We start from the raw sequence: 57,671 nt of genomic DNA, 5'->3' as shown, positions 1-57,671 counted from the left end.
AATCAAATGCGAAGTACGACCTTGTTTTACGACTGTTGCATGCCCAAAAATTGTTCCTTCCTTTTTTGGACGAAGATGATTTGCGTCAACATGTTGACCAACCGCCACAAAATCATCCGAATGTAAAATAATATTTGACAATGTACTTCCCAACGTTTCCGCCAAAACGATAGAAGCGCCTCCATGCAATAACCCAAATGGTTGATGAACTTTAGGCGTAACAGGCATTTTTCCTGATAAAAAATCTTCTCCAACTGCCGTAAATTCTATATCTAAAGTTTCAAGTAATGTATTTTTCGAAATTTCATTGAACTTCTGTAAAATATCTTGTTCGTTCATAATTTAATGTATTTTTGGGTTATAAAGTGCTGGATGTTTTGCCCTAACTTTTTTGTAAAAATCTTGAATTTCATCCATCACATCTTCTAAAGTTCTGTTTTCTGTTTCTACAATTTTTGAAATTCCAGCTCTTTTTTTCTTGAAATCACAATAAGCCAAAACAATCGGAACATCTGCTTTTTGCGCGATATAGAAAAATCCATTTTTCCACTTTTCTGCACGAGAACGCGTTCCTTCTGGTGTATTAATTAAATATAATTTATCTGATTCTTTCAAAATATCTGAAGCAAAATCGACCATATTATGTCGTTGAGAACGATCAATTCCGATTCCGCCCATTTTCTTTATAAAATATCCATACCAAGGTTTTGTCCAAGCATCTTTGATAAACATTTTCATTGGAATTCCCATTTGCCAAAAAGCCAAAATAGTATAGTAAAAATCCCAATTGGAAGTGTGCGGAGCGCAAACCAAAACGCATTTATCTACTTTCGATAGATCGAGATGATTATCTAATTTCCAACCTCCTAATGAGTACAAAAGTTTGCCTAAAATTTTTTTCATAAAATGATGCTTTATGCATTTGCAAACATACAAAACTCGAAACGGATATTAGTCAATGTAACCAAAAATAAAAAGAGACATTCCGAAATGAAATGTCTCTTTTTGAATATTATTAATTAAAATACTTCCTAAGTCTATGCAAAGAAATCAACGATTATTTGAATGATTTCTGTAGTTAATGTTAATAGAATCTGTATCATCTTTATAGTGTATTTCTTGGTTTGATTTTTCTTTTTTGTTTTCAGTTCTTGGTAAATTTAGTCCTACTGAACCGTCTTTACTTTCGACACGAATACCATTTTTATCAATTCTAACTCTCGCCGAATCGTTTCCGTCATTCAAATTTATGTTTACATCCTCTGAATCAAGATTAATATCGTCCTCAGAATCTGAATCTTTTTGACAATTCAAACATACGAATTTTTTTCCATTATACCCAATAAATTTATTCTTCAAATCATATAAATAATCTCGATCATTATCATTATTAATAATTGTCATTCGATCAGTGTTATTCGTGTGAATTAATTTATTCTTAGGAACATACAATTTGATATCAACCGTTTGATTTCTAAATTTACCATCTTTAGGAATTTTAATAAACTCATCTAAATAAAGTTTATTTCTATTTAATTCGTAATTATATCTAATTGCTTCTAAATTACGTTTTGCTTCTTCTTTACTTCCTCCTTTAGAAGAATAAGTTACTTGAACATGAAGTTTATCGTCTGTACTTTCTTCGATCTCAAAAATATCATCAATTGGTATAATTAAGTTTCCATTAGCATCAATTAATTGATCTAAATCGTTAAAAGTTTTGAACTTTAAATTGCCTTCATTATTTTCTCTAAAATAAACTTGTAACGTATCAGAAGGAATAACATAACTTTTTTCTTGAGTCATTTCAACTGAGTTTCTAAATTTACTTGCTGTACTTACCGAAATTCCGATGATTGCAAATAAAGCAACAAACCAAAGAGCAATTGCTCCAAATATTACAGCTTTACTAACTTTTACTCTATTCCAGAAACATTTTACACCTAAAATTGTCAACAAAACACCTGGAATTACCATTAGTATTCCTCCAAATATTTTGGCTGCCATACTCATCCATTCTTCTTCTACAAGATAACCGAATAATTCAGTAGGCATTTCTGTCCAAGTTGTAAAGAAGAAAAAGAATCCTCCAATGATTAATCCAATTCCTGTACTTAGAATGATAAATCCGATGAACCAAAGTAGAATTCGACCAAAAACGCCAAAGGCTCCACCTAGTTTATTACTTAATTCTTTGCTCCCACTTACAACAGCTTCACTAGCTTGTTCTACGTTTTTTTTTAACGTATCAATATTCGCTGGTTGCCCGTACATCTGCAACTTTTCTGATGTTGTTTTTGCTTTCGGAACAAAAATTAACAAGATAAAATAACAGAACACCACTAAGAAAAATGATACACCTGCTGTGAAAATTCCTAAAATTCCAAGAACTAACCAAATAGAACGTACAAACCAAGGATCAACGCCCATATAATGCGCCAAACCAGCAGATAATCCTGTTACAATTGTATCATCTGGATCGCGGTACAAACGTTTCGCACTTGTTTGTTGTCCTCCATACGATTGATTATTTGACGAATAATTGTATGATGAATTTGTAGACGTTCTTTCGTTCTCTTCATCTTCTTCAACTTTGTATTGATCTGGATGTCCCATCGTAGCAATTACAAAATTGATATCATCTTCATTTACAACTTCTCTAAATTTTAATCGTTCACGAAATAATTCAGAAATACGGATTTCTACATCTTCAATAATATCTTCTACACCTTCCGTACCTCTCAAAGAAGTTTTTACATCTTGTAAATAGGTCTTTAATTTATTATAGGCGATTTCGTCTAACACGAAAGAAAATCCTCCTATACTTATTGATACTGTTTTATCCATTTTTGTGCGTTTCTGTGGTTACTTTATTCACGGCTTCAATTAACTGTTCCCAAGTTTCAGCTAATTCTTTTAAAAAATTTTCACCTAACTCTGTAAGTGCATAATATTTGCGAGGTGGTCCTGACGTTGATTCTTCCCAGCGATACTGTAAAAGGTCATCATTTTTAAGTCTTGTCAAAAGCGGATATAATGTTCCTTCAACAACAATCATCTCTGCTTTTTTCAATTCGTCTATGATATCAGATGCATACGCATCTCCTTTTTTGATAATGCTGAGAATACAATATTCCAGTACACCTTTTCGCATCTGAACTTTTGTTTTCTCTATATTCATAAGAACGGCTTGTTTTATTTTGTTATACAAATATATATAAAAGTTTTAGTATTATGCAAAACAAAGTACTGAATTATTTTTAGTATTATAAATAAAAAAGACAACAATCGGTCTGTTTATCAAGATTTGTTGAATTAATATTTTTTTAAAGTTTTTTTTAGAAAATTTCTAAATCTCCAAAAAAAAGAACTTTTAAAGATGATTTTTACTAAATTTAGAGAATAATTAAAGCTAATTATGGATCAATTCTCTTGGATAAAAGATTATAAAAGCAACGAAAATATAGAAACGTTAACTGATATTATTCCAGATTTATTTAAACAATATTATATGATTCATTGGAAAATTGGAATTATAGATGATTTTCCTTTCGAAAAATATCCATCAAATAACTCGACCATAGAAGAAATCAACCAAAGAATAAAGATTGAAAGAGGATTTGGATTATTTCTTAATCCTCAAAAAAGTAATCTTTACAGAGAAATTAATCTTGATGAACTTTCTCAAAAACTTAAACTTGAAAAAAATATAAATATTTTAAATGATTTTAAAGATAATCCGGCAATTGAGTTTTTAGATAATCAAACAATTGATTGTATAGATAAAGGATTAAATAAAATTATAAATTCTCAAACCTTACATTTATATGTCAACAATATCGAGGAATTTTATTGGGAAGAAAATTATAAGCAAAGGAATAGTAATGTTTTAATTTCAGAATATCTTGATTTTCAAAGAAATTCAGATTTCAACTCTAATTTTTTTTTTCCCCCGATGATTTAAGTTGGTGCTTGATTACTTACGAAGATTTACCTCTTATATTTTGTACAAATACTAATAATCCTTTTGATTTAGAATTATTCCCATTAATATATAATCAAACATTATTTTAATAGTATTAATCATAATTCATCAATAATTAACTTTCCTTACCTTTGTCAAAAATCGAGCTCACACAATGAAAAAAATTATAGGAAGTGCAATGCTTTTAGGTGCATTTTTGGCATCAGAAAGTGCTTTAGCTTGGGGATTAACAGGTCACCGAGTAGTTTCTCAAATTGCAGAACAACACATTAGCAAGAAAACTCGTAAAAAAATTACAAAAATTATTGGTCCACAAAAGTTAGCTTATTGGGCAAACTGGCCAGATTTTATCAAGTCTGATGATTCTTGGAAACATGCAGATTCTTATCACTATGTTAACATTCCTGGAGATTTGGATCGTGCACAATTTGATGTTGCGCTAGATGGAACTTCTGATGATAATATGTACAAAAAAGGTTTGTTTTTGATTAATGAATTAAAAAACAACAAGAATTTAACAATCGAACAAAAACAACACGATTTATATTTCTTGATTCACATTTTGGGAGATGCGCATCAACCTTTACATGTTGGGCGTCCAGACGATTTGGGTGGAAATAGAATCAAAGTTGAATGGTTTCGCGATAAAGTAAATATTCATACCGTTTGGGATTCTAAATTGGTTGATTACGAAAACTATTCGTACACAGAATATTCTAATTTACTGGATATTGCAACGAAAGAACAACAAAAAACAATGCAAGAAGGAACTTTTGCTGATTGGATTTACGGCTCTTATATTATTGCAAACAGAATTTACGCAGGTGTTAAAATGGACGATAAATTAGGTTACCGTTATCATTTTGACAACAAAAAAACGATCGAAGATCAAATGCTAAAAGGCGGTCTACGTTTAGCAAAAGTTTTAGACGAAATTTATAAATAAATAGAATCTTTACCGAGATTTACAAATCCTGAAAATGACTTTTCAGGATTTTTTTATGTTCAAAATTTAAATTTTCGGTCATTTTGACATTTGAAAATAGTAAAAACCAGTCATTTTGTCTTAAAATATCGATTTGCACATAATTTGAATAAAGTGAAAACATGAACAATGAAATCAAAAATTTAAACATACAAGACATGAATACAGCAAGAAAAAATAGAGCAAATTATTTTCCTTTTGGATTTGAAAATGCAATGCGTCCAAAATTTGAAACTTTTGTAAATTCTCAAAATCAATTTCCTGCAGTAAATATCAAAGAAAATGAAGATAGTTTCGAGATTTTATTAGCTGCACCAGGTTTAAACAAAGAAGATTTCTCTATTGAAATTGATGAAAATATTTTGAAAATTTCATCAGAATTTAAACAAAATGAAGAAGTAAAAGAAGAAAAATTTTCGAGAAAAGAATTTAATTTTTCAAGCTTCAGAAGAGCATTTACATTGCCAGAAACCATAAACGAAGATAAAATAGAAGCTTCTTATGTAAACGGAATTTTGCAATTAGTTCTACCTAAGAAAGAAGAAGCTTTACCAAAAGAAAAACGTAGCATACAAATTTCATAGATATAGTTAATTTTAGTTGGTTAGTAAATCCTCAATTCTTCGGAGTTGAGGATTTTTTGTTTAAATCAAATTTATAATTTTATCATTTCCTCAAAAACAATGTTAAAAAAAGTGACTATTTTATCGAAAACGGAATCAAAAAGTTCTTAACAAAAACACTTAATAATTTTTATAAAAAAGTGTTTTTTAGTAAAAATTATTAAAAACTAATCTTTTACATTTACAAAAGATTAAAATTCAACTATGCACAAAAACATTTTATCTACAATAACTTATGTTGTAAAAACACGTTTTTGCACAAGCTCAAAAGAATTTCAAACAACTGAATTTAATTCGGATAACGGGTTAAAAAATAGGTTGGATGCTTTTAATTTTCTTAAAAATTACATCGAAATTATTTCAAATGAAGGTTTGCTACAAATTGAAAGTAACTTTATTCAACCAAAAGCAATTGATCGAATAAATACTGAAATCAATTTTCCTAACGAAAATAATTACAAACGCTTAAAACTAGTTAATCAAGAAGCTATTTTTATCACTCCAAATGAAACCATTTTTCCTTACGGAATTAGTTTGTCTTTTGTGTTAAATGAAGATTTCGATTCTTTAAAAAAAGATAACGAATATGAAATTTATTCTTTAAAAAATTCTAAACAAATTAATTATTCTGAACAACTTAACAATTTAATAAACGAATATAAGTTACTGAAAAATTTAGGTTTTGAAGAACAAATAAATGCAATAAAATTAAATAAAAATCTATTCTCAAATTTTGCTATTAAAGATGACTATTTCAAAATTTTAGACACACCTTTTTTGTGGAATAACCCAACAAGACAATTTTTTATAAATAATATTTCGAACAACGAATTTATTCTAGATTGTCTTTACGATCATCTTTTTCATTATCAATATTTTAATTATGTTCAGTTTTTAGAAAAGAATTGTCCGAAAGAAATTGAAAAAAATATTTATGCAATGCTGCATGGTCAGGGAGGTTTATTATTTGTTGGTTATCATCCAGAAAATTTAACCGAAAGTATTATGAGCGATGTCGAATTGATTAATTATTACAATTTACTTGATGCAAATTTTTCTCAGGACGAATATTTATATAAAAACATTAATTTACAGATATTTAGTTTCAATGATTTTCCAGTTTTAGCAATTACGGTTTTTCCATTAAATGAAGAATCGAAAAAGAATCATGCCTATAACCCTGACAAAATATTTGTGCTACAAAATAATCGATTCATTAAAATGAAAGATAGTTAAAAAACAATACTATATTTTCAAAAAAACATAATTACACAAAAGACATCTACAGATGTCTTTTTTTATTTCACAAAATATTCTATTTTAGACCTAATTTGTAAAATTTATCACACGAAATTACTTTAATTATGAAATTGATTAACACATTAACCTACTCTACAATTGTATTATCGTCTATTGCGGTACATGCGCAAGCACAAGAAAAATTAGACCCAACTGTACAAAGTTTTGTAACCGAAATTCAAAATAATTCGCAGTTGAAGAAAATTTCGCACGAATTATTAGACGGAATCGGACCTCGTTTAGTAGGAACTCCACAAATGGATCAAGCAGGAGAATGGGCAATTAAAACGTTGAAATCTTGGGGAATTGATGCCCGCCGTGAAGATTATGGAACATGGAAAGCATGGGAGCGCGGAATAACGCATGTTGATATGACGTATCCAAGAGCAAAATCTATCGAAGCTACTCAATTAGCATGGTCACCAGCAACTAAAAAAGCTGTGAATGCAGATGCTATCGCAATGCCTGTTTTCAAAACAAAAGCTGAATTTGACGCATGGTTACCTTCTGTAAAAGGAAAAGTTGTTTTGATGTCACAAAACCAATCATATGGACGTTCTGATTATCAATACAAAGATTTTGGTTTAGAGGATTTGTATAAAAAAGTTACTGAAACAAGAAAAGCTGAAGCCGAAGCTTGGGCAAATTCTATAAAAGTGACAGGTTACAACAACAATACACTTCCAGAAGTTTTTGAGAAAAATGGAGCTGCAGCGGTTGCAATTTCTTATTGGACAGGAATTATGGGAGCAAATAGAATTTTTGGTGCAAAAACGAAAACTATCCCAATGTTAGATATTTCGAATGAAGATTACGGAATGTTATATCGTTTAGCTGAAAATGGAACTGCTCCAAAATTGACTGTTAATGCACAATCTAAACACAATGGAGTTGCGAAAACATTCAATATTATTGGAGAAATTAAAGGAAAAGAAAAACCAAACGAGTACATTATTCTTTCTGCTCACTTCGATTCTTGGGATGGAGCGCAAGGAGCAACAGATAACGGAACTGGAACTATCACAATGATGGAAACAATTCGTACAATCAAAAAATTATACCCAAATAACAAACGTACAATTTTGATTTGTTTATGGGGAAGTGAAGAACAAGGATTGAATGGTTCTCGTGCTTTTGTAGAAGATCATCCAGAAATTATTAAAAACACTCAAGCTGTATTTAACCAAGATAATGGAACAGGACGTGTAGTAAACATCAATGGATCTGGTTTTGAAAAATCATATGAATACATGACGCGCTGGTTACAAGCTGTTCCTAATTTTATTACGAAAGAAATCAAGACAGATTTCCCTGGAATGCCAAGTGGTGGAGGATCGGATCATGCATCTTTTATCGCTGCAGGAGCGCCAGCTTTCGGACTTAGTTCATTAAATTGGGGTTACGGTACGTATACTTGGCACACAAACAAAGATACGTATGATAAAATCGTTTTTGAAGAAGTACAAACGAATGCAATTTTGAGTGCTACTTTAACGATGATGGCAGATCAAGAAAAAGATTTAGTAAGTCGTGAGCGTCGTATTTTACCTAATGGTAGAGACGGAAAACAGCAAGAATGGCCAGAGGTTAAAAGCCCGGCAAGAAATTCTGATACTTATTTAAAATAAGATATTTTCAAATAAAAAGTCCACTTTCAGTGGACTTTTTATTTCATATATTTAACTTTCTCTATAATCAACAAACGTAATTGGTTTTCTACTTTCTGGCTTGAAAACAATTGATTGTAATTCTTCAAAAGTTTCAAATTTTATAGAAGGCGTTACGCGTAATTTTGCTCTGAAATAATCTTTTATTTTTGCTAAAAAATCATCGGTTTCGTCTGTTGAAACTAATCGAATTAAAATTTCATCTGTTCCAAATTCGTTCGAATAAATTTCGATTAAATGTAATTTGATTTCATCAAAATGATTCAAAATATCATGTAAAGCTGGCGGATACAAGGTTGTTCCTTTGTACTTTATCATATGTTGCTTTCTACCTTCAACTGGTCCTAATCGATACGAATTACTCCCGCATATACATTTATCGGAATGTTTGCGTACTAAATCACCTGTTTTAAAACGCAATAAAGGCATTCCTTCTATTCCTAATGTTGTAATTGTCAATTCACCTAATTCACCATCTTGTACAACTTCATTATTCTCGTCTAAAATTTCTGTGATAATCAAATCTGGCTGATGATGTCCTCCTACCGATTCATCACACTCTGTAAACGCGGTTCCCATCTCAGTTGAAGCATAAGTCGAAAAAAGTTGAATATCCCATTTCGAATTTATTTTTTGCGTCAACAAAGACGGATTCAAATCTTTATCACGCAACGACTCACCAATACATAAAACCGATTTTACGGATGAATTTTGATAATCGATGTTATTTTTCTCTGCATAATCTAACATTTTTAACAAAAAAGATGGAACAGCAACCAAAAATTTGGGTTGATATTTTAGGATCGAATCCCATTGCAATTGCGGAACACCAGCGCCAACACGAATAACGCCCGCGCCTATTTTTCTCAAACCAAGAAAATACGCCAAACCAGCCATAAAACGACGATCAATCGTTGTCATCAATTGTACAACATCACCTTTTTGAACACCAATTCGTTGAAAAGAATTCATTTCATTTGTTGCTAAACGATCCAAATCCTTATCCGTCAAACCAAAGGTTACAGGATCACCTAACGTTCCAGAAGTTGTGGAATAATCAATGATTTCAGTTGGCGGAACACATAAAAAATCGTTATTAAACTCTTGCAAATCATTTTTCGTTGTAACAGGAATTAATTTTAAATCTTCTGTTGTTTGAATAGATTGCCAATCAATTTGATATTTTTTGAATAAATCTTGATAAAATTTGGAATGCGTCGCAAGATATTTAATCTGTTCTTGAAGTTTCTGATTTTGAAATTCTTTAATCTCTTCTATAGATTGAAGTTCTATGGATGTTAACGCGTTTTTCGAGAACATTTGGATAATTTTTTCTGAATTTTATTTCGATCAGGAACTGTAGTCACCTCCTTTGTCAATGCTAATTTATAATAAAAACTCGCTTGTTGATAATCTTTCTGCTGAAAATAATAATCACCAACTTTGTCATAAACCAACCAAAAATCAGGATTATTCTGAATGTAACTTGTTAAAAAAGTTTCCTCAATCTTCTTGTTTTCTTTTATCAACTTACTTATTTGGTGTGTTTGTTCACGATATTTTTCATAATTAGAATAATCAGCAGATAAGACAAACTTGTCTTTTTCTATTCTCAAACTATCTACATTTAACATATAATTTGAAATAGAATCATTAAAAATTTTATTCAAATCATAAGCTGTAAACTCACCTAATTGATATGGATTTGACGAAACCCAAACCAATCGTTTATCTGGTTGAAAAACAACTGCGTGATGCGCCAATAGTTGATTCAAAGCCTTTTCATTTCCGTAACCTAATTTAGTGTTTTTCAAACCATTTGTATCACGCAATAATTCAACCATTTTAGTGGGATTTAGCTTATTTTCATTCGAAAGATGTTCTTCAATTTTTTCAAAACGATAAACCGAATGACTTTCCTCTTTTTGAATATTATTTCGCTTATCATCCAAATAAACATCACTCTGAAAATGGTTAGTACAAGCTAAATAAGGTTGATTTTGAACTTCATAAACACCAAACTTTTTAGGAGAAATTTCTATCAACACCACACGATGATCTTTTGAACTACCAATCATGATACTCTCAGAAACGAAAACCTTTTTAGTCTTTGCTATTTCAATTGCTTGATCAATCGTTGAGGCATATTGTAAAATTTCTAAAGCAACGAGAGAAATGGGCGTTTTTGCTTTAAGTGGAATAGAAGATTTTCCCGCATTTATCGTTACTGTAAGCCCTTCCAGATTCATTCCAGACGAAACACCAATCATTCCACCCCAAGTCACCGACATATATGGATAACCAGAATTTGGCTTGATAAACGAAATTATTTTATTCTTCGCAAAATCATCATTTGCATAAAAGTCAAAATTACGACCAATCAACAAACCTCCATCTTCAGATTTATTATCCAAAACAGCCAAAGATGAACAACCAACCAACATCAAATCATGCATAGCATGTCCTATATCGTGCGCTCCATGTAAAAAAAGGTTGCGATTATATTTATCTATTAACGAATCGTAGCGATTATTTGCAGACTCAGAAAGTCCATAAATTTGTACTTTATATTCATTATTGACATATTTATGTAAATCTCGATTATAATATTTGAGTACTTTGAAAAGAAATTTTCTGCGCTTTTCAGAAGGAATAAAATCAGTTATCAAATTCATGAAAGATTGCTCTTGAAAAGCATATAATTCTTTCGTTAAAACACCTGTTTTTTGACCAATTTCTAACGGATCTCCCGAAACAAAAAGTTCCCAATTTTGTGTTTTATTTTTCTTTAAAAAATTATTTTCAATATAAAAAAGTGAATCATTGATCTCATTTCTACTATATTGTTTTGATTGAAAAGTAGACAAATCAGGACGATTTTCTAAACTTTTTCTAATGCCACAAGATATAAACGTAAAAAAAATAAACGTAAAAAAGTAAATAGTTTTATTCATTCGCATTTAGTTTTATTTCACGATGAACTTTATTCATTAAATAGTCAGCACCAAGGATTTCGCAACATGTTACAAATGCACCAACCGTTACACCCAAAACTCCATGAACACGGACATTTTGACCAGTAAAAAACACATTTTTTACTTTTGATCTTGGTGAAATAAATGTTTTCATCGGATGATTACTATCTTTCAAATATCCATACATATTTCCTTTTTCAGAACCTATAAAATCGCGATAAGATAAAAGCGTAGAAGTATGAATTGAAGAAATTTTTTCTCTAATATCAGGAAATTTTTTCTCTAATTTACGAATGATTAATTCCGTTTTCTGACGTTTAAATTCTTCATATTCTTCTCCTCTATTTCCGTAATTATCATTAATATCAACATTATACGATTCTTCCCATTTTTGTACTTCATCAAACATCATATACGTCATAACCGTCATACTTTCCGAATACTCTTCATCTTTTTGATCCATACTAAATGTTGCAATGTATGTATTTGGCCAATCATTTGTAGTTTTTTCGTAGCTGTCCCACACATCATTTATCGAGTTAAAATGATAAATATTATGATTGATATAGGAAAAACTTTTTGGCTTAAAAACAATATAAATAGTAAATGCAGAAGGCGTTACTTCCAAGCTTTTGACGCGTCGAGAAAATGGTTTACCAAACTTACGCTCGCCTAACATATCTATTGTTTTTTTAATGTCAATATTCGAAATGAATAAATTACCAAAGAAACGTTTTCCTTTTGTTGTTTCACAACCAATTACTTCTTCATTCTCGTTTTGTACAAATGATTTTATTTCTTGGTATTTATAAATTTCACCTCCATATTTCTTCAGTTCTTTGATCAAAAGTTTCGCGATTTGGCTTCCTCCATTTACACATCTCCAAGCCGAATGTATATAAGAGTTAACTGAAAGCGCGTGTATGTACAAAGGCGTTTTCTCTGCTTGTCCTACATAAAGAAAATTATTTCCTACTAAAACCGCTTTCAAACGCTTATTTGTGAAAACCGAATCGATGTATTCTTTCGCATTAATCGACAAAAAATCTTCTTCATCAGCAAAAGTTCCGATATTCAAATTATACATAGGAAAAGCAGAACAAATTTCCTCTAATTTTTTGCTGTATTTGATTAAATTTTCTCTCTCTTCAGGAAAAAAAACAGCTAATTGATCAACAAAATTCTGATACGTTTGCGCAATTGGATATTCCTGAGAATCATCATCAAACGAAATCATATCAAAACCATTTTTATTCAACTGGCGCAATTTCAATTTGTCGGATATATTCAAATAACTGAAATAGTTATACAAATTTTCTCCTTTATCCAAACCTCCAACATAGTGAACACCAGTATCAAAAATTGTTTTATTTCGAACAAAAGTTTGCAAATTCCCTCCAAACTGATTGTTCTTTTCTAATACAACAACTTTCTTTCCTTCTTTTGCCAAAATAAGCGCAGAAACAAGTCCTCCCAAACCACTACCAATAACGACTACATCGTAATGAGATTCAGAATTATTTTGTGTAAATTGTGTATTCATTTGTTTCGGTTTGTTGGGCAAAACTTGTAAAAAGTGATTCGTCAATATTTCTATTCTTTAAAACAACAATTTTCTCAAATTGATTTATTGTTTCTTGATAAATATTTTCAATATCAGTAGAAATTAAAAGCGTCTTATAATCATCTATAACATCAAGATCAGAACGATATTCTAACGAACGAATTTTTGTAATGTAATTTGTTGCTGCAATCTCTCGCTTTTCTTCCTCTTTTACAAACGTTATTATTTTTCGGTTTGCTTGTTGCATCAATAATAAAAAATCAATTTGTCCAAAATCATTCGAAAAATGAACTATTTTTTCATCTTTTGTAAATGCATTATTTAATTGATGATAAACAGATTTATTCAAACTAAAATCCTTTTTTACAACTTGAATAATTTCAGATTCTTTGTACAAAAAACTTAAAAATAATTTCTGTTTCCAATAGTTTTTATCTTCATATTTATCTCGAATTTCTTGAAAATTATTTTTAAATTCCTTACTGATTCTTTTAGTTCGTTCTGAATAATTCAAACCATAGTTTTCATCATTCCAAGCAATTCTTTTACCTATTATTGAATAAATATGTCCATCAAAAATTAAAAAATCTCCTTTTGGAATAATCTCTGAATTTCCATGAATATAAATTGGTAAAATATCAAGTTTCAATTTCTCCGCCAAATAAAATGCACCTTTATGAAAACGATTAATATTATTCGTTCGAGAACGTGTTCCTTCAGGGAAAATCATCAACGAAAACTCATTCCCAATTCGAGTTTTAATCTCTTCAATATTATTTTCAACACCGTTTGAAACAGGATAAAAACCTGCCATTTTCACAGCTCGACCAAAAATCGGCGATTTATAAACCCAATCGTTCACTAAGAACACAATTTTAGGCGTACACATTCCAATCGCCAACGTATCCAAGAACGAAGTGTGATTCGCAATTATGATTGACTGTTTCTTGAAGTCTTCTTGATTTGGATTAATAATTTTCTTGACAACCGTTGGCTTTAACATCAACACAGATTTCATAAAAGTTGACATTCCCCATCCAAAAAGTTTATATTTTTTTTCTTTCGAGATTGGTAAAATAAGCATAAAAAATCGAAGGATTAAAGACGTTATTGTACCAAATAATCCAAAATAAATGAAGAAAATCCCACTTTGAATTGCCAACCACAACGTCATTGGAGATTTACCTTTTTTAGGACGATTTGAGATGAAAAATCGAAATAAAATTGGGTAGAAAATAAATGTAATCACTAGTGCCGCCACAACTCCAACTAAAGAAACTGATGCGATTGATTTCAACGCTGGATGTTTAGCAAAAATAAGTGCTCCAATTGCTAAAATTGTCGTGATAACTGCTAACAAAATCGAAGTGCGATAAGTAGGCATTTCATCTTTTCCGGTCGTATATTCTTTTTGTAAAGCACTCGTCATAAAAATACTAAAATCAACACCATGACCAAAAACCAATGTACAAACAATACTGCTAAAAATATTGAATTTAATATCAAAAAGTCCCATCAATCCAGCAGTAACCAAGCCCGATAACGCAATAGGAATCGCACTGATAATAACCAATTCTATACGTCGAAAGAAATACCACAATATTAATAACACAGCAATAAATGAGTAATTGACAAGATTATTAAAATCTGTCACTAAATTTCCTAAAAAATTTTCGTTTAACTGTTTGCGATCAATTACAATTGTTTCTTTATTATGATATTGTTTGATGAAGTTTTCTCGGCTTTCTTCCTTTAATTTTACTAAAGTAGAAATCGTATAAAAACCTTTTTTTTGCGAAACAAATTCTTCAAAAAGCGACGGATTAAATGCTCTATAATCTTCTAAATTTAAAGGTTGATATGCTTTATCAAAAATTGAGAAAAATTGATTATAAATTTCTTTTTTGAAACCATATTTTTTTCCATCCTTGATAAATTCATTCTTTACAAAATTCACTTTATCTGAATTCCAAAAATTTTTCCAATCATATATTTTTTCTTGTTGAACAGAAATTGGTAAAATCAACGATTGAATAGAATTATAACTTAAAATCTCATCTCTATTTTCTGCTTTTTGTAACTTATTTGTTAACGCAATATTTTCATTTAATACGTCTTCTACATTGTTTCCATAATTGACAACATACAACGATTTTGAGATAGAATTAGACGATGTTTCTAACTTTTGTTCCGCTATTTTTTGATCGGTTGGAACGTAATTCAATTTGGATAAATCTTTATCAAAATTGACATTATTAAACGTAAAACAACTCACAATAATCAAAAGAACACAAGCACCAATCAATATCTTGTTATTATGAAATGAAAAGAACGCTAACTTCTCTATTATTGAAGAATTATTTTCAATCGCATCTTGTTTTGGATGATATAAATGTGGAATAATCAATAAAGAAAAAATACCAGAAACAATAACTGTTATTCCAGCAAAAATTCCTAAATCTTTCAACACATCTGATTTCACAAAAAGTAAACACAAAAATGCAATCGCTGTTGTCGTACAGCTCATGATTAACGGTTTCGTAATCTCTCTAAACAATGTTTTAGAATCGCTATTGTGCTTATAATGCGTCATGATATGCAGCGAATAATCAATTGTTATTCCTAATAAAACTGCTCCAATACTCAATGAAATTGCAGAAATTGTACCTTGAATAAAATACAAAAGTGCCAAAGCGAAGAAAAAACCAAAAACGGAAGGAATAAAAATAATTATCGGAATGTAAATTTTTCGATAGAATACAATTAAAATGATCATTAATGTAATCATCGAAATCAAAACGGTTGTTATAATATCTTGTTTAATTTGTTTTGCATTCGCAACTGCAATAAAGCTTGAACCGAAATAACTCAATGTTGATTTTCCGCTATATTCTGGATTTAAATGCTGTTGAATTTCTTCTAAACGATTAACAAATTCAGTATTATGTTCTGTTTCACTTCCTGAAAATTTAGGATTGATAAAAAGAAATAATTTCGAATGATCTTTCGTCACAATAAATCCATTGTAAACTTCGAAATCATCCGTCAAATTCTTTTCTTTTAAACGATTTAATGCAACAAAAGTCAACCCAAGCGGATCTTTCAACATAAATTCTTTTGAAACAATTCCAGTCGGTGTAATCAAACTTTTGTAATTACTTTCAACAATAGAAGCAATCGAATCTTTTAAGAGTTTTTGTTCTAACTTTTTATAATCTTCTTTCTCTAAAAAAAGTGGCAAATTTTGATGAACGAAATCAAAAGTCGAAGCAAAATTATCTAAATCATATTGACCTTGAATATCATTATAATAATTACTTAACGGCTGAACACTATCTAAAAAATCTGTTGCTTGCGCCGTCATATCATCCAACGTTCCAGCTTTATCTTTTTCGATAATCACCGCAACTTTATCCGTAAATTTTAATTGAGCAATAACCTTTGCCATTGCATCATTTTTCTCATCTTTCGGAATGATTCGCGTAATATCTTCTTCAAATTTTAGTCGATTTGAAAAAAAAACACAACCAAGTAAAAAGAGAATAAAAAATAATACACTCAACCATTTATTTGCCTTGATTTGTAAAAATATGTTGTAGAAAAATTTATGCATTCTTAATTGTCTTTTGACTGAAATAAATTAATAAAAAATAACTTACAATTCCACTAACAATACTACAAAAAGTAGCTAAAACTAAACTTCCGACAATATAACGAAGCAGATTTTTTTTGATAATTTCAAAAGAAACCAAACTCAAATCCAATTGAAAATTGTCTTGCAAAATAAATCCCCCAGTCAACAAAGAAAGATAAATAATTATCGGAATCATTGGCGGAATACTAATGTTGGAACAAAAGAAACTAATCACTTTATTAAGACGAAACATCGACGCTAAAAAAATGGATAAAAAAGTTTGAAAGCCCCAAAATGGTGCAATTCCAAGAAAAATTCCCAAAGCAATTGAAAGCGCTTTTACTTTATTGCTATCATTACTCCCTAGAATATCTTCTTTAATGAATGTTCGTATATTTTTTTTTTTGAAACTGAAGAAAAAATTTCGTGGTTTGATGTAAAAAATCGTCAAAAAAACCAGAAAAGTATTCAAAATACTAATTCTCGTAAAATCTTGAAATGGACGAAAATGTGAAACTCGTTCGTTTGGATCGTACAAAATATCAATCGGAATATTGGTCACCTCAACTCCTTTCCAAGCTGTTCGTACAATAATCTCAATTTCGAATTCGAATTTATTTGTCCAAAACTTTTTCGGAATAAATTTCAACGGATACAAACGATAACCAGATTGTGTATCATTCAGCTTAATTCCAGTCTCGAACCAAAACCAAAAGTTAGAAAACTTATTTCCAAAACTACTTTTCTTCGGAATTCCATCTTGCTCCATTTGACGACTTCCAATAATTAAAACAGGCTTATTTTTTTGATCTAATTCTGTAATAAAATTTGGAATATCATATGGAAAATGTTGACCGTCAGAATCGATTGTCAATGCATAATGGTAGCCTTTTTCTCGCGCAGTTTTAAAACCAATACGAAGTGCATTTCCTTTTCCTTTGTTCTCTGGAAGTTCAATTACAATAAACTGATTCTGATAATCTTTTAAAATTTCAGAAGTAGAATCCGTCGATCCATCATTTATAACTATAATTTGATTCGTGTAATCTAAAACTCCGTCAATCACACGCTTCAATGTTTTATGATTGTTGTAAGTCGGAATAAGTACACAAACTTTTTGTTCGTCTATTTTATGTCGAATAATCGAAAAATCCATTGATTAATTTAGTTTTTTCAGCTGTTGCGCTGTAAAAGTATTGTATTTTTTGGCGTACGATTTCACCAAAGTTTTTACTTCTTTTGGTGCAGAACTAAAATTTTCGACAATAAATGTTTTATCTTCTTGTATATTTTGATTGTATTTGATAAACTTTGGAATATTCTCTTGAATAATCAATCGAATTAAACGATTTTCAACATCTTTAGAGTCTTTTTTTATCGAATTATTGATCAAAGTTGCTCCATCTGTAAAATATTGTTTCTTCGTTTCCTTATCTTTTATATACCTTGCTTTCAGAATTTTAGACGCACCTTTATATGCAATAATTGTTTGATTATCACCTGAATAATTATCTAATTTATTATACAAAATAGATACATTATTCGATGATTTTGAAGCGTTTTCAAAATCTGTTCTCAATTCGGATAAGGTTAATCCAAAGAAAAATGAAACCGATAAAAAAATAGATAATAGAGTTTTCATTAATCTAAAACTTTATAAATTGCACTAAATTTTAACGCATTTGTCGTTTCAAAAAATGAAGAATTTTTCACTTTCACTTCATTATTTTCACAAACAACATTCAAACTCAAATCCAAAATAGGATTAATAAACGGATTTATTGTCGCCATAAATTTCACATTCGAAACTTTAGACAAAAACAAATCTTTCGAAACAAAACCTTCTGTTATCTCCTTTATTATCTGCATCATGCAAACACCAGGTGTAATTGGGTTATTTGGAAAATGACCTTCGAAAACTTGATGATTTGGATTTAATTCAATTTGAACTTTAAAATTATTTTCATCAATTTTCTCAGTATTTTTAATGATATATAGATTAGGAATAAGCATTTGTAATAGTTTTGAGTTACAAATATAATCTAAAAAAAGATGATTTGTACGTTAGTTTACTCTTCCTCTAATTGTATATTTACTTTTGTAAGTGTGATACTTAAATTGAAGTGATTATGTTTGATTAAAATCTGATCAGGAAAATCTGTTTGATCTCCTGAAAATTGATTAATCGTTTTTATTTTATTCTTCTTTAAATGAACCAATTCTTTAAAATAATTTGATTCATTCTTAGCAAAAATTAAACTCACTTCTTTTGATTTTAAAATCGTTTGATCTGTCGTTTTTATATGCTCATCAACTTGAAAATCATTCTTAAAAATAGCTTGTAAATCTTCTGCAAGAGTTTTTACAACCACTTTTTTTTTCAAATCTGGCATTACATAATTCAATGTATAATCGTGGTCTGTAACTGACAAATCGAATAACGTATTCCCAAAATCAGACGTCATTACCACACGATGCGAGTTGTAACCCAATTTTTTCACAACAAAATTACCTTTCATTTCCTTTTTCATGAACGTAATCTTGAAACGATAACTATACTCTTTATCAGTTGAACTAAAATATGGGTTCAAAAACTCCCTTTCATCCTTTTGTTGTTCTTGTATATCAGCAATTTTGTAAGTCGTTCCACAAGAGGTTAAAATGAAAAAACTAAGGATTAAAAACAGACGCATTTATTGTTTTATTTAAAGATTTGTTGGTAAATAAAATTTTCGTGTAATCATCCGAAGGTTCAATTAATTTGACTTCTGTAACCGTTGATTGACCTGAATAAAACGTCAACTGAATTTCTTTGATGTACTTTTTTACATCCTTTATTTTTGGTTGTAATTTTGCAATTCGAGATTTATCAGTTTTCGCAAAAGTTATGATAAAATCGTTTGTATCAAACAAATTTCCACTTACACTTCCGACAATTAATTGATTTAATTTTTCAAATTTTTTATTTCCTTGTAAATCTACACTCGATTTTTTCCCTTCATCATTAATGTAAATTTTTCCATTGTTAAAAATCACATTATAATCAATTGGTTGTGTATAATTCCAACGCATCGCTTTAGGATTTTGCAAGTACAATTTTCCTTTCGAAACAATTGGTTTATCCAAGAAACTCATCACTTTATATTGTGTAAAATCAGCCGTCAACGTTTGTATTTTCTTAGAATCAGCTATAATATCTTTTTTGAAATTCTCAATTTCAGCATTACTCATTTTACTTTCTTGCGCAAAAATTGTCAAGTGAAAAAAAGCTAATAAAATGAAGATTTTAGTTTTCATATACATCAATTTTCAAGAGTTCATTTAATGGAACTACTTTATAATTTTCCTTTTGTAAAAATACGAATAATTGCTCTAAAACATTCGCAGTTTTGTCTGAAGTATCGTGCATCAAAATAATAGAACCAGGCTTTATTCGACCAGTAATTCGGTTCAATAATTTTTTTTCATCATTGATAACTGTATCCAAAGAACGAATATCCCAACCAATTACATTATGTTGTGTTTTATTTAAAGCCTTTGCTATATGTGGATTTGTGACACCAAAAGGTGGTCTAAAAATTTTCGTCGTAACGTTTATTTTTTCTCCAATAAGTTGATTGGTAGAAACGATTTCATCAATGATTTTTTCTGTTGAATAAAAACCATTTTTAGAAGAGTGATGAAATGTATGATTCCCTATCAAATGTCCTGATTGATGAGTTATTTCAAGAATTTCAGGATAATTTTCGATTTGTCTACCAATGCAAAAAAAAGTTGCTTTTGCACTATTTTTTTCTAAAATGGTTAAAATTCTTAGTGTAAATTCCGTCGGTCCATCATCAAAAGTAAGAGAAATTATTTTCTCTGAATGATTATTTCCTCGATGATAAGCTTTCAAAAAATAGTTAAATCGAATTTCAAAAGCTCCAAAAATTGTCAATAACAACCAAATAATAAAAGGTATAAACAAATAAAAAAAAGACAAACCTTTTGTAAAACAACCAATTGATAAACAAATTAGTATAACTACAAAAAGGATTGTGACTACTCTGAATTTCATATCGATTGAAGCAATACTAAACTCAAATCTTTACCTTTATGACCATTCACTAAAAGTACGTTTTTATAACTTTCAGCTTTTACGTCATTCTTTTTGAATTGGTTTGGTAAAGTTTGATTTTTCAATAATTCACAACCTAACACAAATCCGAAAGCAGAGGAAGTTCCAAATTCTCCAATAAAATCTTTGTATCCAAATAACTCAAGTTGATTTAAATCATTAATATTCAATAAATTTTCACCAGAAATAATCGAATCAATATCGGTTAAATCAATATGATTCAATTGAATGAATTTTAAAATTTCGGAATATAAATCTTCAAATTGATTTAAAATAGAAACATCTAAAACTTTTGTATAAGAATTTTCATTTCTTTTATTAGATAAAACACAAAAATGAGCACCTTCACTATATTTAATTCCTTGATTTTCTTCTGATTCAATCTCACCAATTAATTGTAACAACTGATATGTTCTTTCTCCAATTTCATCAATTCCACCAACCAAAACGTTATTTACTTCTTGATTTTCAACTTGTAAAAAACCATCTAGAAGTGCATTTTCAAACGAATTAAAACCATTTGTATACGTGAAATTATACGCATTACAACCAAGATGCAAAGCAATTTGAGAACCAACTGTATTGTGCGTAGATTGAATAAAAGCTGTTGGCGTCAAAAACTCTTCTTTGTTTTGAATAATATTTGTCAAAAACTTCTCAGAATCAACCAAACAACCCAAAGCAGTTCCAGTAATTATTGCTTCTGGTTGTTTAATTCCTGCCTCATTCAATGCTTTTAGAGAAGAATAAATTCCCATTTTTACACCAGAAGCCATTCTACGACTCATCGCAGGAGAAATAATATCTTTTAACGAAGGCGATTTTGCCTTAGTAATAGAAGCTTCTAAAGGAAGAAAATCATCAGTTATTATATCTATAAATCGCACATTTACAAAGCCTAATCCGTTTACAAATACTTCTTTCATGATTTAGAAAAAATTAAAGTTGAACAATTTCCTCCAAAACCAAACGAATTTGATAACACATATTCAATATCTTTCTTTTCCAATTTTGTGGTCGGAAAGATATTCAACTCTTCAATCGGAGATTGAAAATTAAGATTTGGATAAACAAGATTATGTTGAATACTCAACAAACTGAATACCGCTTCTACACTCGCTGCAGCAGCCAACGTATGACCTGTAAATGGTTTTGTAGAACTAAAATTAGGGACATTTTCTCGGAAAATTCTCTTCAAAGCTCGACCTTCTGTTATATCATTATTGTTTGTTGCAGTTCCATGAACATTAATATAATCGATTTCTGAAGGCTGAATAATAGAAGTTTCGAACGCTTTTTTCATCGCCAAATACGCTCCTTCTCCATTTTCAGACGAAGCTGTTTGATGAAATGCATCATTAGCATTTCCAGCACCAACTAAATAACCAAGAACTTTTTTATTTGACTTTTGAACTGATTCTTCTGATTCTAAAACTAAATAAGCTGCTGCTTCACCAAGATTTAGACCTTTTCGATTTTCATCAAATGGTTGATTAAACTCATCACTCAAAATCATCAAACTTTTGAATCCATTAATGGTAAATTTTGACAAAGCATCCGTTCCGCCAACAATCACTCTATCTAATTTTCCTGAATTAATCAAGCGCGCTCCATACATAATCGCATTCGCAGCCGAAGAACAAGCCGTACTAATTGTAGAAACAAAGCCTTTCAAACCAATTTCATTTGCAATTTGATTGGAAGAAGCGCCCGCATCGTGACTCGAAATATACTTTTGTTTCTCGGGCAGGTTTTCATAATCCAAAAAATAATTTTCCGTCATATCCATTCCTCCCACACTTGTCGAAGAAATCAGTCCTGTTCTGACTTCATTTACGTTTTCGATTCCTGCATTTTTCAGAGCTTCTTTCACAGCTATTAGTCCTAACATCGCTGTTCGAGAGAAATTATTCTCTGAAGATAAGTTTAAAAAAGTTGCTAATTCATCATTCGATAATTTAATTTCACCTACAAAAATTTCATTTTTATGAATAGAATCAAAATTTTCAAGGCATGATAAACCATGCTTTTGATGAATTAATGAATCGAAATTCTCTTCGACATTCTTACCAATTGCCGAAATAATTCCCATTCCTGTTATTCCAACTTTTTTATGCATTATTTTGTTCTATTTTTTTCAATATAATCTGCCATTACTTCTACCGATTGAAAGATTGTTTTTCCTTCTTTTGGATCAGTAATTTTGATTCCATATTCTTTATCCAATAAAACAATCAACTCCAAAGCATCGATTGAATCTAATCCCAAACCGTCACCAAATAAAGGATCATCATTTTTGATATCCTCTACTGATACATCTTCAAGGTTTAAAATTTCGATAATTTTTACTTTTAAGTCGTTAATTAAATTTTCCATAGTATTTTTTATTGTAAACTAATATTGTTTTTAATCTATTAAGTACATTTTCGCTTCGTAATCACCTTGTAAATAATCTACCCAAGCCAAAACAACTTTCTTTGCTTTGTTTTTTCGAATTAAATAATTCGCATATTTTTTTAATTGTTCTTCATTAAAATTTTTCGAAATAAAAAAAGCATTTTCTGTCTTCAATCCATGACGAATACTTACTTCACCTAAACAAATATTTGCTAATGTATAAACAAAAACAGCAGGACTTGGAAAAATTTCATCAGTAGATTGAATACTTTGTTGATGTTTCAAATCTGATTCTAAACTCGAATTTCGATTTGCAAAAACCAATGCAATATCTTGATTTTCATTTAAAGTATTCTCATCTTTCAACAAAATTTCGGCAGCTAAAAAAGCTAATTTACTTTGATAATCCATTTTATAAAATTTTGGATAATCAATTTCGAAAGATTTGAAGAAATTTTTCGAAAATATACCAAAATCTCCTGAAGAATCTTCAAAATGAAGTTCATCATTCAACCAAACTTGTTCGTTTTTAATCTCAACTTTAGTCATTCTGAACTTTTTTTAGAATAATTACAGCATTACTTCCTCCAAAACCAGATGAAGTTTTCAAGATAATATTGACTTCTTTTTGAAGATTTTCATTCAAAATATTTAATGGAACTGAAGTTCCTATTTCACTAAAATTATGACTTTTCAAAACTAAATTTTCTTCAGCTTGCTTCATCGCAATAATTAATTCCAACAATCCAGAAGCGCCCAATGTATGTCCATAAAAAGCTTTTAAACTATTTGTCAGAGTTTTATCCATTTGTAAACGATTAAAAGCAATTGCTTCCATTTCATCGTTATACAATGTCGCCGTTCCATGTGCCGAAATATAATCAATTTCATTTGATGAAATATTGGCTTCTTTCATCGCGACTTCTATACTCAAGACCAAACCTTCACCCGTTCGAGATGGTCCAGAAATATGATTTGCATCGTTAATTGAAGATTCACCCAAAATCTGAAAACTATTTTCTTCTTGACTTTTTGAAAGATAAACACAAGCCGCAGCTTCGCCTAAATTAACACCTTTTCTATCTTTGTCAAATGGTTTACATAATTCAAAATCCATTGCTTGAAAAGAATTGAAACCTGTCAAAACAAAATCTGTCAACTCATCCAAAGCCAAAACATATGCATCATCAAACTCATCAATTTCAATGAAACGTTTTGCAACATTAACTGCTAAAACTCCAGAAACACAAGCATTTGAAATGATAATTGGTTCAGTTTTAAATCCAAAATAATCTGCAATTTTCTTTGCAAAATTTGGAATTGAAACTTTTTCTAAAGAATCAGAAAGTTGATCAATATTTCCTTTTGTAGTTGAAAGTACAAAAGCAGTTCGTTGTGAAATTTTTGATTTTTCAATAATAGATTGAAGAGCTGAAATACCAATTATTTCTAATCGTGTATAATGTTGATTATCTTTTAGTTCATTTTTTAAATTTAAGAAAATATCATCCTCAATTTTCCCAGCATAAAAATTCTTTAAATGACCAAATGAATCAATTTTAGAAACAGCCGAATTTCCTTTCAACAATTCATTCCAATTTGTTTCAATTGAATTTCCGAAAGGCGTTAAAATATTTGCACGATTAATGTAAACTTTTTCCATTACAACAATCCTACTTTTTTCTTCCATTCTTCAAAAAATGGTGGCAATGTTAACATTAAATCTCCTTCGTTGTCTAAAAAAACTTGAGTCGTTTCTCCAATACAAACCAATTTTTCATCTTGATTGAAAATCTTGAATCTGTATATCATTTTAGCAGCCAAAGTATCTTCAAAAGTTGTTTCTACTCTACATTTATCGCCATATTTCAATGGAAATTTATGTTCACAAACCGACTTAATGATTGGTGTTACAAATCCGCTTTTTTGAATATCCAAATAACTAATCCCAAAATGACGTCCAAAAGCTTCCCTTCCATCTTCAAAATACGTAATATAATTCCCATGCCACACGATTCCCAACGGATCGGTTTCATTGAATCGTACTGCGAAATTGGAATTATGTACTAATGTTTTAATCTTCTCTTCTGAACTTATCATAATATATAGCGGCAAACAAGGTAATAATATAGAACAAAGTTAACAAAATAATATTCGGAACAATCTGAAGAAAAGATTGATTTCGCAGAATTAAACTATAATAGCCATCGAGTGCCCAATTCATCGGTGATATTTTCGCAAAATGTTGCATAAAATCTGACATCGCAAAAACTGGAATCCAAACACCACCAATTGCAGCTAAAATAACGACTAAAGTCGCTCCAAAAGGTGCAGATTGTTCTTGGGTTTTCGCAATTGTACCTATTAAAAGTCCTAATCCAATTGCTGCCAAAGAAGCAAATATAGTTAATCCGTAAATAGAAAATAATATGCCATCCGTTTTGAAACCTGGTAAATCAATCAATGGAAAGACTAATTTAGCGACACATAAAATCATTGTAAATTGCAATAAACTTATGATTAAATACGTGATGGTTTTTCCGATAATTTGAACAGAATAAGGCATTGGACTTGTTAATAGTCGAATATGTGTGCCTAAACTTTTTTCTTTTACAATGTTGATAGAAAGCGGAACAACAATAAAAAATATCGCAAATAATGTCCATGCAGGCACATTATGTTGTGTAACATTTGGTTTCAAAACTGATTTAGAATCTTCAGGAACAATCTCTTGAAAATGAATAAACTTCTCATTTTGAAATCCTAAATCATTTGATCCCATCTCTTGTTGAAATGCTTTGTAAATACTTTTATTCTCAGTATCTGTAATTAATTTATCCAAAACATTCGACACATTTTCTTTGAAAGCCAATGAAGTTGCAGGATCAAAGTATAATTTAATCGTTTTTGGATTGACTTGTTGATTATATTTAACTTGCGTGCTATCAAAAGCAAATTCGTTCAGAATTTTCTCAACATTTTGATTGATTTTATAATTCAAATCCTTTGATAATTTCGCTGGAATTACAATTCCAACTTGGTATTTTCCTTTAAAAACTTCAGTTTTCAGTTCATCTTCCGTTAATTTTTTCCCATTTAATTCAGTTACAATTTTTAAATTTCCTGAATGTGAAATATGTTTTTTTACAATCGCAGAAATACTACCTTGATCATGATCAATAAATAGAACAGGAATACTTGCTTCAGCAAAAGAATCATAGGTACTTTTCTGAATTTTAGTCACCGTAATAACCAAAATCAAAGGCATAATAAAAAGAATCACCAATCCGCCAATATCACGAATAAGTAATAAAATTTCTTTCTTTATACATGCTAAAAGTTGGCTCAACATATCACGATAATTTAGTTAAATTAACAAAAGCTTCCTCCAAATTATATACATTCACTTGCTTGATTAATTCTTTCGGTTCAGCTGTAACAATTGATTTTCCTTGATTCATAATCGTGACTTGCGTACAAAAATCTTCGGCTTCTGCCATATGATGAGATGTATAAACAATCGACATTCCTTGTTGATGAAGCTCTTGTAAATAGTCTAATAATGCAATTTTTGATTGTATATCAACGCCAACAGTTGGCTCATCTAAAAAAAGAATTTCTGGCTGATGAAGAATTCCTGCCAATAAATTAATGCGACGTTTCATTCCTCCCGAAAAAGAATCAATTTTTTTATCTAAAAACTTACTCATTCCTACTTTTTCAGTCAAAAGCTGAATCTTTTCGTGTAATTCTTTTGAAGGAACTTTATAAATTTTTCCAAAAAATTCTAAATTTTCTCTCGCTGTCAACGTTGGATACAACGCATATTCTTGCGGAACAATTCCAATGATTTTTTGAATCTTTTTTAAATCTGTTTTTTGATTTAAATTTTGAATCACAACATTACCAGAAGTTGGTTTAATCAATCCAGAAAGTATCGACATCAAGGTTGTTTTCCCTGCTCCATTTGGACCAAGTAAACCGTGAATTTCGTTCTGTTTTATCGTCAAAGAAAAATCTTCTAGCGCAAAAACATCAGAATTTTTATATTTTTTATATAATTTTTCAATTTCAATCATCTGTGACTAAATTGCTTTTCTTAAACGTTTAAAAAACGATTCTTCCAAATCTGCTAATTCCAATAATTGATCCGAAATCACATCGTAAATATCTTGTGCATTGTTTCGTTTTTTATAAACTCTTGATGCATTTAGAGCTAAATCTCGCCATTTATCCCCAATTGCAGAAATTTCTAAGGCAAAATCATTCAGATTTGGTTGATTCAATTTTTGTGAAGCTTCTTGTAAAAAAGCAGCATAAATATAACGAAAACCTCCACCTCCTGTCCCAATCTCTTCTTGCATTCGAATCATTTGTGCCAAAAAATAATTCGTTTTTGCATTCCCAATTTTCTTTGGCATTTTTTTAATTCGTTTCGCAACCATTCTGATTCCTCGAACACCAACAATCGGAACTGGTGCTAACATTTCACGACACATTTTCTTAATTCCTTTTTTGATTGCTTTCTCAAAATCTATATTTTCTGGAATAAATTCAGGATAATATAAATGTCCTTTTGGTGCTAAAACACCTTTCGAAAAACGCACTTTTTCTAACTCATTTTCAGTCAACTTTGTCGTTTCTTGCATCACAGGATCACTGATTAAATACGTTTGATCTTGCTTACCGAAAACAACTAAATTATGTCCGTTAAAATGAAATTTATATTCTTCTGGAAAATAAGTTAAATTATACACACCAACCTGTAAGCCGCAAGGTCGATTGGCCAAAAGCTGTTCATCTAAGAATGTTTGGGCAGATTTTGTAGAGCGAAATTTATGACGTTTAACCTTTATACCAAGATTTTTTGCTGCACGATTAAAAATCATTCCTGGCATCGGACGATAACTAATTGCAGGTGCGTGATTGACTTTTAGAAAAGGTAAAAACACAAAAAAAAGTCCTGAGCCAATTCCAAAAATCATTGGTTCTGAAATCTCAATTCCTTTATTTTTTAATAAATTAGATGCTACTCCATTTTCGCAATGTGCTGATTGAAAATGTTTAAAATCAGTTATGGTTTCCATCAAAGTTTTTTAATTCATCAACCGAAATTTCAAAAGCTTCGGCATATTTTTTTAGTGTTGATTCTTTTAATTTTGAGAAAACAGTTGGTTTCGCATGTCTTTTGACAAAAATCTTCCAAATTTCGACATAATTAGACAAAATTTCCCAATCCATACGTTTCAATTCCATGAAATATAAAATTGGACTTGCTTTTCCATCAATTACTTTTTGTCTTGCTTCCTCTATACGTTCCTCCAAAATTTTTAAGGTTTCGGACTGAACAATATTCTTCGCTTCCCAACCCGCACTCAATGTTTGGGAAAATTCTCCCTGTTCATCAATTGCGTAATAAACTTCGTTGAAATTCTTGAGATGTCCTTTATCTTGTGGTACTTCAGATTGTTTCATTTTTTATGGTTTTGAAGCATTAAATTCATTGTAGCTGTCGCAATTATTTCGTCATTCAATATAACTTTTGCTTGCATCAAACTAATTGTAAATTCATCGTAATCAAAAACTTCTAACAACGTTGCTTTTGTTATAATGGTTTGATTAACTTTTGGCAATTGCATAATTTCAGCTTGTTTAATCGAACTAATAAAACCTATTACATCACCTTTATGTACATCAGAAAAATTGATAAAATAATTTTGTCCAATAATTGTCGAACAAACTTGCGCCATATTTTCCAATAAACCAACTTCTGCAAAATATTCGTTCTGAATAAATAATTGATTCGATTTTATCGTAAATAAAGCTTCAACATAGGTTTTCTCAATCCAAGAAATCTTGTCTACAAAAAGCATTGGTTCACGATGTGGAAGAAATTGTTGAATATCAATTTCCTGATTTACTTTCATAAAATTATGTTTCTGCAATCACTGTTTTCATCTCTCCTTTTGCAATTACTTCTCCTTCTATCTTTGTTTCAATCGAAACCAAAGTCACTCCCATTACTTCGTGCAAAATAGTTGCTGTTGTTGTTAAATTCTCATTCACTTTTGGCAAACGATTAATCTCTATTGATTTCATCGAGCCAATATATCCTGTTGGAACCGATTCATCTCGAATGTAAAATTGATAACCTGTATACAAAGCAACTGTTTGTGCCATGTGTTCTAATATTCCAGATTCTTTCAATTGATTATTTTCGACAAAAATCGAATCGTTTTTGACCGTTAAGCCTCCAACAACTTTTTCCTCTTCATATTCAAAAATAGCATTTACCATAATAATTGGTTCACGCTGTGGAATCAATTGTTTGATAAATCCTATTGTATGATTGGGTAATTGTATTTTATTCATTTTTTAAACGACTGTTAAATAGACGTACGAATACGAAAAACGCCCACTTTCTGGTACACAAAGCATAATACGATCTCCTTTTTTAAGATTTCCGTCTTGAAATAGTTCGTCAAGCATCAAAAAAACAGACGCTGAACCCACATTTCCAACTTTGCTTAAATTCATAAACCATTTCTCTAACGGAATATAAATATCTCTCTTACAAAATTCGTCATATAAACCTTGAACAAAATAATTTGACGAGACATGCGGTAATAAATAATCAATTTCATTTGAAGATAATTGATGTTTATCCATTGCAGCTTTCATGCTTTCTACGCCTTTTATCAAAATATTATCATTCAGAACTTTGACATCTTGTTTCAAAGAAAAAACGGATTCTTTTAACCATTCTTCCGAAGAAAAATCGCTCCAAGATTTCATTTCTCCATTCGGTAATTTATCACCTCCGGCATACATACATGTTTCCAATTCGTGTGCGTAAGAATAAGATTCCATCCACTCTATTTTAAGCGAAATCGAATCTTCGTTTGGTTGATTTTGCAATAAAAAAGCTGCGGCCCCATCTGATAACATCCAACGTAAAAAATCTTTTTTGAATGCTATAATTGGTTGCTCTTCTAATTCTTTTAAATTCTCAACTTCATGCTCAAATTTTTCTGCTTTCATCCATGTCGAAACTCGCTCAGAACCTGAACAAACTGCATTTTTAGAATTACCTGACTTTACCGAAAGATAACCAAATTTCAGCGCATTCATCCCCGAATTACAAACTCCCGAAGAAGAATTTAACTCTACCGAAACACTATTTTGCAATAAACCGTGTACCATCGCGGCATGAGAAGGCAACAACAAATCTGGCGTTGAAGTCCCACAAGACAACACTTCTACCTCATTTTTTGTGAACTGTGTATCAAATAAATTTGTAATTGCATTACTCGTCAATTCGGCATTAGAATGTGTGACATTTCCAGTTTTATCGAGAGCGTAATAACGCGTTTTGATTCCATTATTTCTTAAAACGATTCTTCGAGCTTTTGAAGGAATTTGATTAATTTTTCCTAAAAAATCTTCCATTTCTTCGTTAGAAATTGGTTGATTTGGCAAAAACTTCGACGTTTTCGTTATATATACATTTTGCATATTATTCTATTCCTTGAAAATATTTTACCTGTTTTTTATATTTAAAATAGTTGAACGGATAAAATATAATATATAACAAATTTACTAGTGGAGATATTATCCAAATAGCTAAAATTAAATAATAATAAAAGAATTTCAAATACTTTTCTCGCTGTTTACCTTGTTTAGAATCAATAATTTTAGACCAAACTTTAAACATTCGATTCCCTTTTGTATCAACAGAAACTAAAAAAGGTTTTACCTCAACGGCTCCAGATTCAATTAAGTTTTCTTGTAGATTAGAGTAATTATTATTTTGGATTGAATTTAGAATAATTTTACCAAATCTTCTACTTTCTTGAATAGTTTTTTCACTAATTCCTGGCAAAGGCAACAAATTGAACATTCGTTTTTTAACGCCCGAAAACATCCAATTTACAATTGTCATTGCACTTACTAAATTTGGTGTATGATCGACCAATGCGATGTTTCCGACTAATTTAGACTGTCGTTCTTTTAATATGGTTTTGATTTTTTCTTGTGCCAAAAACCACATATTTCGCGAACCACTAATTGTAATTATTTTAGAATTTTCTAAAATTTGCTGTACTTGTTTATCCTTTAAAAAAGAATTTATTTGAATAGATGGTGATAAAAACCAAACTTGATAATACAATAAAATTAAATCATATTTCTGATTCAAGATTTCAGTCGGAATTGGTTTAATCTTCTTTTCTTTTTGAAGAAAACTATCTGGAAAAGCATTGAAAAAAGAATAAAAATCCCACGGAAAAGGAAATTCCTCTTCCATTTCTATCTTGTATTTCGTTAAATTAATATCTTGATTTTGAACTAAATCATATGTTGTTTGATCGACAATCTCATTTAACTGTCCTGACTGAGAGTAATAAACAACTAATACGTTGCATTTCATGTAAAAGTTTAGGTTTTTTAGTGGTTTGAAAATTCATATTGTGGGCTAATTTACATCCAAAAATCGAAATAATTAAACCATTGATAAGGATATTTTTTTACAATGGTTTCTAGATTGACGCAAAACTCTTTCAAAAGTGCATTTGCATCACGATGTTTGAAATTTGCTTGACGCGCATATAAGTGATAGTGTAGATTTTTTTCCTTCATTACATACACAAAAGCAACGGGCACTTTCAAGCGAGAAGCAATAGAAAATGGTCCTGCAGGAAAATTAGCTTGTTTTCCAAGGAGCACTTCAGACATCGTTTTATTTCCCTCGAAATAACGATCTCCTGTAAAACAAATTAATTCGTTTCGACTAAGCGCATTATTTATTTCGAAAATATGAGATAAATCTTCTTGAATCAAGATAAACTTTACCGAAGGTTTCTTCGAAATACTTTCTAAATATTCTTTGATAACATTTCGTTCTAAATCTGTTGTAACCAAATTAATTTGACAATCAAAGTCAATATCTGCAAAAAAATGTTCAGCAACTTCGAAATTACCAACATGTGCACTTATTAAGATTCCGCCTTGTTTTTGATTCAATAGATTTCTTAATAATTCTATTCCATCAAATTCGTACGAATATTTGTTACGTAAACCTGCATTAATCGCTGTTTTATCAATCAAGGCTTGTCCAAAAGTATAGTAACTTTTGTAAACACTTAAAATTGATTTGAAAACCGAAAAATTTAATCGATAACGAAAGTATTCGTAAATAGATTTGTTACTGCTATAAGCCGTTATAAAATAATAAAAAGCTACAAAAATTAAGACTGAGTAAGCAGCCTTAATTCCGAGCTTTTTCATAACGTTGACAAATATTTTGTATCCCAGGACCGTTCCTTTAGAACGACCATCCCATTGTTTCATATCTGTTATTTATTCTCTAACTTTTGTTCTACAATTGCATAGAAATCTTCAAAAGTTATCATATTTTGAAAATCTTCTTTAATTAATTTCACACCGAAATTAGATTCAATGATTACCACTAAATCAACATAGTCCAAACTATCTAAATCTAAAGATTCTTTAATATTTTTTTCCTCTGAAATCACAGAAGGATCAACTTCAAATTCATCAATTAAGATAGCATTTAATTTTTCAGCGATTTTACTTTTCACCATATTAGGAGTTAAATTTTTTAATTACTAAGGCAGAATTCGTTCCACCAAATCCAAAAGAATTCGACAAATATACATCAAATTCTTTATTTAAGGTTTCTTTAACAATGTTTAATTTAACTGAATCTTCGTCTGCTTCTTCGAAATTAATATTTGGTGCAATAAAGTTATTCATCATCATTAAGTTAGAATAAATAATCTCACTTGCTCCTGCCATCCAACATTCGTGTCCCGTCATCGATTTTGTAGAACTTACAAAAGGTTTCGTTTTTCCAAAAACTTGGTCAATCGCTTTTGCTTCGTTCGCATCACCAACTGGCGTAGAAGTCGCATGTGCATTGATATATTGAATTTCATCAGCAGAAATTTTTGCTTGTTTCAACGCTCTATTCATTGCAATTGCTGGCCCATCTACATTTGGCGTAGAAATATGTCCACCATTCGACGAAAAACCATAACCCAAAACCTCAGCAATAATTGGCGCACCACGTTTTACTGCGGATTCATAGCTTTCTAAAATCAATGTTGCTCCACCTCCACTCGGCACCAATCCATCACGATTTTTATCGAAAGGACGACAAGCTTGTGTAGGATTTGCTTCATTTTCGGAAAAAACACCCAAACCATCAAAACTTGCCATTGCATACTTATTAATCTCCTGTGCTCCTCCACAAATAATCATATCTTGCAGACCATCTTTGATCATCATATAACCTAATCCAATCGAATGCGAACCACTTGCACAAGCTGCACTAATCGTAAAACTAATTCCAGTCAACTCAAAAATTGTTGCAAGATTCATGGTTACAGTAGAATTCATTGACTTGAAAATCGCTCCAGAACCAATTAATTCAGTATCTTTTTTCTCACGAACAATATCTATTGCATCAATAATTGCTTTTGAAACACTATCGTTTCCATATATAATTCCGACCTCGTTAGTCTTGATATACTCTTCCGTCAAATTAGCATTTTTCAACGCTTCTAAAGTTGCCATATAAGCGAACTCTGTTTCTTGACCAATTGTAATTCGTTGTCGACGATTCAAAAAAGGTTTCAAATCTGGTACTGGAACAGTTCCCGTCAAAGCTGATTTAAAGCCAAATTCTTTGCGTACTTCATCAAAAATAATTCCTGATTTTCCTTGACGCAAAGATTCTGTTACCTCTTCTAATGATGTTCCTAAGCAAGAATAGATGCCCATTCCTGTTATTACTACTCTTTGACTCATTTTATCTAAGAATAAATTCCTCCATTTATATTAATAACCTCTCCTGTGATATAACTCGATTTTTTAGAAACCAAAAAGCTTACCAAATCAGCAACTTCTTCGGCTTTTCCAAAACGATTTGCTGGAATCAACTTCTTTAATTCTTGTTGATCCAATTCATCTGTCATATCCGTTTCGATAAAACCTGGTGCAACAGCATTCACAGTTACATTACGTTTTGCTATTTCTTGTGCCAATGCTTTCGTAGCACCTATCACAGCAGCTTTTGCAGCAGAATAGTTTGTTTGTCCTGGCGTTCCTTTCAAACCAGAAACAGAAACTATATTAACAATTCTTCCGAATCTATTTCTCAATAATGGATTAATAAAGAAATGAGTTACGTTGTAAAAACCATTCAAGCTTGTATTAATCACATTTGACCAATCTTCTTGAGAAATCCACATAAACAAATTGTCTTTCGTAATACCTGCATTGTTTACAATAACTTCTACAATTGCATCTGTATTTTTCTCTGTCCATTCGGTTAAAACTTGTTGCGTTTGATTTGCATCAGCCACATCAAATTTTAAAATTTCTCCTGTTCCTCCTAATGCTTCAACTTCTTTCAAAGTCTCTAACGCAGCAGCTTCATTCGAATTATAATTTATCAAAAGATGATAATCATGTTCTTCGGCAATTTTCAAACAAATTGCTTTTCCAATTCCACGAGAACCACCTGTTACAATTGCACATTTCATGCTTTAGTTTACTTTATTATTTAGTAAATATTTTTTAACTTCCTTAAGATAAGGATAAATCACCTCATCTTCTTTAAATACAGGAACAATTTTACGAATCGAATCATAAAATGCTTTCCCTTTCGAAGATAATTTATCTTGTATTTGTAGAAATTCTATCGCTTGCGTTACAGCCATACTCTGAACCGTCAACACTTCGAACGTATTATCAATCACTTTTGCACAAATCGTAGCCGCATTTGTTCCCATACTCACAATATCTTGATTATCATTGTTGTTTGGAATACTATGCACATACATTGACGTAGAAAGTGTTTGATTTTCAGCTGTTGTAGAAGTCGCCGTAAATTGAGCAGCTTGCAAACCGAAATTAAAACCAAGCGTTCCTAAATTGACAAAAGGTGGTAAAATATTATTGATTTTTGGATTGACTAAATAGTTTAATTGACGTTCACTTAGCATTGATAGACGCGTAACAGCCAATTTTAATTTATCCAATTCTAATGAAACATAATCGCCATGAAAATTTCCTCCATGATGAACAGTTTGATTTTCAACATCGATAATTGGATTATCACTCGCCGAATTTATTTCATTTTCTAGTACTTCTTTCGCGGCATTCCAAGTATCATAAATTGGTCCTAAAATCTGAGGAACACAACGCAACGAATAATATTCTTGTACTTTTTCTTCAAAAATTTTCTCAGTACGTTCTTGATATAATTCGTCTGCACGTTTTTTGACTAATTTGCTATCATTCAAAAAATCGGTCATTTTATTCGCCACATAACGTTGACCAACATGTTGTTTAGCCTCGTTCAACGGTTTTGAATAATGATCATCAAAAGATTGTACAATTTCATTCATCATCGAGCTTAACGTAATCGAAAGATTAATTAATTGATTAACTTTAATCAAATTTACCATTCCAATTCCCGTCATTACCGAAGTTCCGTTCATAATTGATAAACCTTCGCGAATATGAACTTCTATTGGTTGAAGATTTTCAAGTTCAAACACTTCTTTCGTCGATTTGATTTCTCCTTTATAAAAAACTTCTCCTTCTCCAATTAATGTCAAAGCCAAATGCGCCAATTGAACCAGATCTCCACTAGCACCAACGCTTCCATGTTGATAAATGACAGGTAAAATATCACGGTTTACTAATTCTTGCATCAATACTAAAACTGAAGGATGAATCCCAGAATATCCCAACGAAAGCGTATTAAAACGTGCAATAACCGCAGCTTTTGTTTGGTCTAACGTCAACGGTTCTCCAATTCCTGTACAATGACTTCTGATTAGATTATATTGAAGCTGAATTGTATTTTCATCTTCAATACGATATTGTGCCATTGGTCCAAAACCTGTATTTACGCCGTAAATTATTTTATTTTTTGAAAATTCTTTTAAAAATTTAAAACTATTCTCCACACGATCAAATGTTGATTTATCAAGCAATAATTTTTTATTCTCAAAAAGTATGTTTTCTATAGTGTCAATTGTTAATTTTGTCATGTTATTGATTAGGTAAAAGATTTATCGATTTTGGTTATTTACTCCCTCAATCAGTTGCAAAAATAATTAAAAAACTATACAAAAAGTCATGATTGAAAATACAGATGTTTTAATCATTGGTGCAGGACCTTCGGGATCGGTTGCAGCAGCCTATTTAAGAGAAAAAAACATTAAAGTTATTGTTTTAGAAAAAACTCAATTTCCCAGAATTGTTGTTGGTGAAAGTTTGATCCCTCGCTCTATGGATCATTTTGAAGAAGCTGGATTGTTACCTTATTTAGAGAAACAAAATTTCGAAGTAAAACCTGGTGCGAGATTTATTCGAGGCGAACAAATTTGTATTTTCGATTTCAGTAAAAAGTTTGGGAAAGGACAAGATTGGACTTGGCAAGTTCCGCGTGCTGATTTCGACATGACTTTAGCTGATGCAATTATAGACAAAGGTGCAGATTTGCGTTTTAATGAAGAAGTAATTGATGTTCAATTTGAAGGAAAAAAATCGATTACAACTGTAAAAAAACAAAATGGAGAAACGTATCAAATCAATGCAAAATTTTTGATTGATGCGAGTGGATATGGACGCGTTTTACCACGATTATTAAATATTGATAGTCCATCAAAACTAAATCCACATTCAGCAATTTTCACACATATTAATGATGTTCGTCGCCCTGAAGGTCAAGAAAGAACGCAGATTTCTTTTGATATTATTGAAACGAAAGTTTGGTTGTGGGTAATTCCTTTTTCGAATGGAAAAACAAGTGTAGGGATCGTTGGCCCAACAGATTATATCAATCAATTATCAACCAATCAAGATACAACAGAAGCTTTGCAAAATGCAATTCAAAAATCCGATTTTTACGTCAATCGTTTTGGTAATTTACCATTTGAATTTAACCCAATTTGGTTAAAAAATTATTCCGCTGCGGTGACTAAAATGTTTGGAGATGGTTATGTTTTGACAGGAAATAGTACCGAGTTTTTAGACCCTGTCTTCTCTTCTGGTGTTTGTTTCGCAACAGAAAGTGGTTTGAAAGCTGCTAAGCTTGCTATTAAAGAAATGAATGGCGAAAAAGTAGACTGGCAGACAGATTACGAAGATTATATGAAAGAAGGTATCGATGTTTTCACCACTTATGTGCAAGAATGGTACACAGGAAATTTGCAAGAATTATTTTTCCATCAACCTGAAAATCCTGATGTCAAAGAAAAAATTTGTGCTGTTTTAGCGGGATACGTTTGGAACAAAGAAAATCCATTTGTAAAAAAACACAATAGTGTAATTCGGAATATGGCGTATCTGATTCGAATGGTTAAAGAAACAGAATAAATGAAAAGTCAACAATATGTTGGCTTTTTTGTTTTTAATTCAGATAGATTCTCTATTTTTGAGTAATCCAATACTTTAAAACGCATGCAATTTCAGACTATTGATACAGTTGAATCAATTTCGAAAGAAGATTTCATCAAAAATTATCTCAAAAAAAGGAAACCTTTGTTATTGAAAGGTTATGCGAAGAATTGGAAAGATTTTGACAAATGGAATCTCGATTATATCAAAGAAAAAGCTGGAGAACAAATTGTACCTTTATACGATAGCAAACCTGCTGATGCTAACAAAAGTTCGGACACTCCTGCTACACATATGAAGTTTAATGAATATGTAGATTTGATCAAAAAAGAGCCCTCTGATTTGAGAATTTTTTTCTTTATCATCAAAGATAAAATTCCCGAATTACTCAAAAATTTCACTTATCCTGATCTAGGTTTAAAATATTTTGAACGTTTGCCTACACTATTTTTTGGAGGAAGTGAAGCTAAAGTTTTGATGCATTATGATGTCGATATGACGGATTTCATTCATTTTCAGTTCCAAGGTGATAAACGAATTTTGTTGTTTGATCCAAAACAATCCAAAGCTTTATATAAAGTTCCACTTTCGGTACATACAATTTACGAAATTGATTATGATCATCCCGATTACGAAAAATTCCCAGCTTTGAAACACGCAAAAGGTTTTGATTTTGTCATGAATCATGGCGATGCTTTATTTATCCCACGTGGTTATTGGCATTATAATCGTTATTTAGAAGCAGGATTTTCAATGTCTTTACGCGCCTTTCCTAATGAGTTTTTTCAAGTGATGAATACCATTTATCATGTATTTATTATGCGCTATACAGATAAGTTAATGCGCAAGATTTTTCAACTAAAATGGATTCATTTTAAAGAAAAATGGGCTATAAAGAAAAGCCATCGTTATTATGGAATTAAGAAATAGGTTTTAAATATTACTCAATTTTATAATCCATAGGAACCATGTTTGCTATTTTTTCCCAGCTCCAATATCCTTCAACAACCAAATTAGCAGGATGGTAATATGTACCATTTTCTTCAATTTTTAATAAATCGCTTTTTATAGCGAAAATAGAAAGTTGGTTCGAAATATATTTTGCACCATTCTGTTTTGCATAGTCCAAATCCTCTTTTTCATTTTTGTATTCAACTGAATATAATCCTTTAAAATTAAGATACTGATTATTATTATCAACGATTTTCAAACTATCAGATGGAACTTTTTGATTAACTAAGTAAGTAATTATTTTTGGAGGAACTTTACCTTCAATTCTACCTCCTAACAAAGTTTCTTCTTTAAATTTTATGTATTCAGGATTATCCTTGCGAATCAATCGTTTTATATCATATCCTTCTTCCTCAATTTTATTCTCATAAACTGCTTTCATAAAATGAGTAATACTTCCTAAATAAGATTTACGACGATTTTCTTGCCATTTTTTTTCTTTAGAAGCTGATGATTTTAACTCAGTAAAAAGTGCTGTTCCAAGAGTTAAGACATAATTTGACTTAAAATCAACATTAAAATCAACCAAGTCATACTCGATTTTATAACCTAAGTAATTGTTTGTAATGATTAAAGGATTTCTAGAAGTAGCAGATAATTGTCGTGTATTTTTATCATATTTAAACCTTAAGTCTTTCGAATTTTCTATTTTGCATTTTTTTGCAGCTTCATTACTTCCCAAAAACAATTTCAAAAAAGTCTGATAATAATACAACCAATCTTCTTTAGATATTGCTTGAACAACTGTTTCTTGCAACGCTACCACTTCAGGTTCTAAAACTACTTTATAAAATGTAATTTGATTTGTATTAACATTCAAAATATAATTTTCAAACAAACTTGCACGAACAATTAAGTTATATTGTCCATTAGGAAGACTTAGTTCAAATTCACCTTTTTCGTTCGTTTTTGATTTAATCGTAGAATTATCGACATAGATTTCAGCATTAATAATTGGAAGCGATTTTTCATCAATCACTTTTCCTTTAATTGTATTTTGTGCAAATAGATTACTACTAATTAAGAAAAAACCTAAAATAATAATTTGTTTAAAATTCATTGACTAAATTTTAAAACAAGATAATAAAAAAACCGCTATAAAGCGGTTTTGAATTTATTTGAAGAAATATGTAATTCCTAAAGTTAAAAATGATGAACGATTTGTTCCATTATCCCAACGTTTATAGTCGTAAGTATCTATTAAACCATATTGATAGCGTAAATTAATTTCGTATTTTCTATCAATAGAATATCCACCACCAATATTAAATGCTAAATCAAACGATTTTGGAACATTATTTTCTCTTTCAGGTTCATTTTCATCAAATTTTTCTGATACTTTGAAACCTAATTGAGGACCACCTTCAACGAAGAAATCTTTTCCTTGATCATCAAAATAGTATTTATACATAATTGGAATATTGATATAATTTAAGAAAGCTTTGTATTTCTCTCCACCTTCTTTATATAACGAATATTCACCTTGAGTAGTATATAAAACTTCGGCTTGTAAATAATGATTTTCGTTTCGAGTAGTTAATTGATATTTTGCAACTCCTCCAACTAAAAATCCAACTCTCTCTTTAGAAACTCCATGAACAATAGTTGTGTTACTAAGTCCAACACCTCCTTTAACTCCAAATTCGATTTGAGCAAAAGAAAAAGTAGATAAACTTAAAAGAAATAAACTTAATAGATTGGTTTTTAAATTTTCATAAGTTATTGTATAATTTTAACAAAATTAAAGCTTTTTTTAATACAAACTTCATTTCATAAAAAAAGCTCTCCAAATGAAGAACTTTCTATATTATTTTCGAAAATTTATTTTTTTGGTTGAGGAGGAAATTTAGCAAGAATTTCTTCAATTGCTTTCGGGATTCTTTCTGCTTTAGCACTGATATTACTCAAATTAAGATCAGAACCAACACCCTGCCAAACCAATATATTACGTTTATCATCAATAATGTCTATTACAATTGTTCCTACTTGATAAGAAGAAACGCTATTTCCGCCGTAATATCCTCCATAGTAACCATAAGGTCCGTAGCCCCAATTGTTATTATTTACAGAAATTTGTTCTTTAGAACTTGTCAATAAATTAATGACTAAGTCTGCATCAGAACTTACTTTTGTAAATCCTTTTGTAGCCATTTGTGCATCAATTGCTTTAATTAGTCGATTCTTATCCAAATCGTTAACCTTTAACTTATCTAATCCTTTTTGGTGAAAAGTATAAGTTTTATATGATGCAAAATTTGATGATCTGTCGTAATCTGTACTTACTTGAACTGTTCCACAGCTTGTTACAAATAATGACAACAAAATTATAAAAATAAAGTGTATAATTTTCATGACCTTGATTTTTTATTTAAAACTACAATTATCATTCCTAAATGTAAAGGTAAATCAAAAAAAAGAAGCTCAAAATATCTGAACTTCTTTTTAACTAATATTTACAATTTTATTTTGCTAATTCTAACTCTTGAATTTTTACTTCAACAATTCCATTGTGATTGATTCTAACCAAATCTACAATTTGCGTTTCGTTGACTAATTCAGGTTTAAAATCTGTCTGAACTTTTACATAATTCTCTGTAAAACCAAACATTTTTCCATCTTTATTATCATGTTCCCACAATACTTTCTGAGTCGAATTTAATTGAGATTGATAAAAAGCTTGACGTTTTTTCTCCGATAAAATACGTAACATTTTACTACGACGTTTACGTTCTCCTTGATCAACAACTCCTTCAAATTCGATAGCTTCTGTATTATCTCTTTCCGAATAAGTAAATACATGTAAATAGCTAATTGGTAATTCGTTTAAGAAATTATACGTTTCCATAAACAATTCTTCTGTTTCTCCAGGGAAACCAACAATTACATCTACACCAATACATGCATTTGGCATCACTTCGCGAATTTTTGTTACACGATCTAAATAAAGATTAGATAAGTAACGACGTTTCATTTTTTTCAAAATCTCATCGCTACCAGATTGTAATGGAATATGGAAATGTGGAACAAATCGATTGCTTTTTGAAACAAAATCGATTGTTTCATTTTTCAATAAATTTGGTTCAATCGAAGAAATTCTGATTCGTTCTATCGCATCAACTTGATCCAATTCTTGCACCAATTCCAAGAAAGTATGTTCGTGTTTTTTATTCCCGAATTCACCTTTCCCGTAATCACCAATATTTACACCCGTTAACACGATTTCTTTGATTCCTTTTTGTGCAATCTCATTCGCATTTTTGATAACATTTTCAACTGTATCCGAACGCGAAATTCCACGAGCCAAAGGAATTGTACAATACGTACATTTATAATCGCAACCATCTTGCACTTTCAAAAAAGCACGCGTACGATCACCAATTGAATAAGAACCAACGTAAAAGTCGGCTTCTTCAATCTCACAAGAATGTACAATTGTTTCTTCTTTTTTATTGATATCGTCTAAATATTCAGCAATATTGAATTTTTCTGCAGCTCCTAAAACCAAATCAACACCTTCCATTTCCGCAATTTCTTGCGGTTTCAACTGCGCATAACAACCTACAACGACAACAAAACCTTCTGGATTTGCTTTCATTGCATTTTTCACAATCGTTCTGCACTCTTTGTCTGCATTTGCGGTTACCGAACATGTATTGATTACGTACACATTCGCAGAATCTGTAAACTCAACCTTCTGATATCCATTATCTTTCAAGTTTCTTGCGATCGTCGAAGTTTCAGAAAAATTAAGTTTACATCCCAATGTATGAAATGCAACTGTTTTAGTTTGATTATTCATAGCTGCAAATTTAAGAAATTATCCATAGTTTTGAAACATAAATAAATCAGCTATTCAAAATGACTAAATACTTTATCTACATTATGTTATTCGTTTCAATATTTTCGTGTTCTAAGAAAATTGAAATCGATGAAAACAAAGTATTTAAATTAAATCGTTACGATAATATTTCTTCTTTAGATCCTATCAATGCACGTACACAAGCCAATAATTGGGCATGCAATTTAATGTACAATAGTTTAGTGAAGATTGATAACGAACTAGAAATTCAGCCAGATATTGCAAAATCTTGGACAATTTCTGAAGATGGAAAAACGTATTCTTTTACTTTGAGAAATGATGTTTTTTTTCATAAACATGAAGCTTTCGGAAAAGATTCGACTCGAATTGTAACGGCTTCAGATTTCGAGTATAGTTTTAATCGTTTAAAAGATCCGAAAGCTGGAGGTTCTGGAGGTTGGATTATGAATAATATTGATTCATATAAAGCGATAAATGATACACTTTTTGAAATTAAATTAAAAGAGGCTTATCCTGCATTTTTGGGATTAATTTCGATGAAATATGCTTCGGTTGTTCCGAAAGAATTATTCAAAAATGGAAACGATGAATTCTTGAAACATCCAATTGGTACAGGCCCTTTTCAATTTAAGATTTGGGAAGATAATGTGAAAATGGTTTTTAGAAAAAATCCAAAGTATTTCGAGTTTGATGAAAAAGGACAACGTTTACCATATTTAGAAGCGGTTAATTTATCATTTTTACCAGAGAAAAATTCAGAATTTTTAGAATTAATCAAAGGTAATTTGGATATGATGGCAGATTTGGATCCTTCTTATAAAGATGAAATTTTAAATCCAATCGGAGATTTGAATCCAAAATATTCAAATATTTTAACGATTCAAAAAGTTCCTTATTTAAGTACCGTTTATTTATGTTTTTATCTTGATGCGCCCAATGCAGTTGATTTGAAATTGCGTCAAGCATTAAATTATGGAGTTGATAAAAACAAAATCATCAAATATATGATGAAAGGTCAAGCTTTTGAAGCAGATGGAGGTTTCATTCCGAAAGGTTTACCAGGTTATTCGCCAGAAAGTGGTTACAAATATTCTCCCGAAAAAGCACGTGAACTAATCAATAGCTATAAAAAAACGAACGAAAAAATTGTACCAATCGAGCTGACAACTGTGCAAGAATATGTAGATGTTTGTGAATATATTGCGGCAGAAATGGCAAAATTAGGCTTACCAATAAAAGTGAATGTTGTACCTGGACCAACGATGCGCGATGGAAAAGCAACGGGAAAATTTACGTTGTTCCGCGCAAATTGGGGAGCAGATTATCCAGATGCCGAAAACTTTTTGTCTTTATATTATTCGAAAAACTTTGCGCCAGAAGGTCCAAATTATTCACATTACAAAAATGGTGAATTTGATAAAATGTACGAACAAGCATTTTTGACCAATAATCTAGACGAACGTGCCAAAATTTATCAAAAAATGGATGCATTGATGATGCAAAACGCTCCAATTTTGCCATTATTTTATGATCAAACAACGTTATTTTTGAATAAAAAAGTTAAGAATTTTTCGATGGGACCAATCAAATTATTGGATTTAACGAGAGTTTACAAAGAATAATTCTTTTGACATTTCTCAAAAAGTTTGAACATCTTTTAAAAAAATCTAAATAATATTTCATTTTATTTCACGACATTAGATAATTGTTAACTTATTTGAAATAATGGGTTTTCTCTAACGTTTGAAATCAACAATTTAAAAGAAATTATTTCAGAAATATAGGCGTTAAACCGAGTTTTTTTAGATATATTTGACACCAAATTTTTAATCAAAATCATTTAAATTTTTACTTATGAAAGTAAGACAACTTTTCGTAGTAGGATCTATCGTTACTCTTGTTGCAATTGGAGTAATCTCTTATTTTTGGCCAGGTATCTTATGGTCTTTAATAATTATTCTTCCTTTGATTGCTTTAGGATTTGCAGATATCTCGCAAACAAAACACGCTATCAGAAGAAACTTTCCAATTATTGGACATGGACGTTATTTGTTAGAAAGTATTCGTCCAGAAATTATGCAATACTTTGTTGAAACGGATACTGAAGGGAAACCTATTGACCGTTTGATGCGTAGTATGGTGTATCGTCGTGCAAAAAATGTAATTGACACAGTTCCTTTTGGGACGCAATTAGATGTTTATGAACCAGGATATGAGTGGTTAAATCACTCGATGTATGCAGGAAAAATCAAACATGCTGATGATCCACGTGTAAAAGTTGGTGGAAGCGAATGTAAACAACCTTATTTAGCAAGTTTATTAAACATTTCTGCAATGTCTTTCGGTTCGTTAAGTGAAAATGCTGTATTAGCAATGAACAAAGGAGCCAAATTAGGAAACTTTGCGCACAATACAGGTGAAGGGGGAATTTCTCCATATCACTTACAGCCAGGTGGAGATTTGATTTGGCAAATTGGTACAGGATATTTTGGATGTCGTGCAGCTGATGGTGGTTTCGATCCAGATAAGTATGTAGAGCGTGCTACTTTACCAAATGTAAAAATGATTGAGTTGAAAATTTCTCAAGGTGCAAAACCAGGTCACGGAGGAATTTTACCAGCAAATAAAAATACTCCAGAAATCGCTAAGATTCGTGCTGTAGAACCATATACAACTGTTGATTCTCCTCCATCTCACTCAGCTTTCTCTGATGCAGAAGGAATGTTACATTTCATCAAACAATTAAGAGAATTATCAGGTGGAAAACCAGTTGGATTTAAATTGTGTATTGGGATTAAACGTGAGTTTATCGAGATTTGTGAAGCAATGATTAAAACGGGTATCAAACCAGATTATATTGCAATTGACGGTGGTGAAGGAGGAACTGGAGCTGCTCCTGTAGAGTTTTCAAACTCTTTAGGTATGCCTTTGTTAGATGGTTTAGCTTTTGCAGTTGATACTTTACGTGGTTATGGTCTTAAAAAAGATATTCGTGTTGTAGCTTCTGGAAAAATTATTTCTTCTTTCCACATTGCTCGTGCAATGGCTATTGGTGCGGATTTAGTTTATTCGGCTCGTGCAATGATGATGGCTGTAGGATGTATCCAAGCATTACAATGTAATACAAATACATGTCCTGTTGGTGTTGCGACGCAAGATCGTGAATTAATGAAAGGTTTAGACGTAGAAGATAAAGCAACTCGTATGTATAATTTCCACAAGAAAACAATGCATATTTTATCTGAGTTAATTTCTGCAACAGGTGTTAAATCTCACAGAGATTTCAATCGTTATCACGTAAATTTACGTATCGACAATACACGTATTATGTCTTACGATCAATTATACCCAATTGTAGAAGAAGGTGCATATGTAGGAATGTCTGTAGAAGATGTTTTACAAGAAATTAGAATTCGTACATTAAGTAAAGTCAATTAATCAATTTCATATAATAGTAAAAAAGCAATCCAATTGGATTGCTTTTTTTATTCAAGAATATTCCGTAAATATTGAGACGGACGAAAACCTGTATGTTCCAAAAAAGCATCTGAAAAAGTCTTTCTCGAATTAAAACCTGTTTCTTCTGCCAACGCATCAATTGTGTATTTTTTGAGATTTGGCTCATTTTCAATTCGTTTCAAAAGATGATTAATTCTCAATTCATTGATATATTGGTTAAAATTTTTCGATCTCGAACGATTAATATAATTTGACACAATTGTTCGATTGGCGTTCAATTCTAGAACCAAATCATTCAACGAAAATTTTGGATTTAGAAATAACTTTTGTTCTTCAAATAATTGCAAACTTTGTTCGAAATCTTCATCAATTTCAACTTCGAATTTTGTTTTTTCTAATTGATTTTCTTCCTTAATATCTAACTCAAGTATTGTTATTTCATCAAGACATTTTTGTAAATAATTCTTCTTTTTTTGATGTTTTTGATTCATTTTATAAAAAACAATTCCACCAAAAATTAGAATTACTACTAAACCAAAAAATGAAGATCTTTTGAAGTTTTGATTCTTTTCTTTCAATAAATTTCGTTCAGTTTTCAGGAATGTATTTTCATATTTCTCGAGATTTGGTTTCAAAACAGTATGATCAGCCACATAAAATAAACTATCAAAAGACAATAAATTATTTACAGATAATAATTTATCTCGACTATTTCCATATTTCTCGTTGTATTCAACTACTCGTTCATAAGAAAGTCGCAGTTCTTCATCAAGAATTTTATATTGTTTTGAGAATTCCACAACATTTTCAAAATATTGGATTGCTTCTCTATTTCGCTTTTGTTGATATAAAATTTCACCTAAAAATTGCTCCGAAATCACATACCATTTGATATCATTTTGCTTCCAGAAAGCTTGTTGTGCTTTTTTCAATGTATTAAATGCCGAATTATAATCTTTTTTGTAGAAATCAATAATTCCTTTATTCTTCAAAGCATATTGATAATTTACCGTATCAACCGTTTCAGATAATTCAATTTTGTTGTAATAATCACTTTTGTTCAGATGATTTGTTTTGCTATATAAATAAGACAATTTCCCAAGAATGGAAAGATAAATGCTGAACGATTTTGGTTGCTGTTTATGCTTTTCGAAATATGATAAAGAAGTTTCGTATAACACTATAGATTCCTTGATTTCATGTAAGTTTTCTTTTGTTTTCGCAATTCCAACAAGCGAAGAATAAAATGTAAAATCATCTTTTATTTCAGTTGATAGTTGTTTCGAAATGGTGAAATTTTTCAATGCATTATTGTAATTACGTTGCTCCAAAAAATAATTTCCTTTTTCGATATAAGCTTCACTCAACACAACTTTATCATTCAATCGATAAGCTGTTGAAATCGTTGAATCAATAATTCGAAGATTTTCTTCAACCAAATCATTATTTTTTTGACGCAAAAATTCAGCTTTATCTTTTTGTGTTTTTCCAAACATATTTACTGAACTGAATATGAATAGAATAACTATAATAAATTTAAGAAACCTATTTCCCGAAATCATAAAACGTAACATATTGTATTTCTTTAATTTAAATAATATTGTAAACAATTATCATTTGACACCAAGTTGATAAAAAACATTTAAAAATATAAATTAAAATTGTTCAAACAAAAATTTTACTTCCTCTAAATGTAAGTAAAACAATAATCAACACAATTTTATTATGAAGTTTCTACAATTAATTCTCATTTTGATTAGCTCTTTTGCTTTTGCACAAGAAAAATATTCGATTACAGGCTATATTTCATCAGAAAAAGAGTCAAAAACAATTCACGCAAAAGTTATTTTATACGATGAATTTCAAAATGTTATTCAAACAATTGAAACTGAAAATTCTAAATTTAACTTTGAAAATTTAGAACCTAAAATCTATTTAATTTCTGTTATTTATGACAATAATATTCAAGATGAAGAACCTTTTTATTTAAACGAAAATAAAACATTTCACTTAAATATTGATGAAACTGTACAAATTGATGAAGTTATAATCAATGGAAAAAAAGAAACTTTCAAAATAGAAAATGGCAATTATAATATTGATGTCGCCAATTCAAATTTTAATAAACTTGCTACAACTAAAGAATTATTTTCAAAATTACCAAGCGTCATGTTAGGCGCAGATCAAGAAACATTGACGATTATTGGAAAAGGAAATCCTTTGTTGTATTTGGACGATCAACAAGTTGATTTTTCTACCATTTCGAGTTTAGCAATTGAGGACATAAAATCGATTGAAATTATCAAAAACCCTTCTGCTAAATATGAAGCAAATGGAAAATCTATCGTAAAAATTAATCTAAAGAAAAGTAAAAAAGAAGGTTTAAAATTGACTTTGCAAGAAACATTATCTTTCAAAAGAAAGTTTAATAATTATTTCAATTCGACTTTTCAAATTCGTAAAAATAAAAGCGAATTTAAACTGAACGCATCTTATAATCAACTAAATCCGTGGGAAGGAAATGGATTCGATTATCGCATAAAAGACAAAAATATTCAGTCCAATTATTTCATAAAATCGCAAACTAAACGTCCACATTTTATTGTAAACACAAGCTTTTTTCAGGAATTAAATGAATCTGGAGATTATTTTTCGTTTGCTATTAATTCAAATTTTAGAAAAGATAAAGGTTTGCTTGATACCAAAACAGAATATACCGAAAACAATGAAAATCAATCTATTTTAACGTTAAATGATAATGAAAATCATCGAAATTTTGTGAATACTTTGGTGAATTACAATAAAAATATTCAATCAATTGACGCAAGTATTTTAACAGGATTACAATACACGATTTATAATACAGGAACAACATATGATTTTTATAATAAGATTAATGAGAATGATGTCGAATACAATCAATCGCGCTATCAAAAATATCGTCTTAAGGTTTTTGCAGGAAAATTTGATGTAGAGAAAAAGTTTGAATCTGATCAAAAAATTGAATTTGGAGGACGTTTTACACACGCTAAATCTGAGACGAATAATGAAACATTTTTTCCTCAACAATCATCAGAAGAATTTCTTTATAATTTCAAAGAACTGAATCTTTCCGCCTATTTGCAATACACTAAAAATTATGAAAAATGGAATTATAAAGCTGGATTAAGAACAGAAACGACTAATTCTAAAGGTCTTGATGAAATAAAACAACTTTCGGATATTGATAAAAAATACATCGATTGGTTTCCGAATGCAGAAATTAATTACACTTTTGATAATAAAAATGCGTTAACAATTTACTATAAACGTACGATTGACAGACCGAATTACAGCAATCTTTCTTCTGGGAATTTGTACGGAAGTCCTTATATCGAATACAGTGGAAATTTTAATATTTTACCTACTTACACCGACACATTTTCAGCGAATTATTCATTAAAAAAATGGAACATGAATGTGACGTATTATCAAAGTAAAAATCCGATGAATTATACATTAATTTATAATGATGTGAGAAATATTTCAACATTTACAACGATTAATTTCGAAAAAGAAGAAAACATTTCTGTTGCTTTGGATGTTCCATTCGAATATAAATTTTGGTCAACACAAATTAGTTTAGCTATAATTTATAGTAAAATAATTGATGAAAAAGCTGTGTTAAAAAAATCGATTCCGTATATCTATTTATACTCTAATCACAATTTCAAATTGGGAAAAGATTTCAACTTTATGGTTGATGGATATTGGTTAAGCAAACGAACTGAAGGAATTTATGATCGAAATTCTCAAGTTATCGTTAATCTTGGATTGACAAAATCATACAAAAACTTTGATTTTTCTATTCGTTTCAATGATTTATTCAAACAAATGAAATTTAGCGAAACACTGAATTATGATAAAATAAGTTCTAAAAATCTATTTTTAGTCGATTATCAAGAACTATCAGTTAGTGTTAAATATAATTTTGGCCGATTGAATAAAACCATCTCGAAAGAGAATAAAGTAAATGAAGAGGAAGGGAGAATTAGGTAATCTCAACTTATAAACCAAAAAAGCCATTCTTTCGAATGGCTTTCAATTTATGGATTGTTAGAATGTTTTATGTATTACAATTCTAAAGCTCTTTTAGCGTCACCTCCCATTAATACGTTTAATGGATCTTCTACCGCTTCTTTAACAGCAACTAAGAATCCTACAGATTCGCGTCCGTCGATGATACGGTGGTCATAAGATAAAGCAACATACATCATTGGAGCGATAACAATTTGTCCGTTTTTAACAACTGGACGCTCAACGATATTGTGCATTCCTAAGATACCTGATTGAGGTGGGTTGATGATTGGTGTAGACATCATAGATCCAAATACACCACCATTAGTGATTGTAAATGTACCTCCTGTCATTTCATCAACAGAAATTTTTCCGTCACGTACTTTGATTGCTAAATCTTTGATAGATTGCTCAACACCACGGAAAGTTAAGTTTTCTGCATTACGTACAACTGGCACCATTAAACCTTTTGGTCCTGATACTGCAACAGAAACGTCAGCAAAGTCAAATTTTACTTGGTAGTCACCGTCAATCATAGAGTTTACGTCTGGGTATAACTCTAATGCGCGTGTAACTGCTTTTGTAAAGAAAGACATGAATCCTAAACCAACACCGTGTTTAGCTTTGAATTCGTCTTTATATTGGTTACGTAAAGCAAAAATTGCAGACATATCAACTTCGTTGAATGTAGTTAACATTGCAGTTTCATTTTTAACAGAAACTAAACGTTGTGCAATTTTACGACGTAATGATGATAATTTTTTCTCTGATTGAGCACGAGTTCCTTGAGTAGAAGTTCCCATTGCTGGTGTAAAACGAGCTGCATCATCTTGAGTGATACGTCCGTCACGTCCTGAACCTTTTACTTGAGAAGCATCGATACCTTTTTCGTCTAAAACTTTTTTAGCCGCTGGAGATGGAGTTCCCGTAGCGTAAGTTGCAGCTGGAGCAGCAGGTGCTGGTGTAGCAACTGGAGCTGGAGCAGCTTTTACTTCTTCTTTAACCTCAGCTTTTGGTGCTTCTGCAGCTGGAGCGCTTCCTCCTTCTGGTTTAGCAGCTGATGTATCAATAAGACAAACAACTTGTCCTACTTCTACAACATCACCTTCTTCCGCTTTCAAAGTGATAATTCCACTTTCTTCTGCTGGTAATTCTAATGTTGCTTTATCTGAGTCAACCTCTGCAATTGCTTGGTCTTTTTCTACGTAATCACCGTCTTTTACTAACCACGTAGCGATCTCTACTTCTGTGATTGATTCCCCTGGTGATGGGACTTTCATTTCTAACATATCTATTAGCTTTATTTTTTAATTGAATACTTTATTAATTACCTCTTCGTAAATTGCAGCCCAACGTTTGCTTGAACCTGGCGCTGTTGCAGCACTTTCTGCTGGAGAAACTACGTCGAATGGATATTTTCTTAATTTACGTAAGATATACATCCAAGCTCCCATATTTTCTGGTTCTTCTTGTGCCCAAACCAATTTAGCATTACCAAATTTAGAGATGATAGCATCTACTTTTTCTTCATTTAAAGGATATAATTGCTCTAAACGAATAATTGCAGTTTCTTTATCTCCTAATTCTTGGCGTTTTTTGTCTAAATCGTAGTAGATTTTTCCTGAACAGAAAACTACTTTTTTCACTTTTTTCACATCTACTGTTACATCTTCGATAATTTCTTGGAAACCTCCATTTGTGAAATCTGCTAATGAAGATACTGCTGATGGATGACGTAATAATGATTTTGGAGACATTACAACCAATGGTTTGCGGTAATCTGTTACAACCTGTCTTCTTAATGCGTGGAAGAAATTAGCTGGAGTTGTGATATTAGCAACAAACATATTGTTACCAGCACACATTTGTAAGAAACGCTCTAAACGTGCTGAAGAGTGCTCTGCTCCTTGCCCTTCGTATCCATGAGGTAATAACATTACTAAACCGTTTTGTAATTTCCATTTATCTTCTGCTGCAGAAATATATTGGTCGATTACGATTTGTGCTCCATTCACAAAATCTCCAAATTGAGCTTCCCAAATAGTTAACGCTTTAGGATTTGCCATAGCATATCCATAATCGAAACCTAAAACTGCATATTCAGATAATAATGAGTTGTAGATTCTTAATTGACCTTGCTCATCATTAATATGGTTTAATAAGATAATTTCTTCTTCTGTGTCTTCAGTTTTTACAACTGCATGACGGTGAGAGAACGTTCCGCGTTCTACATCTTCACCAGAAACACGCACGTTACGTCCGTCTGTTAAGATAGAACCGAAAGCTAAAGCTTCTCCTAATCCCCAGTCGATTTTATCTTCCTCAATCATTTTTCCACGTCCTTCAATTAAACGAGAAACTTTTTTGATTAATTTTTTACCTTCTGGAACTGTAGAAACAGCTTTTGCAATTTCTTTTAATTTTGCTTCGTCGTAAGCAGTATTTGCTTGTTCAAAAACTTTTGCATCATCAGCTATTTCAAATCCTTCCCACTCTTCTGGCATGAAAGGGAAAATGTGATTACGCTCAATTTCTTTAGAAGCTTCGAAATTCGTTTCTAATAAAGCCTTAAATTCAGCTTCTTTTTGTTTAACGATTTCTTCACCAATTACACCTTCTTTTAATAATTTATCCTTGTAAATTTCACGAGGATTTGGATGTTTAGCGATTAAGTTATATAATTTAGGTTGAGTGAATTTTGGTTCATCACCTTCGTTATGTCCATATTTACGGTATCCTAATAAATCGATGAATACATCAGAACCGAATTCTGCACGATAATCTGCTGCAAAACGGAAAGCGTGAACTACCGCTTCTACATCATCAGAATTTACATGCATTACAGGAGACAATGTTACTTTTGCAACATCTGTACAATATGTAGATGTACGCGCATCTAAGTAGTTTGTTGTAAACCCAATTTGGTTATTTACCACAACGTGTACTGTTCCACCTGTTTTGTATCCGTCTAATCCTGCCATTTGAACAACCTCGTAAACGATTCCTTGTCCAGCTACAGCAGCATCACCATGAATTAAGATTGGAATGATTTTAGAATAATCATCTTTGTAATCTTCTTCAACTTTTGCACGTGTAATCCCTTCTACAACTGCATCTACAGTTTCTAAGTGAGATGGATTTGGTGCTAAATTGATTCGGATATCTTTTCCATTCAATGCTTTGATTTGATTAGATGATCCCATGTGATATTTAACATCACCAGCCATTAAATCTGTATCAAAAGCTTTTCCTTCGAATTCTGAAAAGATTTGAGAATATGATTTTCCAAAAATGTTAGCCAAAACATTCAAACGTCCACGGTGAGCCATCCCTACGATAACCTCTTGTACGCCGTGATCTGCAGAACGATTAATCAATGTATCCAAAGCAGGAATCAAAGATTCATTTCCTTCTACTGAGAAACGTTTTTGTCCAACATATTTCGTGTGCATAAAGTTTTCAAAAGCAGTTGCTTCATTCAACTTTTCTAAAACACGTTCTTTCTCCTCCTTAGATAATTTTGGTTGATTCAAGTTTTGGTTTAACCAATTCTGAATCCAATTAATTCTTTGAGGTTCTCTTACATACATATACTCGATTCCGATAGATTCGCAGTACATGTTTTCTAAGTGTCCAATGATTTCACGTAAAGTGATTGGTCCACCAATACCTAAAATTTCACCAGCATTGAATGTCAATCCTAAATCGGCATCTGTCAAACCGAAGTTCTTGATGTCTAATGAAGGTTCAAAAGTTCTACGCGCTCTAACCGGGTTAGTCTTTGTAAATAAGTGTCCACGCGTACGGTAAGCATCAATCAAATTGATGACTTTAAATTCTTTCTGTACGTTGTCTGGAACTTGAGATACTACTGCAGGATTAACTACTGCTTGCGTTGTTTGACTAGCTCTGTTAGGAGCTGTTTGTGTTGCTGGTGCAAATAATGGCTCTCCATCATATGTTGCATTCGCAAAGTCATACCCTTGGAAAAAAGCTTTCCAACTTGGTTCAATACTATCCGGATATTGGACGTATTGATCATATAAGTCGCCTATAAACTCTAAATGAGCGGCATTTAAAAACGAAAAACGATCCATAAATTTTACTCTCTATGAGATTTAGCTACAAAAATAAACTATTTAAGGCTTTAAAAAAAATTACTTTCATCATATTTATCTTATCTCGCCATAAAAATATATTATAATCAAATAATCATTACATTTGATATAAATTTAAGAAAGATTTTACATTTAGATGAGAAATTTTCTAACAAAAAAAATAAACAAACGTTGGATTGGATTCTTTATAATATTTGTGATTTTCGCTATTACAATATGGTCGAGTAACAAAATTGTACAAGAGCTAAAACGTGAAGAACACAAACGTGTAGAGAATTATGCGCGATCGTTAGAGTTGATAAGCTCATCCGAATTTTTAGATCCGAAAACGCAAGATTTTCTATTCAAATTAATTGAAGACAACAAATCAATTCCTGTTGCACTTGTAGACGAAAAAGGCATTATTGTAGACACCAAAAATATTGATGAATCGATCGTAAAAGATTCGGTTCAATTAAAAAAATATGTCAACAAAATGAAATCGTCCGAACAAACAATTGATGTTGAATTAATCGGAACTAAAAATTATGTTTATTTCAAAAATTCAAAACTTCTTAATCAATTACAATATTATCCACTCATCATTATTTTATTGATTTTATTGTTTTTTGGATTTTCATATTGGTATTTCAAAACAATTCGTGACACCGAAAAAAGTTATTTATGGGCCGGAATGGCAAAAGAAACAGCGCATCAAATTGGAACTCCACTTTCTTCTTTAATGGGTTGGGTCGAATTATTGAAATTGGAAGAAATCGATCAAACTTCGGTTATAGAAATTGAAAAAGATGTGAATCGATTGAAACATATTGCCGAACGTTTCTCGAAAATTGGTTCAACTTCTGAACTCAAACAAACTGATATTATTTCAACTTCCAAACAAACAGTGGATTATATTTCTCAACGCATTTCCAAAGGAATTGAAGTAAATTTTGTTACAGATGTAGAAGAATTTAATATTAATCTTAATTCTTCTTTATATAGTTGGGTTATCGAAAATTTGATGAAAAATGCAGCTGACGCCATGCAAAATAAAGGCGTTTTGGATATCGATATAAAAACGAAAGGTAAATTTGTTGAAATTTCTATTGCTGATACAGGTTCTGGAATTCCGACCAAATTACAGAAAAAGATTTTTCAACCTGGCTTTACAACCAAAAAACGTGGTTGGGGATTAGGATTATCATTAGCAAAACGAATTATCGAAGACTACCACAAAGGAAAAATATTTGTTTCCAAATCATCCAAAGAAATCGGAACTGAGTTTAAGATTTTATTGAAAAAATAATCAGAAATATTACACAAAATCTTGATTATATAATAAGGTATACTTTTTGTAACTTTGTTAGAGCGACAACTGTTTTGTAAAATTAATAATTATGAATGCAACAACTATTGAACAAGTGAATTCTAAATTGAAACAACTTCCTGAATCACTTTTGGAAGAAGTTGAGCCTTATATTGATTTTTTGACTTATAAACATAATCAAGAAACTGAATTTGAATTAAGTGACGAACAAAAAGAAATTTTGGATAATCGACTTAACGAGCTAAAAGAAAATTTCTTTAATGCAAAAGATGTATTGAAAGAATTGCACGAAAAATATGATTTATAAGATTAGAATTTGTTCTGAAGCTGCCCAAGATTTTGAATAAGCTCTTTCTTATTATTCAAACTTTTCTACATCTGCGGCAAAATCTTATTTAGCTGAATTAACAAAAGTTTTGGAAACTTTGGAAATAATCATTTCTATCAAGTGAACTATAGAAATTTGCATTCAAAACCTTTTAGATCTTTTCCTTATTTGTTTTTTTTTGAAACTAATGAAGAAGAAAAAACTTTTTTATTTATGCAGTTCTTTAATGCGCATAGAATCCTACAAAATATCCAAAATAAAAAATGAGCTGAAAGTAAAACTTTTCAGCTCATTTTATTAATATTATTTTCTAATATCAAAATTCTAGTATCTCAGTACTAATTACTATTCTTTCACACCAATATAAATCTCTATTTCGGCATCAGCAGGATTTTGAGCTTTTTCGGTGTACAATTCTTAATCATATTTATACGTACAATTTAGATTTGCATCATAATTCCAAATTTCTGTCCAAGTTTTTCCAACTGCTTCATGCAATTCTCCTTTGGCAATATATTTTTTGAATGTTTGTGGCTCAAATTCTCGCCCAACCATCCCTTCTGGAATTTCATCTAAAGAAGAAACTTCGCAACCAATAATTGTCGTATATTTTCCTCTAAAATCACTTTCGTAATCTGTATAAAACCGAATAAATATTAGAGCTTATCGCATTCGGAATTTTAGCAATAATATTTTCTGCAAAAAATTGATGCCATAACTTTCCTAAATCTTCAATCGCTTGACTATTATTGTTAGATGTTTGGGTTGCAATTCCTATTATTTTTTAATGTATTCATTTTATTTTTTTTAAAATCCTAAAATCATTTTCGCAATCGAAAAGTAAATCAATAAACCAAAGATATCATTACTTGTTGTGATAAATGGACCTGTTGCAATAGCAGGATCAACACCATATTTATGCAACATAATTGGAATAAATGTCCCAATCAAACTTGCTAAAATCATTACAATTACTAAAGCTAATACAATGGTTGAAGAAATTTCGTAGCTTGCGCTCATCAAGAAATGCGTCGCCAATAAAAGTACAAAAGCTAATAATGAACTATTCAATAAAGCCAATAACATTTCTTTTCCTAATCTTTTCCAAATAGAACCCGAAATATTACTATTCGCCAAACCTTGCACAATAATCGCAGAAGATTGCACACCAACATTTCCTGCCATGGCGGCAACAAGCGGTGTAAAAAAGAATAATTGCGGATACAAATTCATCGCATCGCTAAAACTTTGCGACACATTAACAGCAACAAAACTACCTACCAAAGCCAATAAAAGCCAGGGTAGACGAGCACGAGTTAATTTTAAGATATTATCATCCGAATCGACATTTTGAGTAATCCCGGCTGCTAATTGATAATTTTCTTCAGCTTCTTCACGAATAACATCAATCACATCATCCACCGTAATTACACCTACCAAACGCATTAATTCATCTACAACAGGCACTTCATACAAATCATATTTTTCGATTACTTTTGCAACCTCCATATCTTTTGAATAAGTCTTTACATATTGGATCTTTTCATTGTAAACATCAGCAACTTTTGTATTTGCAGAAGTCGTCAATAAACGCTTTAAACTCAACGTTCCAAGTAATTTTTCATCTTCATCAACAACATAAATAGAGAAAACCTCTTCTAAATCCTCAGCTTGTTTTCGCATTTGTTTTACTGCTGTAATTACCGACCAATCTTTGTTGACTTTTATCAACTCTTTCCCCATCAAACCTCCAGCCGTATCTTCGTCATAACGTAAAAGATCTACAATTTCACGGGCATGTTCTTGGTCTTCTAATTGCGCAATTACCTCATCTTTCTTTTCATCAGAAAGCTCATTAATAAAGTCCAAAACATCATCCGGATAC

54 protein-coding genes (1 of these 54 running past the window's edge) are annotated in these 57,671 nt (G+C 30.7%); 12 read left to right on the top strand and 42 right to left on the bottom strand.

Annotation, left to right across the window (positions count from 1 at the left end; all coding sequences use genetic code 11):
• From B4L98_RS10150 to B4L98_RS10135, 4 genes are all read right to left on the bottom strand, one after another.
• On the bottom strand, positions 1-339 hold the 5' portion of the coding sequence (locus B4L98_RS10150; protein ID WP_219034304.1) for a PaaI family thioesterase. The gene continues 84 nt to the left of window position 1, outside the view; only the first 339 of its 423 coding nucleotides appear in the window; the start codon lies at positions 337-339; its stop codon lies off the left edge, out of view.
• A gap of 3 nt (positions 340-342) precedes the next feature.
• The gene (locus tag B4L98_RS10145) at positions 343-903 is read right to left on the bottom strand and encodes a 1-acyl-sn-glycerol-3-phosphate acyltransferase (RefSeq protein ID WP_286495621.1); all 561 of its coding nucleotides are present in this window, start codon (positions 901-903) and stop codon (positions 343-345) included.
• A 147-nt stretch (positions 904-1,050) separates the two neighbouring features.
• The gene (locus B4L98_RS10140) at positions 1,051-2,847 is read right to left on the bottom strand and encodes a PspC domain-containing protein (RefSeq protein ID WP_291078180.1); all 1,797 of its coding nucleotides are present in this window, start codon (positions 2,845-2,847) and stop codon (positions 1,051-1,053) included.
• On the bottom strand, positions 2,840-3,181 hold the full coding sequence (locus tag B4L98_RS10135; RefSeq protein ID WP_038332243.1) for a PadR family transcriptional regulator: 342 nt from the start codon (positions 3,179-3,181) through the stop codon (positions 2,840-2,842). The genes B4L98_RS10140 and B4L98_RS10135 overlap by 8 nt, the downstream gene beginning before the upstream one ends.
• 237 nt (positions 3,182-3,418) lie before the next feature.
• Between B4L98_RS10135 and B4L98_RS10130 the strand changes: the two genes are divergently transcribed.
• From B4L98_RS10130 to B4L98_RS10110, 5 genes are all read left to right on the top strand, one after another.
• Positions 3,419-3,964, top strand: a complete 546-nt coding sequence (locus B4L98_RS10130; protein WP_291078178.1) for a hypothetical protein — start codon at positions 3,419-3,421, stop codon at positions 3,962-3,964.
• A 175-nt stretch (positions 3,965-4,139) separates the two neighbouring features.
• Entirely contained in the window at positions 4,140-4,931 is a 792-nt protein-coding gene (locus tag B4L98_RS10125; protein WP_291078176.1) for a S1/P1 nuclease, read from the top strand.
• Positions 4,932-5,128: 197 nt separating this feature from the next.
• Positions 5,129-5,554 (top strand): Hsp20/alpha crystallin family protein, encoded by a 426-nt coding sequence (locus B4L98_RS10120; RefSeq protein ID WP_257468096.1) that lies wholly within the window; start codon positions 5,129-5,131, stop codon positions 5,552-5,554.
• Positions 5,555-5,797: 243 nt separating this feature from the next.
• Positions 5,798-6,829, top strand: coding sequence for a hypothetical protein (locus B4L98_RS10115; RefSeq protein WP_219034300.1), 1,032 nt, complete (start codon positions 5,798-5,800; stop codon positions 6,827-6,829).
• A gap of 128 nt (positions 6,830-6,957) precedes the next feature.
• On the top strand, positions 6,958-8,520 hold the full coding sequence (locus B4L98_RS10110) for a M20/M25/M40 family metallo-hydrolase (protein WP_125350368.1): 1,563 nt from the start codon (positions 6,958-6,960) through the stop codon (positions 8,518-8,520).
• Positions 8,521-8,571: 51 nt separating this feature from the next.
• On the opposite strand, the gene B4L98_RS10105 is transcribed toward B4L98_RS10110, so the two are convergent.
• Genes B4L98_RS10105 through B4L98_RS09965 form a run of 29 tightly spaced genes read right to left on the bottom strand, consistent with a single transcriptional unit; the run spans position 8,572 to position 36,334 of the window.
• Positions 8,572-9,879, bottom strand: a complete 1,308-nt coding sequence (locus B4L98_RS10105; protein ID WP_291078174.1) for a phenylacetate--CoA ligase family protein — start codon at positions 9,877-9,879, stop codon at positions 8,572-8,574.
• Positions 9,858-11,519, bottom strand: coding sequence for a C45 family autoproteolytic acyltransferase/hydolase (locus B4L98_RS10100; protein WP_291078172.1), 1,662 nt, complete (start codon positions 11,517-11,519; stop codon positions 9,858-9,860). The genes B4L98_RS10105 and B4L98_RS10100 overlap by 22 nt, the downstream gene beginning before the upstream one ends.
• A complete protein-coding gene (locus B4L98_RS10095; protein ID WP_291078170.1) occupies positions 11,506-13,077 on the bottom strand; it encodes a phytoene desaturase family protein in 1,572 nt (523 codons plus the stop codon). Before B4L98_RS10095 ends, B4L98_RS10100 begins: the two co-directional genes overlap by 14 nt.
• Positions 13,052-16,711: an MMPL family transporter gene (locus tag B4L98_RS10090; protein WP_286495632.1), complete on the bottom strand. Its 3,660-nt coding sequence runs from the start codon at positions 16,709-16,711 to the stop codon at positions 13,052-13,054. The genes B4L98_RS10095 and B4L98_RS10090 overlap by 26 nt, the downstream gene beginning before the upstream one ends.
• Positions 16,704-17,888: a DUF2062 domain-containing protein gene (locus B4L98_RS10085; RefSeq protein WP_291065371.1), complete on the bottom strand. Its 1,185-nt coding sequence runs from the start codon at positions 17,886-17,888 to the stop codon at positions 16,704-16,706. Before B4L98_RS10085 ends, B4L98_RS10090 begins: the two co-directional genes overlap by 8 nt.
• 3 nt (positions 17,889-17,891) lie before the next feature.
• The gene (locus tag B4L98_RS10080) at positions 17,892-18,374 is read right to left on the bottom strand and encodes a hypothetical protein (protein ID WP_291065373.1); all 483 of its coding nucleotides are present in this window, start codon (positions 18,372-18,374) and stop codon (positions 17,892-17,894) included.
• Positions 18,374-18,745 carry a 3-hydroxyacyl-ACP dehydratase gene (locus B4L98_RS10075; protein WP_125350372.1) on the bottom strand — a complete coding sequence of 124 codons (372 nt, stop codon included), beginning with the start codon at positions 18,743-18,745 and terminating at the stop codon, positions 18,374-18,376. The genes B4L98_RS10080 and B4L98_RS10075 overlap by 1 nt, the downstream gene beginning before the upstream one ends.
• 56 nt (positions 18,746-18,801) lie before the next feature.
• On the bottom strand, positions 18,802-19,425 hold the full coding sequence (locus B4L98_RS10070; protein WP_125350373.1) for a hypothetical protein: 624 nt from the start codon (positions 19,423-19,425) through the stop codon (positions 18,802-18,804).
• Positions 19,403-20,029 (bottom strand): LolA family protein, encoded by a 627-nt coding sequence (locus B4L98_RS10065; protein ID WP_409410633.1) that lies wholly within the window; start codon positions 20,027-20,029, stop codon positions 19,403-19,405. The genes B4L98_RS10070 and B4L98_RS10065 overlap by 23 nt, the downstream gene beginning before the upstream one ends.
• Positions 20,019-20,792: a polysaccharide deacetylase family protein gene (locus B4L98_RS10060; protein ID WP_280051373.1), complete on the bottom strand. Its 774-nt coding sequence runs from the start codon at positions 20,790-20,792 to the stop codon at positions 20,019-20,021. The genes B4L98_RS10065 and B4L98_RS10060 overlap by 11 nt, the downstream gene beginning before the upstream one ends.
• The gene (locus B4L98_RS10055; RefSeq protein ID WP_286495636.1) at positions 20,789-21,778 is read right to left on the bottom strand and encodes a beta-ketoacyl synthase chain length factor; all 990 of its coding nucleotides are present in this window, start codon (positions 21,776-21,778) and stop codon (positions 20,789-20,791) included. Before B4L98_RS10055 ends, B4L98_RS10060 begins: the two co-directional genes overlap by 4 nt.
• The gene (locus B4L98_RS10050) at positions 21,775-22,971 is read right to left on the bottom strand and encodes a beta-ketoacyl-[acyl-carrier-protein] synthase family protein (protein WP_280051371.1); all 1,197 of its coding nucleotides are present in this window, start codon (positions 22,969-22,971) and stop codon (positions 21,775-21,777) included. Before B4L98_RS10050 ends, B4L98_RS10055 begins: the two co-directional genes overlap by 4 nt.
• Positions 22,971-23,228 carry a phosphopantetheine-binding protein gene (locus tag B4L98_RS10045; RefSeq protein ID WP_019975316.1) on the bottom strand — a complete coding sequence of 86 codons (258 nt, stop codon included), beginning with the start codon at positions 23,226-23,228 and terminating at the stop codon, positions 22,971-22,973. The genes B4L98_RS10050 and B4L98_RS10045 overlap by 1 nt, the downstream gene beginning before the upstream one ends.
• Before the next feature lie 30 nt (positions 23,229-23,258).
• Entirely contained in the window at positions 23,259-23,798 is a 540-nt protein-coding gene (locus B4L98_RS10040; RefSeq protein ID WP_286495637.1) for a 3-oxoacyl-ACP synthase, read from the bottom strand.
• Complete coding sequence (locus B4L98_RS10035) at positions 23,791-24,939, bottom strand: beta-ketoacyl-[acyl-carrier-protein] synthase family protein (protein WP_291078168.1); 1,149 nt, start codon at positions 24,937-24,939, stop codon at positions 23,791-23,793. Before B4L98_RS10035 ends, B4L98_RS10040 begins: the two co-directional genes overlap by 8 nt.
• The gene (locus tag B4L98_RS10030) at positions 24,912-25,349 is read right to left on the bottom strand and encodes an acyl-CoA thioesterase (protein WP_221854827.1); all 438 of its coding nucleotides are present in this window, start codon (positions 25,347-25,349) and stop codon (positions 24,912-24,914) included. Before B4L98_RS10030 ends, B4L98_RS10035 begins: the two co-directional genes overlap by 28 nt.
• Complete coding sequence (locus tag B4L98_RS10025) at positions 25,324-26,601, bottom strand: ABC transporter permease (protein ID WP_221854826.1); 1,278 nt, start codon at positions 26,599-26,601, stop codon at positions 25,324-25,326. Before B4L98_RS10025 ends, B4L98_RS10030 begins: the two co-directional genes overlap by 26 nt.
• A gap of 1 nt (position 26,602) precedes the next feature.
• Entirely contained in the window at positions 26,603-27,328 is a 726-nt protein-coding gene (locus B4L98_RS10020) for an ABC transporter ATP-binding protein (RefSeq protein WP_221854825.1), read from the bottom strand.
• Positions 27,329-27,334: 6 nt separating this feature from the next.
• The gene (locus B4L98_RS10015; protein ID WP_291059088.1) at positions 27,335-28,336 is read right to left on the bottom strand and encodes a BtrH N-terminal domain-containing protein; all 1,002 of its coding nucleotides are present in this window, start codon (positions 28,334-28,336) and stop codon (positions 27,335-27,337) included.
• On the bottom strand, positions 28,320-28,724 hold the full coding sequence (locus tag B4L98_RS10010) for a hypothetical protein (RefSeq protein ID WP_125350383.1): 405 nt from the start codon (positions 28,722-28,724) through the stop codon (positions 28,320-28,322). The genes B4L98_RS10015 and B4L98_RS10010 overlap by 17 nt, the downstream gene beginning before the upstream one ends.
• A complete protein-coding gene (locus tag B4L98_RS10005) occupies positions 28,721-29,176 on the bottom strand; it encodes an ABC transporter permease (protein WP_114999652.1) in 456 nt (151 codons plus the stop codon). The genes B4L98_RS10010 and B4L98_RS10005 overlap by 4 nt, the downstream gene beginning before the upstream one ends.
• Positions 29,177-29,180: 4 nt before the next feature.
• Positions 29,181-29,621 (bottom strand): hypothetical protein, encoded by a 441-nt coding sequence (locus tag B4L98_RS10000; RefSeq protein ID WP_291059090.1) that lies wholly within the window; start codon positions 29,619-29,621, stop codon positions 29,181-29,183.
• A 3-nt stretch (positions 29,622-29,624) separates the two neighbouring features.
• Positions 29,625-30,764, bottom strand: a complete 1,140-nt coding sequence (locus B4L98_RS09995; protein ID WP_280049818.1) for a beta-ketoacyl-ACP synthase III — start codon at positions 30,762-30,764, stop codon at positions 29,625-29,627.
• A gap of 1 nt (position 30,765) precedes the next feature.
• Positions 30,766-31,677, bottom strand: a complete 912-nt coding sequence (locus B4L98_RS09990) for a dialkylrecorsinol condensing enzyme DarA (protein ID WP_291052746.1) — start codon at positions 31,675-31,677, stop codon at positions 30,766-30,768.
• Between the two features lie 50 nt (positions 31,678-31,727).
• Positions 31,728-32,597, bottom strand: coding sequence for a lipid A biosynthesis acyltransferase (locus B4L98_RS09985; RefSeq protein WP_291046920.1), 870 nt, complete (start codon positions 32,595-32,597; stop codon positions 31,728-31,730).
• A gap of 5 nt (positions 32,598-32,602) precedes the next feature.
• Positions 32,603-32,851, bottom strand: a complete 249-nt coding sequence (locus B4L98_RS09980; protein WP_038332291.1) for an acyl carrier protein — start codon at positions 32,849-32,851, stop codon at positions 32,603-32,605.
• Position 32,852: 1 nt separating this feature from the next.
• Entirely contained in the window at positions 32,853-34,079 is a 1,227-nt protein-coding gene (locus B4L98_RS09975) for a beta-ketoacyl-[acyl-carrier-protein] synthase family protein (protein WP_291046922.1), read from the bottom strand.
• 5 nt (positions 34,080-34,084) lie between these two features.
• Positions 34,085-34,816, bottom strand: a complete 732-nt coding sequence (fabG, locus tag B4L98_RS09970; protein WP_291046923.1) for a 3-oxoacyl-ACP reductase FabG — start codon at positions 34,814-34,816, stop codon at positions 34,085-34,087.
• 3 nt (positions 34,817-34,819) lie between these two features.
• Positions 34,820-36,334, bottom strand: a complete 1,515-nt coding sequence (locus B4L98_RS09965) for an HAL/PAL/TAL family ammonia-lyase (RefSeq protein ID WP_038332296.1) — start codon at positions 36,332-36,334, stop codon at positions 34,820-34,822.
• Positions 36,335-36,422: 88 nt separating this feature from the next.
• Here B4L98_RS09965 and B4L98_RS09960 point away from each other — a divergent pair, with 88 nt between their 5' ends.
• Positions 36,423-37,664 carry an NAD(P)/FAD-dependent oxidoreductase gene (locus tag B4L98_RS09960; protein ID WP_291046926.1) on the top strand — a complete coding sequence of 414 codons (1,242 nt, stop codon included), beginning with the start codon at positions 36,423-36,425 and terminating at the stop codon, positions 37,662-37,664.
• Positions 37,665-37,748: 84 nt separating this feature from the next.
• Entirely contained in the window at positions 37,749-38,615 is an 867-nt protein-coding gene (locus B4L98_RS09955; RefSeq protein WP_291059092.1) for a cupin-like domain-containing protein, read from the top strand.
• A gap of 10 nt (positions 38,616-38,625) precedes the next feature.
• On the opposite strand, the gene B4L98_RS09950 is transcribed toward B4L98_RS09955, so the two are convergent.
• The 4 genes from B4L98_RS09950 to mtaB form a co-directional block, all read right to left on the bottom strand.
• On the bottom strand, positions 38,626-39,756 hold the full coding sequence (locus B4L98_RS09950) for a carboxypeptidase-like regulatory domain-containing protein (RefSeq protein ID WP_280049813.1): 1,131 nt from the start codon (positions 39,754-39,756) through the stop codon (positions 38,626-38,628).
• A gap of 54 nt (positions 39,757-39,810) precedes the next feature.
• Positions 39,811-40,419, bottom strand: coding sequence for a porin family protein (locus B4L98_RS09945; protein WP_221855012.1), 609 nt, complete (start codon positions 40,417-40,419; stop codon positions 39,811-39,813).
• 98 nt (positions 40,420-40,517) lie between these two features.
• Positions 40,518-41,048 carry a DUF4136 domain-containing protein gene (locus B4L98_RS09940; RefSeq protein WP_291072087.1) on the bottom strand — a complete coding sequence of 177 codons (531 nt, stop codon included), beginning with the start codon at positions 41,046-41,048 and terminating at the stop codon, positions 40,518-40,520.
• A 109-nt stretch (positions 41,049-41,157) separates the two neighbouring features.
• The gene (gene mtaB, locus B4L98_RS09935; protein ID WP_291078165.1) at positions 41,158-42,495 is read right to left on the bottom strand and encodes a tRNA (N(6)-L-threonylcarbamoyladenosine(37)-C(2))-methylthiotransferase MtaB; all 1,338 of its coding nucleotides are present in this window, start codon (positions 42,493-42,495) and stop codon (positions 41,158-41,160) included.
• Between the two features lie 59 nt (positions 42,496-42,554).
• Between mtaB and B4L98_RS09930 the strand changes: the two genes are divergently transcribed.
• Positions 42,555-44,138, top strand: coding sequence for an ABC transporter substrate-binding protein (locus B4L98_RS09930; RefSeq protein WP_286496118.1), 1,584 nt, complete (start codon positions 42,555-42,557; stop codon positions 44,136-44,138).
• Between the two features lie 232 nt (positions 44,139-44,370).
• Positions 44,371-45,954, top strand: a complete 1,584-nt coding sequence (locus tag B4L98_RS09925) for an FMN-binding glutamate synthase family protein (RefSeq protein ID WP_280035759.1) — start codon at positions 44,371-44,373, stop codon at positions 45,952-45,954.
• 47 nt (positions 45,955-46,001) lie between these two features.
• Here B4L98_RS09925 and B4L98_RS09920 read toward each other — a convergent pair whose 3' ends face one another.
• Positions 46,002-47,471 carry a helix-turn-helix domain-containing protein gene (locus tag B4L98_RS09920; RefSeq protein ID WP_291059101.1) on the bottom strand — a complete coding sequence of 490 codons (1,470 nt, stop codon included), beginning with the start codon at positions 47,469-47,471 and terminating at the stop codon, positions 46,002-46,004.
• A gap of 229 nt (positions 47,472-47,700) precedes the next feature.
• Here B4L98_RS09920 and B4L98_RS09915 point away from each other — a divergent pair, with 229 nt between their 5' ends.
• The gene (locus B4L98_RS09915) at positions 47,701-50,013 is read left to right on the top strand and encodes an outer membrane beta-barrel family protein (protein WP_291078163.1); all 2,313 of its coding nucleotides are present in this window, start codon (positions 47,701-47,703) and stop codon (positions 50,011-50,013) included.
• A 74-nt stretch (positions 50,014-50,087) separates the two neighbouring features.
• Here B4L98_RS09915 and odhB read toward each other — a convergent pair whose 3' ends face one another.
• Together odhB and B4L98_RS09905 are read right to left on the bottom strand one after the other, a co-directional pair.
• The gene (gene odhB, locus B4L98_RS09910) at positions 50,088-51,320 is read right to left on the bottom strand and encodes a 2-oxoglutarate dehydrogenase complex dihydrolipoyllysine-residue succinyltransferase (protein WP_185096030.1); all 1,233 of its coding nucleotides are present in this window, start codon (positions 51,318-51,320) and stop codon (positions 50,088-50,090) included.
• An 18-nt stretch (positions 51,321-51,338) separates the two neighbouring features.
• Positions 51,339-54,128 carry a 2-oxoglutarate dehydrogenase E1 component gene (locus B4L98_RS09905; protein WP_291078161.1) on the bottom strand — a complete coding sequence of 930 codons (2,790 nt, stop codon included), beginning with the start codon at positions 54,126-54,128 and terminating at the stop codon, positions 51,339-51,341.
• A gap of 157 nt (positions 54,129-54,285) precedes the next feature.
• Here B4L98_RS09905 and B4L98_RS09900 point away from each other — a divergent pair, with 157 nt between their 5' ends.
• A complete protein-coding gene (locus B4L98_RS09900) occupies positions 54,286-55,437 on the top strand; it encodes a sensor histidine kinase (RefSeq protein WP_291078159.1) in 1,152 nt (383 codons plus the stop codon).
• A 91-nt stretch (positions 55,438-55,528) separates the two neighbouring features.
• Positions 55,529-55,765: a hypothetical protein gene (locus B4L98_RS09895; protein ID WP_221855315.1), complete on the top strand. Its 237-nt coding sequence runs from the start codon at positions 55,529-55,531 to the stop codon at positions 55,763-55,765.
• 438 nt (positions 55,766-56,203) lie between these two features.
• Here B4L98_RS09895 and B4L98_RS14705 read toward each other — a convergent pair whose 3' ends face one another.
• A complete protein-coding gene (locus B4L98_RS14705) occupies positions 56,204-56,383 on the bottom strand; it encodes a hypothetical protein (RefSeq protein ID WP_376741538.1) in 180 nt (59 codons plus the stop codon).
• A 210-nt stretch (positions 56,384-56,593) separates the two neighbouring features.
• Positions 56,594-57,671 (bottom strand): magnesium transporter (gene mgtE, locus B4L98_RS09885; protein WP_291078156.1); only part of this gene is annotated, 1,078 nt, incomplete at its 5' end.

Source organism: Empedobacter sp. UBA5528 (genome assembly GCF_002426075.1).
In the GTDB taxonomy this organism is placed as follows: Bacteria; Bacteroidota; Bacteroidia; order Flavobacteriales; family Weeksellaceae; genus Empedobacter; species Empedobacter falsenii_B.
The sequence above is the reverse complement of the archived record's forward strand: the minus strand, read 5'-3'. Positions and strand labels throughout refer to the sequence as shown.

Bases quoted from the DNA above. Each gene is read 5' to 3' on its own strand.
- B4L98_RS10145 (WP_286495621.1), bottom strand. From the start codon at position 903: ATGAAAAAAATTTTAGGCAAACTTTTGTACTCATTAGGAGGTTGGAAA.
- B4L98_RS10140 (WP_291078180.1), bottom strand. From the start codon at position 2,847: ATGGATAAAACAGTATCAATAAGTATAGGAGGATTTTCTTTCGTGTTA.
- B4L98_RS10135 (WP_038332243.1), bottom strand. From the start codon at position 3,181: ATGAATATAGAGAAAACAAAAGTTCAGATGCGAAAAGGTGTACTGGAA.
- B4L98_RS10130 (WP_291078178.1), top strand. From the start codon at position 3,419: ATGGATCAATTCTCTTGGATAAAAGATTATAAAAGCAACGAAAATATA.
- B4L98_RS10125 (WP_291078176.1), top strand. From the start codon at position 4,140: ATGAAAAAAATTATAGGAAGTGCAATGCTTTTAGGTGCATTTTTGGCA.
- B4L98_RS10120 (WP_257468096.1), top strand. From the start codon at position 5,129: ATGAATACAGCAAGAAAAAATAGAGCAAATTATTTTCCTTTTGGATTT.
- B4L98_RS10115 (WP_219034300.1), top strand. From the start codon at position 5,798: ATGCACAAAAACATTTTATCTACAATAACTTATGTTGTAAAAACACGT.
- B4L98_RS10110 (WP_125350368.1), top strand. From the start codon at position 6,958: ATGAAATTGATTAACACATTAACCTACTCTACAATTGTATTATCGTCT.
- B4L98_RS10105 (WP_291078174.1), bottom strand. From the start codon at position 9,879: ATGTTCTCGAAAAACGCGTTAACATCCATAGAACTTCAATCTATAGAA.
- B4L98_RS10100 (WP_291078172.1), bottom strand. From the start codon at position 11,519: ATGCGAATGAATAAAACTATTTACTTTTTTACGTTTATTTTTTTTACG.
- B4L98_RS10095 (WP_291078170.1), bottom strand. From the start codon at position 13,077: ATGAATACACAATTTACACAAAATAATTCTGAATCTCATTACGATGTA.
- B4L98_RS10090 (WP_286495632.1), bottom strand. From the start codon at position 16,711: ATGCATAAATTTTTCTACAACATATTTTTACAAATCAAGGCAAATAAA.
- B4L98_RS10085 (WP_291065371.1), bottom strand. From the start codon at position 17,888: ATGGATTTTTCGATTATTCGACATAAAATAGACGAACAAAAAGTTTGT.
- B4L98_RS10080 (WP_291065373.1), bottom strand. From the start codon at position 18,374: ATGAAAACTCTATTATCTATTTTTTTATCGGTTTCATTTTTCTTTGGA.
- B4L98_RS10075 (WP_125350372.1), bottom strand. From the start codon at position 18,745: ATGCTTATTCCTAATCTATATATCATTAAAAATACTGAGAAAATTGAT.
- B4L98_RS10070 (WP_125350373.1), bottom strand. From the start codon at position 19,425: ATGCGTCTGTTTTTAATCCTTAGTTTTTTCATTTTAACCTCTTGTGGA.
- B4L98_RS10065 (WP_409410633.1), bottom strand. From the start codon at position 20,029: ATGAAAACTAAAATCTTCATTTTATTAGCTTTTTTTCACTTGACAATT.
- B4L98_RS10060 (WP_280051373.1), bottom strand. From the start codon at position 20,792: ATGAAATTCAGAGTAGTCACAATCCTTTTTGTAGTTATACTAATTTGT.
- B4L98_RS10055 (WP_286495636.1), bottom strand. From the start codon at position 21,778: ATGAAAGAAGTATTTGTAAACGGATTAGGCTTTGTAAATGTGCGATTT.
- B4L98_RS10050 (WP_280051371.1), bottom strand. From the start codon at position 22,971: ATGCATAAAAAAGTTGGAATAACAGGAATGGGAATTATTTCGGCAATT.
- B4L98_RS10045 (WP_019975316.1), bottom strand. From the start codon at position 23,228: ATGGAAAATTTAATTAACGACTTAAAAGTAAAAATTATCGAAATTTTA.
- B4L98_RS10040 (WP_286495637.1), bottom strand. From the start codon at position 23,798: ATGACTAAAGTTGAGATTAAAAACGAACAAGTTTGGTTGAATGATGAA.
- B4L98_RS10035 (WP_291078168.1), bottom strand. From the start codon at position 24,939: ATGGAAGAAAAAAGTAGGATTGTTGTAATGGAAAAAGTTTACATTAAT.
- B4L98_RS10030 (WP_221854827.1), bottom strand. From the start codon at position 25,349: ATGATAAGTTCAGAAGAGAAGATTAAAACATTAGTACATAATTCCAAT.
- B4L98_RS10025 (WP_221854826.1), bottom strand. From the start codon at position 26,601: ATGTTGAGCCAACTTTTAGCATGTATAAAGAAAGAAATTTTATTACTT.
- B4L98_RS10020 (WP_221854825.1), bottom strand. From the start codon at position 27,328: ATGATTGAAATTGAAAAATTATATAAAAAATATAAAAATTCTGATGTT.
- B4L98_RS10015 (WP_291059088.1), bottom strand. From the start codon at position 28,336: ATGGAAACCATAACTGATTTTAAACATTTTCAATCAGCACATTGCGAA.
- B4L98_RS10010 (WP_125350383.1), bottom strand. From the start codon at position 28,724: ATGAAACAATCTGAAGTACCACAAGATAAAGGACATCTCAAGAATTTC.
- B4L98_RS10005 (WP_114999652.1), bottom strand. From the start codon at position 29,176: ATGAAAGTAAATCAGGAAATTGATATTCAACAATTTCTTCCACATCGT.
- B4L98_RS10000 (WP_291059090.1), bottom strand. From the start codon at position 29,621: ATGAATAAAATACAATTACCCAATCATACAATAGGATTTATCAAACAA.
- B4L98_RS09995 (WP_280049818.1), bottom strand. From the start codon at position 30,764: ATGCAAAATGTATATATAACGAAAACGTCGAAGTTTTTGCCAAATCAA.
- B4L98_RS09990 (WP_291052746.1), bottom strand. From the start codon at position 31,677: ATGAAATGCAACGTATTAGTTGTTTATTACTCTCAGTCAGGACAGTTA.
- B4L98_RS09985 (WP_291046920.1), bottom strand. From the start codon at position 32,597: ATGAAACAATGGGATGGTCGTTCTAAAGGAACGGTCCTGGGATACAAA.
- B4L98_RS09980 (WP_038332291.1), bottom strand. From the start codon at position 32,851: ATGGTGAAAAGTAAAATCGCTGAAAAATTAAATGCTATCTTAATTGAT.
- B4L98_RS09975 (WP_291046922.1), bottom strand. From the start codon at position 34,079: ATGAGTCAAAGAGTAGTAATAACAGGAATGGGCATCTATTCTTGCTTA.
- fabG (WP_291046923.1), bottom strand. From the start codon at position 34,816: ATGAAATGTGCAATTGTAACAGGTGGTTCTCGTGGAATTGGAAAAGCA.
- B4L98_RS09965 (WP_038332296.1), bottom strand. From the start codon at position 36,334: ATGACAAAATTAACAATTGACACTATAGAAAACATACTTTTTGAGAAT.
- B4L98_RS09960 (WP_291046926.1), top strand. From the start codon at position 36,423: ATGATTGAAAATACAGATGTTTTAATCATTGGTGCAGGACCTTCGGGA.
- B4L98_RS09955 (WP_291059092.1), top strand. From the start codon at position 37,749: ATGCAATTTCAGACTATTGATACAGTTGAATCAATTTCGAAAGAAGAT.
- B4L98_RS09950 (WP_280049813.1), bottom strand. From the start codon at position 39,756: ATGAATTTTAAACAAATTATTATTTTAGGTTTTTTCTTAATTAGTAGT.
- B4L98_RS09940 (WP_291072087.1), bottom strand. From the start codon at position 41,048: ATGAAAATTATACACTTTATTTTTATAATTTTGTTGTCATTATTTGTA.
- mtaB (WP_291078165.1), bottom strand. From the start codon at position 42,495: ATGAATAATCAAACTAAAACAGTTGCATTTCATACATTGGGATGTAAA.
- B4L98_RS09930 (WP_286496118.1), top strand. From the start codon at position 42,555: ATGACTAAATACTTTATCTACATTATGTTATTCGTTTCAATATTTTCG.
- B4L98_RS09925 (WP_280035759.1), top strand. From the start codon at position 44,371: ATGAAAGTAAGACAACTTTTCGTAGTAGGATCTATCGTTACTCTTGTT.
- B4L98_RS09920 (WP_291059101.1), bottom strand. From the start codon at position 47,471: ATGTTTGGAAAAACACAAAAAGATAAAGCTGAATTTTTGCGTCAAAAA.
- B4L98_RS09915 (WP_291078163.1), top strand. From the start codon at position 47,701: ATGAAGTTTCTACAATTAATTCTCATTTTGATTAGCTCTTTTGCTTTT.
- odhB (WP_185096030.1), bottom strand. From the start codon at position 51,320: ATGTTAGAAATGAAAGTCCCATCACCAGGGGAATCAATCACAGAAGTA.
- B4L98_RS09905 (WP_291078161.1), bottom strand. From the start codon at position 54,128: ATGGATCGTTTTTCGTTTTTAAATGCCGCTCATTTAGAGTTTATAGGC.
- B4L98_RS09900 (WP_291078159.1), top strand. From the start codon at position 54,286: ATGAGAAATTTTCTAACAAAAAAAATAAACAAACGTTGGATTGGATTC.
- B4L98_RS09895 (WP_221855315.1), top strand. From the start codon at position 55,529: ATGAATGCAACAACTATTGAACAAGTGAATTCTAAATTGAAACAACTT.